The organism is Anoxybacillus andreesenii, from assembly GCF_030813005.1.
Lineage (GTDB): Bacteria > Bacillota > Bacilli > Bacillales > Cytobacillaceae > Robertmurraya > Robertmurraya andreesenii.
Window position 1 is genome coordinate 1 of sequence record NZ_JAUSTU010000019.1, and the last position, 57,671, is coordinate 57,671.

General features: G+C 43.2%; 52 protein-coding genes, 1 tRNA gene, 1 other RNA gene and 1 pseudogene. 46 read left to right on the top strand and 9 right to left on the bottom strand.

Features of this window, described 5'->3' with window-relative positions:
* Window positions 1-574: 574 nt before the first annotated feature.
* The 5 genes from J2S07_RS16535 to J2S07_RS16555 form a co-directional block, all read right to left on the bottom strand.
* Entirely contained in the window at window positions 575-1,774 is a 1,200-nt protein-coding gene (locus tag J2S07_RS16535) for an iron-containing alcohol dehydrogenase (RefSeq protein WP_307151514.1), read from the bottom strand.
* Between the two features lie 212 nt (window positions 1,775-1,986).
* Entirely contained in the window at window positions 1,987-2,370 is a 384-nt protein-coding gene (locus J2S07_RS16540) for a hypothetical protein (RefSeq protein WP_307151515.1), read from the bottom strand.
* A gap of 18 nt (window positions 2,371-2,388) precedes the next feature.
* Complete coding sequence (locus J2S07_RS16545) at window positions 2,389-3,123, bottom strand: amino acid ABC transporter ATP-binding protein (protein WP_307151516.1); 735 nt, start codon at window positions 3,121-3,123, stop codon at window positions 2,389-2,391.
* 17 nt (window positions 3,124-3,140) lie between these two features.
* Window positions 3,141-3,842, bottom strand: coding sequence for an amino acid ABC transporter permease (locus tag J2S07_RS16550; RefSeq protein WP_307151517.1), 702 nt, complete (start codon window positions 3,840-3,842; stop codon window positions 3,141-3,143).
* Window positions 3,829-4,644 (bottom strand): amino acid ABC transporter substrate-binding protein, encoded by an 816-nt coding sequence (locus J2S07_RS16555; protein ID WP_370872866.1) that lies wholly within the window; start codon window positions 4,642-4,644, stop codon window positions 3,829-3,831. Before J2S07_RS16555 ends, J2S07_RS16550 begins: the two co-directional genes overlap by 14 nt.
* Before the next feature lie 133 nt (window positions 4,645-4,777).
* Between J2S07_RS16555 and J2S07_RS16560 the strand changes: the two genes are divergently transcribed.
* Window positions 4,778-5,062 carry a hypothetical protein gene (locus tag J2S07_RS16560; protein WP_307151518.1) on the top strand — a complete coding sequence of 95 codons (285 nt, stop codon included), beginning with the start codon at window positions 4,778-4,780 and terminating at the stop codon, window positions 5,060-5,062.
* Window positions 5,063-5,088: 26 nt separating this feature from the next.
* On the opposite strand, the gene J2S07_RS16565 is transcribed toward J2S07_RS16560, so the two are convergent.
* Window positions 5,089-6,810, bottom strand: coding sequence for a DUF2207 domain-containing protein (locus J2S07_RS16565; RefSeq protein ID WP_307151519.1), 1,722 nt, complete (start codon window positions 6,808-6,810; stop codon window positions 5,089-5,091).
* A 292-nt stretch (window positions 6,811-7,102) separates the two neighbouring features.
* Between J2S07_RS16565 and uvrB the strand changes: the two genes are divergently transcribed.
* The 5 genes from uvrB (at window position 7,103) to J2S07_RS16590 (ending at window position 14,236) form a co-directional block, all read left to right on the top strand.
* Window positions 7,103-9,082 carry an excinuclease ABC subunit UvrB gene (gene uvrB / locus J2S07_RS16570; RefSeq protein WP_307151520.1) on the top strand — a complete coding sequence of 660 codons (1,980 nt, stop codon included), beginning with the start codon at window positions 7,103-7,105 and terminating at the stop codon, window positions 9,080-9,082.
* 7 nt (window positions 9,083-9,089) lie between these two features.
* Window positions 9,090-11,972 (top strand): excinuclease ABC subunit UvrA, encoded by a 2,883-nt coding sequence (gene uvrA, locus J2S07_RS16575; RefSeq protein WP_307151521.1) that lies wholly within the window; start codon window positions 9,090-9,092, stop codon window positions 11,970-11,972.
* Window positions 11,973-12,321: 349 nt separating this feature from the next.
* Window positions 12,322-12,645 (top strand): magnetosome magnetite crystal formation protein family, encoded by a 324-nt coding sequence (locus J2S07_RS16580; protein ID WP_307151522.1) that lies wholly within the window; start codon window positions 12,322-12,324, stop codon window positions 12,643-12,645.
* A gap of 24 nt (window positions 12,646-12,669) precedes the next feature.
* A complete protein-coding gene (locus J2S07_RS16585; RefSeq protein ID WP_307151523.1) occupies window positions 12,670-13,776 on the top strand; it encodes a DUF4097 family beta strand repeat-containing protein in 1,107 nt (368 codons plus the stop codon).
* A 100-nt stretch (window positions 13,777-13,876) separates the two neighbouring features.
* Entirely contained in the window at window positions 13,877-14,236 is a 360-nt protein-coding gene (locus J2S07_RS16590) for a phage holin family protein (protein ID WP_307151524.1), read from the top strand.
* Between the two features lie 26 nt (window positions 14,237-14,262).
* On the opposite strand, the gene J2S07_RS16595 is transcribed toward J2S07_RS16590, so the two are convergent.
* On the bottom strand, window positions 14,263-14,949 hold the full coding sequence (locus J2S07_RS16595) for an N-acetylmuramoyl-L-alanine amidase (protein WP_307151525.1): 687 nt from the start codon (window positions 14,947-14,949) through the stop codon (window positions 14,263-14,265).
* A gap of 409 nt (window positions 14,950-15,358) precedes the next feature.
* On the opposite strand from J2S07_RS16595, the gene hprK reads away from it, so the two are divergent.
* From hprK to J2S07_RS16695, 20 genes and pseudogenes are all read left to right on the top strand, one after another.
* The gene (hprK, locus tag J2S07_RS16600; protein ID WP_307151526.1) at window positions 15,359-16,294 is read left to right on the top strand and encodes an HPr(Ser) kinase/phosphatase; all 936 of its coding nucleotides are present in this window, start codon (window positions 15,359-15,361) and stop codon (window positions 16,292-16,294) included.
* A gap of 56 nt (window positions 16,295-16,350) precedes the next feature.
* On the top strand, window positions 16,351-17,169 hold the full coding sequence (gene lgt, locus J2S07_RS16605) for a prolipoprotein diacylglyceryl transferase (protein WP_307151527.1): 819 nt from the start codon (window positions 16,351-16,353) through the stop codon (window positions 17,167-17,169).
* A 22-nt stretch (window positions 17,170-17,191) separates the two neighbouring features.
* Window positions 17,192-18,133: a nucleoside recognition domain-containing protein gene (locus J2S07_RS16610; RefSeq protein WP_307151528.1), complete on the top strand. Its 942-nt coding sequence runs from the start codon at window positions 17,192-17,194 to the stop codon at window positions 18,131-18,133.
* Window positions 18,130-18,780, top strand: a complete 651-nt coding sequence (ppaX, locus tag J2S07_RS16615; protein ID WP_307151529.1) for a pyrophosphatase PpaX — start codon at window positions 18,130-18,132, stop codon at window positions 18,778-18,780. The genes J2S07_RS16610 and ppaX overlap by 4 nt, the downstream gene beginning before the upstream one ends.
* Window positions 18,777-19,313: an acyltransferase gene (locus tag J2S07_RS16620; protein ID WP_307151530.1), complete on the top strand. Its 537-nt coding sequence runs from the start codon at window positions 18,777-18,779 to the stop codon at window positions 19,311-19,313. Before ppaX ends, J2S07_RS16620 begins: the two co-directional genes overlap by 4 nt.
* A 413-nt stretch (window positions 19,314-19,726) precedes the next feature.
* Window positions 19,727-20,908, top strand: a complete 1,182-nt coding sequence (locus J2S07_RS16625; RefSeq protein ID WP_307151531.1) for an ATP phosphoribosyltransferase regulatory subunit — start codon at window positions 19,727-19,729, stop codon at window positions 20,906-20,908.
* Window positions 20,908-21,558, top strand: coding sequence for an ATP phosphoribosyltransferase (hisG, locus tag J2S07_RS16630; protein ID WP_307151532.1), 651 nt, complete (start codon window positions 20,908-20,910; stop codon window positions 21,556-21,558). Before J2S07_RS16625 ends, hisG begins: the two co-directional genes overlap by 1 nt.
* Before the next feature lie 12 nt (window positions 21,559-21,570).
* A complete protein-coding gene (gene hisD, locus J2S07_RS16635; RefSeq protein WP_307151533.1) occupies window positions 21,571-22,836 on the top strand; it encodes a histidinol dehydrogenase in 1,266 nt (421 codons plus the stop codon).
* 95 nt (window positions 22,837-22,931) lie between these two features.
* Window positions 22,932-23,519, top strand: coding sequence for an imidazoleglycerol-phosphate dehydratase HisB (gene hisB / locus J2S07_RS16640; RefSeq protein ID WP_307151534.1), 588 nt, complete (start codon window positions 22,932-22,934; stop codon window positions 23,517-23,519).
* Window positions 23,520-24,167, top strand: coding sequence for an imidazole glycerol phosphate synthase subunit HisH (gene hisH / locus J2S07_RS16645; protein WP_307151535.1), 648 nt, complete (start codon window positions 23,520-23,522; stop codon window positions 24,165-24,167).
* Window positions 24,139-24,870 carry a 1-(5-phosphoribosyl)-5-[(5-phosphoribosylamino)methylideneamino]imidazole-4-carboxamide isomerase gene (gene hisA, locus J2S07_RS16650; protein WP_307151536.1) on the top strand — a complete coding sequence of 244 codons (732 nt, stop codon included), beginning with the start codon at window positions 24,139-24,141 and terminating at the stop codon, window positions 24,868-24,870. Before hisH ends, hisA begins: the two co-directional genes overlap by 29 nt.
* Window position 24,871: 1 nt before the next feature.
* On the top strand, window positions 24,872-25,630 hold the full coding sequence (hisF, locus tag J2S07_RS16655) for an imidazole glycerol phosphate synthase subunit HisF (RefSeq protein WP_307151537.1): 759 nt from the start codon (window positions 24,872-24,874) through the stop codon (window positions 25,628-25,630).
* Complete coding sequence (gene hisIE / locus J2S07_RS16660; RefSeq protein ID WP_307151538.1) at window positions 25,627-26,271, top strand: bifunctional phosphoribosyl-AMP cyclohydrolase/phosphoribosyl-ATP diphosphatase HisIE; 645 nt, start codon at window positions 25,627-25,629, stop codon at window positions 26,269-26,271. The genes hisF and hisIE overlap by 4 nt, the downstream gene beginning before the upstream one ends.
* Window positions 26,272-26,439: 168 nt before the next feature.
* Window positions 26,440-27,438, top strand: a pseudogene (locus J2S07_RS16665) (tetratricopeptide repeat protein); the annotation flags it as partial.
* Between the two features lie 176 nt (window positions 27,439-27,614).
* Window positions 27,615-28,565: a thioredoxin-disulfide reductase gene (gene trxB, locus J2S07_RS16670; protein ID WP_307151539.1), complete on the top strand. Its 951-nt coding sequence runs from the start codon at window positions 27,615-27,617 to the stop codon at window positions 28,563-28,565.
* A 384-nt stretch (window positions 28,566-28,949) separates the two neighbouring features.
* Window positions 28,950-29,408: an NUDIX hydrolase gene (locus J2S07_RS16675; protein ID WP_307151540.1), complete on the top strand. Its 459-nt coding sequence runs from the start codon at window positions 28,950-28,952 to the stop codon at window positions 29,406-29,408.
* A gap of 58 nt (window positions 29,409-29,466) precedes the next feature.
* Complete coding sequence (rapZ, locus tag J2S07_RS16680) at window positions 29,467-30,360, top strand: RNase adapter RapZ (protein WP_307151541.1); 894 nt, start codon at window positions 29,467-29,469, stop codon at window positions 30,358-30,360.
* Window positions 30,357-31,340, top strand: a complete 984-nt coding sequence (gene mgfK, locus J2S07_RS16685) for a gluconeogenesis morphogenetic factor MgfK (protein ID WP_307151542.1) — start codon at window positions 30,357-30,359, stop codon at window positions 31,338-31,340. Before rapZ ends, mgfK begins: the two co-directional genes overlap by 4 nt.
* 19 nt (window positions 31,341-31,359) lie before the next feature.
* Entirely contained in the window at window positions 31,360-32,304 is a 945-nt protein-coding gene (gene whiA / locus J2S07_RS16690) for a DNA-binding protein WhiA (protein WP_307151543.1), read from the top strand.
* A gap of 32 nt (window positions 32,305-32,336) precedes the next feature.
* Entirely contained in the window at window positions 32,337-32,591 is a 255-nt protein-coding gene (locus J2S07_RS16695) for an HPr family phosphocarrier protein (RefSeq protein ID WP_307151544.1), read from the top strand.
* A gap of 57 nt (window positions 32,592-32,648) precedes the next feature.
* Here the strand turns inward: J2S07_RS16695 and clpP are convergent, their stop codons facing one another.
* A complete protein-coding gene (gene clpP, locus J2S07_RS16700; protein ID WP_307151545.1) occupies window positions 32,649-33,251 on the bottom strand; it encodes an ATP-dependent Clp endopeptidase proteolytic subunit ClpP in 603 nt (200 codons plus the stop codon).
* A 284-nt stretch (window positions 33,252-33,535) separates the two neighbouring features.
* Here clpP and J2S07_RS16705 point away from each other — a divergent pair.
* The 9 genes from J2S07_RS16705 (at window position 33,536) to eno (ending at window position 42,740) form a co-directional block, all read left to right on the top strand.
* Window positions 33,536-33,607, top strand: a tRNA-Arg gene (locus tag J2S07_RS16705).
* Window positions 33,608-33,729: 122 nt separating this feature from the next.
* On the top strand, window positions 33,730-35,055 hold the full coding sequence (rpoN, locus tag J2S07_RS16710) for an RNA polymerase factor sigma-54 (RefSeq protein WP_307151546.1): 1,326 nt from the start codon (window positions 33,730-33,732) through the stop codon (window positions 35,053-35,055).
* 33 nt (window positions 35,056-35,088) lie between these two features.
* Entirely contained in the window at window positions 35,089-35,349 is a 261-nt protein-coding gene (locus J2S07_RS16715) for a glutaredoxin family protein (RefSeq protein WP_307151547.1), read from the top strand.
* 117 nt (window positions 35,350-35,466) lie between these two features.
* Entirely contained in the window at window positions 35,467-36,483 is a 1,017-nt protein-coding gene (locus J2S07_RS16720) for a sugar-binding transcriptional regulator (RefSeq protein WP_307151548.1), read from the top strand.
* Window positions 36,484-36,559: 76 nt separating this feature from the next.
* On the top strand, window positions 36,560-37,567 hold the full coding sequence (gene gap / locus J2S07_RS16725; RefSeq protein ID WP_307151549.1) for a type I glyceraldehyde-3-phosphate dehydrogenase: 1,008 nt from the start codon (window positions 36,560-36,562) through the stop codon (window positions 37,565-37,567).
* A 177-nt stretch (window positions 37,568-37,744) separates the two neighbouring features.
* Window positions 37,745-38,929 (top strand): phosphoglycerate kinase, encoded by a 1,185-nt coding sequence (locus J2S07_RS16730; RefSeq protein WP_307151550.1) that lies wholly within the window; start codon window positions 37,745-37,747, stop codon window positions 38,927-38,929.
* A 42-nt stretch (window positions 38,930-38,971) separates the two neighbouring features.
* A complete protein-coding gene (tpiA, locus tag J2S07_RS16735) occupies window positions 38,972-39,733 on the top strand; it encodes a triose-phosphate isomerase (protein ID WP_307151551.1) in 762 nt (253 codons plus the stop codon).
* Window positions 39,726-41,267, top strand: coding sequence for a 2,3-bisphosphoglycerate-independent phosphoglycerate mutase (gene gpmI, locus J2S07_RS16740; protein ID WP_307151552.1), 1,542 nt, complete (start codon window positions 39,726-39,728; stop codon window positions 41,265-41,267). Before tpiA ends, gpmI begins: the two co-directional genes overlap by 8 nt.
* 177 nt (window positions 41,268-41,444) lie before the next feature.
* Entirely contained in the window at window positions 41,445-42,740 is a 1,296-nt protein-coding gene (gene eno, locus J2S07_RS16745) for a phosphopyruvate hydratase (RefSeq protein ID WP_307151553.1), read from the top strand.
* Between the two features lie 446 nt (window positions 42,741-43,186).
* Here eno and J2S07_RS16750 read toward each other — a convergent pair whose 3' ends face one another.
* Entirely contained in the window at window positions 43,187-45,205 is a 2,019-nt protein-coding gene (locus J2S07_RS16750) for a molybdopterin-containing oxidoreductase family protein (protein WP_307151554.1), read from the bottom strand.
* A 154-nt stretch (window positions 45,206-45,359) separates the two neighbouring features.
* On the opposite strand from J2S07_RS16750, the gene J2S07_RS16755 reads away from it, so the two are divergent.
* The 11 genes from J2S07_RS16755 to ssrA all read left to right on the top strand — a co-directional run bounded on the left by J2S07_RS16755 (window position 45,360) and on the right by ssrA (window position 57,428).
* Entirely contained in the window at window positions 45,360-45,917 is a 558-nt protein-coding gene (locus tag J2S07_RS16755; protein ID WP_307151555.1) for a 4Fe-4S dicluster domain-containing protein, read from the top strand.
* On the top strand, window positions 45,918-47,468 hold the full coding sequence (locus J2S07_RS16760) for a PucR family transcriptional regulator (RefSeq protein WP_307151556.1): 1,551 nt from the start codon (window positions 45,918-45,920) through the stop codon (window positions 47,466-47,468).
* Between the two features lie 309 nt (window positions 47,469-47,777).
* On the top strand, window positions 47,778-48,470 hold the full coding sequence (locus tag J2S07_RS16765) for a TorD/DmsD family molecular chaperone (RefSeq protein ID WP_307151557.1): 693 nt from the start codon (window positions 47,778-47,780) through the stop codon (window positions 48,468-48,470).
* Between the two features lie 18 nt (window positions 48,471-48,488).
* A complete protein-coding gene (locus J2S07_RS16770; protein ID WP_307151558.1) occupies window positions 48,489-51,095 on the top strand; it encodes a molybdopterin-dependent oxidoreductase in 2,607 nt (868 codons plus the stop codon).
* Window positions 51,096-51,108: 13 nt separating this feature from the next.
* Window positions 51,109-51,660: a DMSO/selenate family reductase complex B subunit gene (locus J2S07_RS16775; RefSeq protein ID WP_307151559.1), complete on the top strand. Its 552-nt coding sequence runs from the start codon at window positions 51,109-51,111 to the stop codon at window positions 51,658-51,660.
* 91 nt (window positions 51,661-51,751) lie between these two features.
* Entirely contained in the window at window positions 51,752-52,615 is an 864-nt protein-coding gene (locus tag J2S07_RS16780; protein ID WP_307151560.1) for a dimethyl sulfoxide reductase anchor subunit family protein, read from the top strand.
* Window positions 52,616-52,721: 106 nt separating this feature from the next.
* Window positions 52,722-52,955 (top strand): preprotein translocase subunit SecG, encoded by a 234-nt coding sequence (secG, locus tag J2S07_RS16785; RefSeq protein ID WP_307151561.1) that lies wholly within the window; start codon window positions 52,722-52,724, stop codon window positions 52,953-52,955.
* A 183-nt stretch (window positions 52,956-53,138) separates the two neighbouring features.
* A complete protein-coding gene (locus J2S07_RS16790) occupies window positions 53,139-53,885 on the top strand; it encodes an alpha/beta hydrolase (protein ID WP_307151562.1) in 747 nt (248 codons plus the stop codon).
* 33 nt (window positions 53,886-53,918) lie between these two features.
* Window positions 53,919-56,243: a ribonuclease R gene (rnr, locus tag J2S07_RS16795; RefSeq protein ID WP_307151563.1), complete on the top strand. Its 2,325-nt coding sequence runs from the start codon at window positions 53,919-53,921 to the stop codon at window positions 56,241-56,243.
* Window positions 56,244-56,456: 213 nt separating this feature from the next.
* Window positions 56,457-56,924, top strand: a complete 468-nt coding sequence (gene smpB, locus J2S07_RS16800; protein ID WP_307151564.1) for an SsrA-binding protein SmpB — start codon at window positions 56,457-56,459, stop codon at window positions 56,922-56,924.
* Between the two features lie 167 nt (window positions 56,925-57,091).
* Window positions 57,092-57,428, top strand: a transfer-messenger RNA (tmRNA) gene (ssrA, locus tag J2S07_RS16805).
* Window positions 57,429-57,671: the final 243 nt, after the last annotated feature.

Genomic DNA, 57,671 nt, shown 5'->3' on the forward strand with positions numbered 1-57,671 from the left:
ATAAAGCTATCAACTCCTAGGGTATCTAATAGTTTTTACCCAGTATAGACTGCTTTATGAAATTTTAAACTAAACACTAAATAGCGAGGAAGCATATTTTTTATATGCCTCACTGGAACTATATTTATATGAATATGACATTGAGTTGCTGTTGCTACTAGCATTTATTACTTCATACGGACTACTACTATCTGACCTGAATAATACTTTAAATGGCGGTGTCCCAGTCCAAGAGAAGGTCCAATTTGCGTAAACTTGAGAACCATATATTGTCTGAGTGGAAGGTGAGATACTTGCCGCGGCTTCGCCTCTTTCAACAAATCCAAATACAAAGATCGACAACATCACAGTAAAGCCGACAAACAACTTTTTAAACATTCTTTTACATAACCACCATTTTTTTGGTGATTGCAATCCCAACTCCATATTATAGTAGTTTCCTATATTTGTAAACCTTTATTTAAAAATTCAAAAAAGCCAAAAAATAAAAGCAGCTCCCTTGTGTAATAGAGAGAGCTGCATTTTATGATCTTCTGTTATTAAGGAGTTTATCCACACGGAACTATTAAACAATCTACTCCTTTACCATATGATAAAGCTTGACTAAGTCTTCCTTATATAAAATCCTCGGAACAGGATAAAGCGGGTTTGCTTCCCTTAAGGCACGTTCGACCATTAGCGGAATATCACGGTCTACAATTCCGCTCACCTTTGTGGGAATGTTCATTTTTTTGTTTAACTGTTTGATGGCCTCAATAAACTTAGTTGCTTTTTGTTCAGTTGTATCAGCAGGCTCAGTTAATCCGACCAAATCAGCTAGTTCAGCTAATGGCTTATGGGCGGACTCGCCATAATACTCGAGAACATAAGGGAGGATAATCGCATTTGCTAGACCATGTGGAACCGAGTAAAAGCCGCCAAGGGTATGGGCAATTGCATGAACATAGCCAACATATGCACGAGTAAAAGCCATTCCCGCCAAGTAAGCAGCCTGCTGCATATTTGTTCGAGCTGTAAGGTTCGTTCCGTTACAGTAGGACTCATACAAATTTTCAAATATGAGTTTGACCGCATCAATACTCCACTGAGTAGTCTCCTTTGTATTGCTTCTACCAATGTAGGCTTCAACCGCATGGGTCAAGGCATCCATCCCAGTTGTAGAGGTAATATGTGGCGGTAGCCCTACCGTGAGCAGTGGATCCAAAACAGCGTAGTGGGGAATGAGTGAGGTATCCATAATGGCGTATTTTTCGTGTGTCTCGCTATTGGATACAACTGCAGCAAGCGTTGCTTCACTACCAGTCCCAGCTGTTGTTGGAATGGCGAACAATGGCGGAATCTTCTTCAAAACCTTAAAAACGCCTTTCATCTTAGGAATGGATTTGTTGGGCCTCGCTACTCGAGCACCAACGGCTTTGGCGCAATCCATCGGTGAACCTCCGCCAAATGCCACAATGCCTTGACATTGGTTTGCTTTATACATCGAGTAGGCCTCCTCGATATTATCAATCGTTGGATTTGGAACGGTTTTATCATATACGAAATAATGAATCCCTTCAGCTGTTAATCCCTGTAGAAACTCATCCATCAGTCCAATGGAAGTAATTCCTTGGTCTGTAACAATTAAAACGCCTTCAATCCTTTTATCCTTGATCAGCTTGGGTAGTTTGCTCAAGCTATTTTCTCCCTTAAGCAGCTCAGGTTCACGCCATGGCAGAAGGCCGGAACCCACTTTCATTATTCCTTGATAGGTTCGACAATACAACTCGTACATAACAATACCTCACTTTTTGAAAGATCAAAAAATATGTATATCCTTTATATATCGTAATTCACTGTTTAGCATCAAGATAATATTCAGAAAATACTAAAAATATGAGAATACCTATATATTAACCTTATTAAATGATTAAAAGGATTATGAAAAAAACCAACCAGGCAATTTTGGTTGGCTTTATAAGCTTTGTTCTTAAAAAACTTTCCCAATTAAGTAGTGTAAATAATTTGGAAAGATTTCCAATTGTGTGAATAAGTTATGAAAACTATTATATTAACTAACATTTTCAACAAGGGAATCCTTGATATGGAAAATCTATTAATGTATGTTAAATTTGTGACGGCGATTTTATGAAAGTAAACAAAAACAAACAAAACTAAACTAATTTTTGGAGAAACGATGGAGATGAGTTTGACTTTTCCTAAAAATAGAGAGGGGAAACCTTCTCTATTTTTTTGTCTTCTTTCTTGCAAGTTGGCCGAAAAAGAAGAGGAGTTGACGCCATAGGTCATCAATGACGACAAGCCAAGCGAAAAAAGAAGCGGAGTTGTCGCCATAGCAACGAAAAGCAGACCCTCTTCCGAAACGAACAAGGTCGCCCCCTCTCTCCCCTATTGAATCATCCGCAAAAATTCCTTCGTCCGCTCCTCCTTTGGAGCGCCAAATACCTCCTCTGGTCCGCCTCTTTCAACAACAAATCCATTCTCCATGAATATCACCTCGTTGGCGACCTCGCGAGCAAAGCGCATTTCATGGGTGACAACGACCATCGTCATGCCTTCAGCTGCTAAGTCCTTCATCACCTTGAGGACCTCGCCCACTAGCTCGGGGTCCAGGGCAGATGTCGGTTCGTCAAATAGCATCACATTCGGCTCCATCGCTAAAGCTCTGGCAATTCCGACCCGCTGTTGCTGACCACCGGAAAGCTGAAACGGATAGAAATCCTTCTTATCCCCGAGTCCCACCTTTCCCAGCAAGGCTTCTGCTTTTTTTCGCACCTCATCCTTGTTTTCTTTTTTGACTGTAATAGGTCCTTCCATGACATTCTCCAAAGCGGTCATATGGGGAAAAAGGTTATAGCCTTGAAAAACCATCCCTGTTTCTCTACGAAAAGCGGCTATTTCCTTCTTTCCAATCCGCCTCGAAAAATCCAAGGTCTGATCACCGATAGAAATGACACCTTTGGTCGGCTCCTCCAGAACATTCAAGCATCTTAGTAAAGTCGTCTTCCCAGAACCTGATGGACCAATGACGACCACGACATTTCCTTTATCCACTTGAAGATTGATTCCTTTTAGAACGTCTAACTGATCAAAGCTTTTATGAAGATTATGAATGGAAATCATTCTAGAAACTCCTCTATTTATTTTGCCGTATATCGATCAAGTCGCGCTTCAATTCTTCCTTGTCCCATCGAAAGAATAAAGCAAATCATCCAGTATAATAAGGCCGCTTCACTATACAAAAGCAAAAATTCATAGTTTGTTGAGGCAATTTCCTGGGCCCGTCTAAACATTTCAGTTACGAGAATAAGAGCTGCTAAGGAGGTATCTTTTACCAAGCTAATGAATGTGTTGGACAAGGGTGGGACCGATACGCGTGCCGCCTGGGGTAAAATAATTCTTCGCATCGCCTGGCCGTAAGACATTCCGATCGAATAGGCCGCTTCCCACTGCCCCTTAGGGATCGATAAAATAGCCGCGCGGATAATTTCTGACGCATAGGCCCCGACATTTAAGGAGAAGCCAATGATAGCAGATGGGTATGGGTCGATAGTGATGCCAATCGTCGGCAAGCCATAAAAAATGATAAAAAGCTGAACCAATAAAGGGGTGCCACGTATGGCAGAAACATAAATTCTTGCAATGATTTGAAAAAGCTTGATGTTAGATAATCTGGCTAGTGCTGTTACAACGGCAAGGAAAATTCCCAATAAAAACGTAATCAAGGTTAATGGAATGGTATAAAAAACAGCCCCCTCCAAAAGTGGCAGGAGGGAACTTTTTGCAATTTCGATCAGTTGATCCCATCTTTCGGGGGTAGGCATGACATTATTTAAGTACATCTTCACCAAACCATTTCTCAGAGATTTTGAGGTAAGTCCCGTCGTCAATCATATCCTTAAGTGCCTGATTGACTTCCTTTACCAAGGTGTCACTACCCTTGCGAAACACAAGGCCACTATGAGAAGCATCCTCATGGGTAGCAACCATCTTAATCGGGGCATTTGGCTTTTGCTTCAAATAATCGAGAACAGTTAAATTGTCGTTTATTGTCACATCCACACGGCCGGAGGTTAACAGTTCAATCGCCTGATTAAAGCCTTCGACACTAACGAGATCAGCTCCGTACTCCTTTGCCATCTCACCGTAATTACTTGTCAAAGATTGCGCTGCTTTCAATCCTTCGATCTCCTCGAAGCTAGTAATGTCTTTGTTATTCTTCGGGACAACTAGAACAGCGGAAGATGTAATATAAGGGTCTGAGAAATCATATTTTTTCTGCCGATCCTCCCGTATGCCCACCTCGTTTGCAATCATGTCAAACCGTTTCGCATCAAGCCCAGCAAATAGGGCATCCCACTGTGTTTCCAAAAATTCAGCGTCCACCCCTAACCGTTTTGCTACTTCTCGGGCAATTTCTACATCAAACCCTGTTAAGTCACCTTTATCATCATGGAAGGTGAAGGGAGGGTAGGTGCCTTCCGTACCAATCAATAGCTTCCCTTTGGACTTAATTTCTGCTAATACATCCTTCGACTCAGCACCGTCTCCAGTCTCTTTTGTTTCATTATTTTTAGTACCGCAACTCGCAAGCAAAAGAACCATACAAAGTATGATGCCGATAAATAGTCGTCTCTTCTTCAATGCGTATCCTCCTTTAACCAGGTCTTATCCAAAAATTGTTGTCACTATCATTATTTGTCTCTATTTGTTTTTTATAACCTTTTTTCTCGTGATACAATAAGGAAATCTAGTATGAAGGTTTGGTGTGGTCAGGATGTCAGTTCAAGAAATTCCAACGATTATTTATGGAATCATCCTAGTTTTTGGAGGCTTGATAATCGGTTTAATTAAGATAAGAAAAGAGGAGTATAAGGCCGCATACGGGGGATTTGGACATTTCATCGGGGCATTGGCAAGCTTTGGATTGGCATATGTCGTAGCATTGGAGGATAGCAGCAAGGGGATAGCTATTATGATCTACTATCCCATCTTTTCACTCATAGGAATTTTAATTGGGAGAAAGTTAGGTCAAAGGAAAGACGTGAAAAAGAGAGCCTGAAAAAATTCTTGGCTCTCCTCTTTAGCTTAGAATGCTCCTGAACCGCCGCCCCCGCCGCCAACTCCGCCTCCAGTCGATGAAGATGATGAGCTGCTTGTGGTTGACTGGCTTGTTTTGTAGGCTGAGTGAAAATGGGTCGATGCATACGGACCGATAAGAAGCATCGTCTGCATGTTCAGAGCATCTCCATGATTGTGTACATGTTCCAAAGGATGCTTGAAGGACTGAACAAATTCTTTGTTCTTCTCGATGATCCCCTCATCCTTCATGCCAATGCCATAAATAAACCCTCGCATCTGTTCGTCATTGGTGAGATCTTCCCATTCCTTCAGGGACAGCTTCGGTAGCCCCTTCTCCAAAAATCGCCATTCCTTAACGATCATCCATCCATCCCATGATTTCGTTATATAGGATGCGGCAAGAACGAAATAAGTAACAGCTAGAATAAGTGCTGCGGTAAACCATCCAAACAAATCATAAATAGGGAATAGGAACAGAAATGGAAACAATAGTAAGCCGGCAATCAAAAGGAACAGGCGGGTTCCTGCATTTTGATCATACAGCTTCTTCCCCTTTATTTCTTGACGTATGGCTTGCTGCCATTTTAAGGTTTGAGTCTGGAATTTTTCATGATTCTTTTTCTTCATCATATAGGTTCTGAGATTATCAAATGTAAATTCGTCCCCCGTACCGATTTCATTGAAGAGGAAATCCACTAATACTTGTTCATGCTTCAACAACCCACCACTACGTTTGACAAGCTGAAAACGGTTGTCCTCCATTTTGACAACATAGCCTCTCCTAACTAAATCAAGAAGTGCTGCTGACATCGCCTCACCGGGTTGATAGGAGGTCCCTTTGATAAATAGAATGGTAGCGGGGAGGCTAAGCTTCTCATCAGGGATGAAGAAAGCCTGTTGGATGGCTTGCTCAACGCCTAATTTTTTCATTCGTTCTCTTATGATCATCTGGATAATGGTAATCAGTAATAGGGCAGAAAATATCGGTATGATGAACAGTGCGATTTTAGAGAGCTTCTCTCTCATTTTCATGTCCGCAACTGCTTGTTCATAGAGCTTTTTCTTCGCTCCCAATATCTCTTCCTTCATCATTTTATCTGCTGTTATAGTTGCCCCTGGAAAAAGGGCAGCATTGTAGGCGACGCGAATATCGCCATTTTCACCAGAGGGAACCTCGCCGAGCTGGAACAGGACCGAGCCATCTGCTAACATCTCTTCCTTGTCAAAGGCCGTATCATATCCAAAAGCAATGACATCTTTTGTCTCTTTTGGCGGATGGATGATAATATTCATTTTGTCATAACTGGATTCATTTCGGTCATCAAAGAAAGGCCAATAAAATTCAGCTACATCTGCATATACGTCGACTCCGTTTTTAATGGTATAGGCAATCTCAACCGTAATGGTTTCTTCCTTGCCCTTGCGGTGGATTTTGTATAGATCTTCCTCTTTCTCAACCCGCAGCGACTTTCCGTTCTCAGTCGCCTTTAGCTTCATGATTTTCGTTCCATTCTTCGGAACAATTTCTCTAGTGATTCCATTAAATTTTCCGTCAAATGCATAGGTGTGTTTTTCCGTTACCGCTACATCCCCATTCTCCTGTAAGTAGGCATCGATTTGGACACCGGTAATGGAATAATCAACTGCATAACTGACGCTTGGAAAAAAGAATGGGACCACAATAGCACCTATGAAAAGCACTAGGAAAGCTTTCAACCTCCATCTCATCACGAACACCTCCATCTTTTTATTAATACGTAGGATACGAATATAAAGTTTCATTGATATTTCAGCCTTATATGTGTACGTGAATAGGGGCAATTATTAAAATTGCCCTTCCTTAGTTTCGGTACGAAAACTCTCGTGAACGTACACGTATAAGGCGATATTAAAAGCAACAATTAAATATAACAAAGCTTTACATAAAAAAACGAATATTCGTTCGCATATTATTGGTTAGTTTTTGGATGTTTGTGGTAGAATGGGAATATGAATTTTACGGGGAGAAGGTGGAGTATAAGTGAAGGATCAATTTGAGTTAGTCTCCAAATATTCACCACAAGGGGATCAGCCAGAAGCGATTCGTCAGCTTGTTGAAGGAATCCGTGAAGGAAAGAAGCATCAAACCTTGCTAGGCGCAACAGGAACGGGAAAAACCTTCACGATTTCTAATGTAATTAAGGAAATCAACAAGCCGACATTGGTCATTGCCCATAACAAAACCCTTGCTGGGCAACTATACAGTGAATTCAAAGAGTTCTTTCCGAATAATGCTGTTGAATATTTTGTCAGCTATTACGATTATTATCAGCCAGAGGCCTATGTGCCATCGACAGATACCTTCATCGAAAAGGATGCCAGCATTAATGATGAAATTGACAAGCTTCGTCACTCTGCTACTTCGTCCTTATTTGAACGGAAGGATGTTATCATCATCGCCAGCGTATCCTGCATCTACGGTCTCGGTTCTCCAGAGGAATACCGGGAGCTCGTCCTCTCCTTAAGAACGGGGATGGAAATTGAACGGAATCAGCTCTTGCATCGATTGGTTGATATCCAATATGAACGGAATGACATCAACTTTCAGCGCGGAACCTTCCGTGTGCGCGGGGATGTCGTTGAGATTTTTCCAGCCTCAAAGGATGAGCATTGTTTGAGAGTTGAATTTTTCGGGGATGAAATTGACCGCATTCGCGAAGTCGATGCGCTAACAGGGGAAATTATCGGTGAGCGTGAGCATGTCGCCATTTTTCCAGCTTCTCACTTCGTTACTCGGGAAGAAAAGATGCGTGTCGCCATTGAGAATATTGAACAGGAGCTGGAGGAGAGGCTGAAGGAGTTAAGGGAGAATGACAAGCTCCTTGAAGCCCAGCGGCTTGAGCAAAGAACCCGATACGATTTGGAAATGATGAGAGAAATGGGCTTTTGCTCAGGGATTGAAAACTATTCTAGGCATTTGACATTAAGGCCACCAGGTTCTACACCATACACACTTTTGGACTATTTTCCGAAGGATTTTCTCATGGTCATTGATGAATCCCATGTGACCCTGCCACAGGTGCGAGGTATGTATAACGGGGACCAAGCCAGAAAGCAGGTCCTTGTTGATCATGGCTTCCGTCTCCCGTCGGCCATGGATAACCGTCCGCTGAAATTTGATGAATTTGAGGATCATATTAACCAGATCATTTATGTTTCAGCGACTCCAGGTCCCTATGAAATCGAGCATACTCCGAAGATGGTGGAGCAAATTATCCGTCCAACCGGACTCTTGGATCCAATTATTGATGTTCGGCCGATTGAGGGACAAATTGATGATTTAATCGGAGAAATTCAGGAGCGAGTAAAGCGCAATGAGCGCGTGCTTGTCACGACCTTAACGAAAAAAATGTCAGAGGATTTAACCGATTACTTAAAAGAGATTGGCATCAAGGTGCAGTATTTGCATTCCGAGGTTAAAACGCTCGAACGAATTGAAATTATTCGAGAGCTACGACTTGGAAAATATGATGTTCTTGTTGGAATCAACCTTTTACGAGAAGGCTTGGATATTCCTGAGGTTTCCTTAGTGACGATTCTGGATGCCGATAAGGAAGGCTTCCTCCGTTCTGAACGTTCGCTGATCCAGACGATCGGTCGGGCGGCTCGTAACGCCAATGGCCATGTCATCATGTATGCGAATCGGATCACGAATTCGATGGAGCTTGCCATTAATGAAACGAAGCGTCGTCGTGAAATTCAAGAGGAATATAACCGAAAGCATGGCATCACACCGATGACGATCCAAAAGGATATTCGTGATGCCATCCGTGCAACGATTGCGGCGGAGGAAACAGAAGAGTACACAGCAACCCAGAAGCTTGGAAAGCTAAACAAGAAGGAAAGAGAAAAAGTGATTTCCGATATGGAAAAGGAAATGAAGGAAGCAGCAAAAGCCCTCAACTTCGAAAGAGCGGCTGAATTGCGTGATCTCATTTTAGAGTTGAAGGCGGAAGGATGACGAAGCAATGGCAATGGAGAAATTAATTGTAAAAGGGGCTCGGGCACACAATTTAAAAAATCTGGATGTCACTATTCCAAGAGATAAGCTTGTTGTGCTGACAGGACTTTCTGGTTCAGGGAAGTCCTCTTTGGCCTTTGATACCATTTATGCAGAGGGACAACGTCGCTATGTCGAATCCTTATCTGCCTATGCAAGACAATTTTTAGGACAAATGGACAAGCCGGATGTCGATTCGATTGAAGGATTGTCTCCGGCGATTTCAATTGATCAGAAAACAACGAGCCGAAATCCTCGATCTACCGTTGGTACGGTAACGGAAATCTATGATTATTTGCGTCTCTTGTTTGCCCGAATTGGACGGCCAACCTGTCCAAATCATGGTATCGAGATTACCTCACAAACGATTGAGCAAATGGTCGATCGAATTCTGGAATATCCGGAAAGAACAAAGCTTCAAGTGCTTGCCCCCATTGTTTCTGGGAAAAAGGGAGCCCATGTTAAAACCCTTGAGGACATTAAGAAACAGGGCTTTGTTCGCGTTCGTATTGATGGAGAGATGTTCGACCTTGGCGATGAGGTCGAGCTTGATAAGAACAAAAAGCACTCCATTGAAGTAGTCGTCGATCGGATTGTCATTAAAGAGGGGATTAGTGCGCGCTTGTCTGATTCACTGGAAACAGCCTTAAAGCTAGGAGAAGGCCGAGTCATCATTGATGTAATTGGACAAGAGGAGCTATTATTTAGTGAACTTCACGCTTGTCCGATTTGTGGTTTTTCGATCGGGGCATTGGAGCCAAGAATGTTCTCCTTTAATAGTCCGTTCGGAGCTTGTCCTGATTGCGATGGACTTGGCTCGAAGCTTGAGGTGGATGTGGATTTGGTAATCCCAAATCGTGAATTGTCTTTAAAAGAAGGGGCAATCGCTGCTTGGGAACCGACCAGCTCCCAATATTATCCACAGCTGCTTGAGGCCGTATGCAACCACTACGGCATCGACATGAATATTCCGTTCGGAGAGCTTCCGAAGGAGCAGGCGGATAAAATCCTATATGGCTCTGGGGAAGAAAAACTCTTTTTCCATTATGAAAATGATTTCGGACAGGTACGTGAAAACTGGATTCAATTTGAAGGGGTCATTCCGAATGTGGAACGGCGCTATAAAGACACAAGCTCTGATTATATTCGAGAGCAAATGGAAAAGTACATGGCCGAACAGCCTTGTCCAACCTGTAAGGGAGAACGCCTGAAAAAAGAGAGCTTAGCAGTCCTGATTGATGGGGAGAATATCGGGTTTATCACCTCCCTATCGATTCGGGAAGCATTTGACAAAATCGATGGCATCACACTAACGGATAAAGAAAAGCAAATTGCCAATGTTATTTTCCGCGAAATTCGGGAGCGGTTAGGATTTCTTGTTAATGTTGGCTTAGATTATTTAACCCTCAATCGTGCAGCCGGTACACTATCCGGCGGGGAAGCCCAAAGGATTAGGCTTGCGACTCAAATCGGGTCACGCCTAACGGGAGTTCTTTATATTTTGGATGAGCCTTCAATCGGCTTGCACCAACGGGATAATGATCGCTTGATTGATACGCTCAAGAGTATGCGTGATATCGGGAATACGCTGCTAGTCGTTGAGCATGATGAGGACACGATGCTCGCAGCCGATTACTTAATCGACGTCGGACCAGGAGCAGGTGTCCACGGTGGGGAAATTGTTTCTGCCGGGACCCCAGAAGAAGTGATGAATGATCCGAAATCGCTCACAGGACAATACCTGTCAGGGAAAAAGTTTATTCCACTTCCAAACGAACGCCGTAAGTCCGACGGGCGCTTTATCGAAATTAAGGGCGCCAAGGAAAACAACTTAAAAAATATTAATGTCAAATTTCCGCTCGGTATGTTTATTGCGGTAACTGGAGTATCAGGCTCTGGAAAGAGTACGCTTGTCAACGAAATTTTACACAAGGCCCTAGCTCAGCAGCTGAATCGTGCCAAAACAAGACCTGGACAGCATAAGGAAATCAAGGGGCTTGAGCATCTCGATAAGGTCATTGATATTGACCAATCGCCAATTGGTCGGACCCCGCGCTCCAATCCTGCCACCTATACAGGGGTGTTTGATGATATTCGCGATGTTTTTTCAGCAACTAATGAGGCAAAGGTTCGTGGCTACAAAAAGGGTCGCTTCAGCTTCAATGTGAAGGGCGGCCGTTGCGAGGCATGTCGCGGGGATGGAATCATCAAAATCGAAATGCACTTCCTCCCAGATGTGTATGTCCCATGTGAGGTCTGCCATGGAAAGCGCTATAATCGGGAGACGCTAGAGGTCAAATATAAAGGCAAGAGCATTTCAGAAATATTGGATATGACGGTGGAGGATGCTCTCCAATTTTTCGAAAACATTCCAAAAATCCATCGCAAGATGCAGACATTATATGATGTAGGGCTAGGCTACATTACCTTAGGGCAACCGGCAACCACCCTATCTGGTGGAGAGGCTCAGCGCGTCAAGCTTGCTTCCGAGCTTCATCGTCGTTCGACGGGTCGCTCGCTCTACATCCTTGATGAGCCGACAACAGGTCTGCATGTGGATGATATTTCAAGATTGCTAGTGGTGCTCCAGCGTCTTGTTGAAAATGGCGATACCGTCCTCGTTATTGAGCATAATTTAGATGTGATTAAGACGGCCGATTATTTGGTCGATTTAGGACCAGAGGGAGGCGACAAAGGAGGAACGATTATCGGAACCGGAACTCCTGAAAAGATCGCCGAAATCCCAGAATCGCACACAGGCCGATATTTAAAGCCCATTCTTGAACGAGATCGCCAAAGAATGAAGGAACTCATTCAAGAAAAAGAAGCAACAGTTAAGGCACTTTTCTAAGACATGTGCTGTTGAAAATGAAAGTCAGAATTTGAATTATTTGAAATTTAGTGATTGAAACGGAGAAAAGTGCTGGTCATTTTATGCGTGAAACTAAGCCCAGTGTGAAACGGAATGACCGGCATTAGGGTCATTCCAAAACCACATCCCGTACCAACCAAACTTAATTAAAAGGAAACCCGCCAAAACGGCGGGTTTCTTCTGCATTTATGGGGAAAAGAGGAGCGCTATAGAGCTAATATTTGCGAAAAAATAATATATTTGCGGCAATTTGAATATATTTGCGAAACATCAAAATTTGAAACCTTCGTCTCTGAAAAACGTAAAAATAGAAAAGGAGTTGAGGAAAATGGATACAAATAAAGTTCTATCGGCATTGAGCTATTTCAGCATCTTTTTCGCAGGAATTATTTTTCCACTCATCGTATGGCTAGTGGCCAGTGACAAGGTGGTCAAGGGGCATGCAAAGAAGGCCTTTTTTTCACATATCATTACTTTGATCCCTGTGCCGATTATTATTTTTTCCGTTATATTTGATATCGTTGGGGGATATTCGGACGTACCTGTCATGTTCTTTATTAGTATCATTGTGACGGTCATCCTAAGTTTAATCGTGCTTATTTGGAATATTGTCAAAGGAATTCAAGTATTGACTAAAGAAAGTATATATTAGGATTTTATAGAGGAGGATGTAGCCATGCAAGAAGAAAGAAAACGAATTTTGAATTTGGTCAAAGAGGGTAAGCTAACGGTGAATGAAGCACTCGTTCTGTTAGAAGGGTTGGATGATTCGGAAGAAAGCATGAAGAAAAAGAAAGAGGCGTTATTCGGAGAGCTTTCCACGACCGTTCATTTTGAAGAGGCGAAAAAGGAAGACTCTTATTCGCAGCAGAAATTCCAATCCACAAAGGAAAAACTTTTCGAATTTGTTGACACAGCACTGAAGAAAATTAAGGATTTTGATTTGGATTTAAACTTCGGAGCATCCATTGATATTTCTCATATTTTTCAGCAGAGTGACGTGTATTTAAAAGAGATGGATGTCGATCTGGCCAATGGCTCAGTAAAAATCGTTCCTTGGGATCAGCAGGATGTGCGCGTCGAGTGTGAGGCAAAGGTCTATCGAGTCGATACCCAGGATGAGGCGCGAAATCACTTTTTGAAAAATGTTACCTTTGCTATTGAGGGGCAGAAGCTGCGTTTTCATTCCCAGCAAAAGTGGATGAAAATCCATGCAATCCTTTATATTCCGCAAGCCCAGTATGATAACATTAAGGTGCGGATGTTTAATGGGCCAATTGAAAGTGAAAACTTACATGTAGAAAAGTATAATGTGAAGACAGCCAATGGAAAGATTAATATTTTTGGCATTACGAGTAAATATTTGGATGCCGAAACGGCCAATGGGCAAATTGAAGTGCGTGACGGAAAAGTGGAAGACTTTGAGGCGGAAACAATTAACGGGGCCATCAAGCTTGATGGGAGCTTCGAAAGGCTCGAGCTTCAGTCATTCAATGGAAACATTATCTGCTCTTTAACTGATCCTCGATGCGATCGGATTGAGGCAAAAGGGACGACAGGTGCAATCAAGCTCTATTTGCCAAGGGAAATGGCTATCTCAGGTGAGGCCAAGTCCAATGTTGGAAGCTTTGATATCGATTATTCGGGCATTCAAGTAGTGGATGAAAAAAATGAAGTTATTCAAAAGCTTGTCCGTTTCCAACCGACGATCCCAAGTGAGAGAACTGCAAGAATTTATCTGGACTCAAAAACGGGATCAATTGCGATAAAAAGAAATCAATAGAATCAGCTTCATCATTATAATAAAATTGTAGCTAAAAGCGATATAACAGGCTTACGAAAATAATGAAGCAGAAATAATGCCTTATTAAAGGATGTTGGACATGAGATGGATTATTGGAATACTAATTAATGCGGTATTGTTTATCGCGTTGGCTGGATATTTTGAGGACTCTTTTTATATAGAGGGGATAGGGGCAGCGATTGGGGCGAGCTTTGTACTGGCTATCTTGAATGTATTAGTGAAGCCAATTTTAATCATTTTGACGCTTCCTATTACGGTGTTTACCCTAGGCCTGTTCTTATTCGTTATCAACGGAGTGACCCTTTTGCTTACCGATGCGATTATTGGGGAGTCCTTTGAAATCAGTGGATTAGGGATGGCGATCTTGATTTCAGCGATTATGTCAGTCGTCAATCTAGTTATTCAAAATGTTGTCTTTGATACGAAAAAAGAAAAATAGAGGATCTGGCGAACAGATCCTCTTTCTTATCCCTCTTGGACGGATGCTTCATACCCGATTCCTCTTAATCTTGTCATCAATTCCTCCGCCTGCTTTTTTTCAAAAAATGGTCCAATCCGGACATGAAAAAGGCTCTCCTGCTTCTGCAGTTGGTCAGGTGATTTCAGCTTGAGTTGAAAATGCTCACGAATCCCTTTTACAATCGCTTCTGCACAGGTTTTGCGATAGAGATCAGAGCGAAGCAGCTGAAGCTCTGACTGGTTTGTCATGAACCCACATTCCACCAAAATAGCTGTCATTTTCGTTGCTCTCAAGACGTGAAAATTGGCTGACTTCACGCCACGATCACGGAGCCCTGTTGCGACAATTAAGTTTTTTTGGACGCGCTCTGCCAGCTTGGTTGCTTCCGGTGGCTTTGTTTTATATACGTAGGTTTCAATCCCTTGAGCCTCATTCCACCCTGAACCATATGCATTGGCGTGAATGGACACAAAGCAGTCGACAGCCAGCTGGTTCGCCTTATCCGTCCTCTCCTGCAATGAGACATCCTTTTTGTCCGAATGAGAAAAATAGACGGTTACCCCTTCATACTCCTCCAGCAAAGCCTTCATATAGTTAGCGACTACTCGATTAAACTCGTATTCACGCATCCCGTCCGGACTTCTCTTCCCTACAGTATTGTAGCTATGTCCGGCATCAAGCATGATTTTCATGGTGACACACTCCTTTCCTTAAGTTTTTTTTAATGACCACCACCCATGAAAAAAAGTTTGATACGATCTCATCCTTATAATATGTAAATCGTCCCAAAACGGATAGGTATACTTTTTTGAAGGCTCTTTTCTTGTTCCGTGATGCCATACCTAGTACGACAGGCAATGGTTGGCATTAGAACCATTGCCTAATAACAATCCGTACTAAAAGAGCCTTTTTGAACATACAAATTTGGTTCTTAATAAAAAAATGCTAAAATAGAGTGAAACTCTCCTAAGAGGAGATTGTACGACAAAAAATTCTTATTTGCTTCTACTAGAGCAAGACATCCCGAACGGAACCCTCTACACGATCCTAAGGGCAAGACTTGCTACAACTAAAACCATACCATCAAGGGAGGAGTTCATTTTGGCGAAGGTACGAACGAAGGATGTTATGGAAAAGTTCAAGCTGGACTTAATTAGTGGTGAAGAAGGCATCAATCGCCCAATCACAATGACTGATATTTCCAGACCAGGGCTTGAACTGGCTGGGTTTTTCGACTATTATCCTGCAGAACGAGTCCAATTACTCGGAAAAACTGAATTAACTTTCATTCAAAAATTGGATGTAGACACGAAGGCGGAGAGGCTTGAGCGTTTGTGTACCGATATTACTCCTGCAATCATCGTGACGAGGGATATGGAGGTTCCCCCAGAGCTTATTGAGGCATCGGAGCGAGAAGCCGTTCCAGTCTTGCGATCCAAATTCAAAACGACCCGTTTTTCGAGCCGTTTGACAAACTTTTTGGAGGCGAAGCTTGCGCCAACGACAGCGGTTCATGGCGTCTTAATTGATATTTATGGAGTTGGTGTGCTCATCACAGGAAAAAGTGGAGTCGGAAAAAGTGAAACCGCACTCGAGCTTGTAAAAAGAGGCCATCGTCTCGTAGCCGATGACTGCGTAGAGATTCGCCAGGAGGATGATGACACCCTTGTGGGGAATTCTCCTGAGTTAATTGAGCATCTTCTTGAAATTCGCGGACTAGGAATCATCAACGTGATGACCCTATTTGGAGCAGGAGCAGTTCGAAGCTTCAAGAAGATTTCGCTCGTCATTCACTTAGAGCTATGGGATCAGTCGAAGCAATACGATCGCTTGGGCCTTGATGAAGAAACGATGAGAATTATTGATACATCCGTGACAAAGCTTACCGTTCCTGTTCGTCCAGGACGAAATCTTGCGGTCATTATTGAAGTAGCGGCTATGAATTTCCGCCTGAAGAGAATGGGCGTTAATGCCGCAGAGCAATTCGCAAGCCGGTTGTCTGATGTGATTGAAGATGGGGACCACGAGGATCGCTGAAGCATTTCCCCCTTTTTACAAAAACAGCCATAATCTAAGAAAAAGGAGATGGATTCATGGAAAAAAATATACAGCCTCTTGATCCAATTGCGTTCTCGCTAGGTCCGATTTCGGTACACTGGTACGGAGTCATCATCGGTGTAGGGCTTGCGTTAGCACTAGTGATTGCGATGAGGGAAGGGGAAAAGAGAGGCCTAAACAAGGATGTTTTTGCTGATTTAATGCTTTGGGCCATCCCGATCTCGATTTTAAGTGCACGCCTTTATTATGTCATTTTTGAATGGGGCTATTATTCGCAAAATCCGGGTGATATCATCAAAATTTGGAACGGGGGGATTGCCATTCACGGTGCCTTAATCGGTGCAGTGGTGACCGCCTATGTTTTCTCGAAAAAAAGAGGAATTTCGTTTTGGCAGCTTGCGGATATCGCAGCTCCAAGTATTATCCTTGGACAGGCAATAGGTAGATGGGGAAACTTCATGAATCAGGAGGCACATGGTGGCGAGGTAAGCCGTGCGTTTTTAGAAAACTTGCACCTGCCAAATTTCATTATTGATCAAATGTATATAAACGGCACCTACTATCATCCTACCTTTTTATATGAATCGATTTGGAACCTGCTAGGTTTTATCCTATTAATCTCATTGCGACGAGTCAATCTTCGCCGTGGAGAAATGTTCCTATCTTATGTGATTTGGTATTCCGTGGGGCGCTTCTTTATTGAAGGCATGCGAACGGACAGCCTGATGCTAACATCGAATTTGCGAATCGCACAAACCATTTCGATTGTGCTTATCGTCGGGGCTGTTGCCATTTTGATCTACAGAAGAATGAAGGGTCTTTCCAAGCAAAGATATTTAGATAGAAGCGTGTAAGTTTAACATAGGGGAGAAGAACATGTGGGGTCAAACATTGAAACAAGGATTAAAGGCTGGGCTGAAAACGACCTGGACATTGGGAAAAATTATTTTTCCCGTTACATTAATCGTTGCGTTTCTCCAGCATACACCGATTTTGCCATGGGTCATTAAGTTGGTCACCCCACTGATGAGTCTGTTTGGTTTATCTGGGGATGCAGCCATTCCGCTTGTGATTGGGAACTTCCTTAATCTGTATGCCGCCATTGGAGCGATTTTGACACTGGATTTAACGGTTAAAGAGGTTTTTATTATTGCGGTAATGCTGTCCTTTTCACATAATATGCTCGTTGAATCAAGTGTGGCGACAAGGGTTGGTGTGAAGCTTTGGATCGCCGTTGTGGTAAGGGTAGGCTTGGCGTTAATCTCAGGAGTCGTTATTAATCTTGTGTGGCAAGGTGGTGGACAGCAAGCCAAATATGGGATGATTCAAGGTTCACAGGAGGAAGTGACAGGCCTGCTAGATATTAGCGTGAATGCCCTGCAAACAGCTGCCATGGGTATCCTTCAGCTTGCCATGATTGTCATTCCGCTAATGGTGGTTATCCAAATCTTGAAGGATTTGAAATGGCTCGACATCTTTTCAAAGTGGATGGCTCCGGTTACAAGGGCTCTAGGGATGAAGAAAAATACCTCCACTACCTTAGCTGCTGGGCTCTTGTTCGGCCTTGCTTATGGAGCCGGTGTGATGATTCAAGCGGTCAAAGAGGACGGGGTGAGCAAAAAGGATGCCACGCTGGCGTTTATTTTTCTCGCTGGCTGTCACGCGGTGGTTGAGGATACATTGATCTTTGTGCCACTTGGGATCCCGGTGCTGCCACTGCTCTTTATTCGGCTTGTGCTGGCGATTGTTGTGACAATCATTGTTGCGACCTCTTGGAATCGCGTGGAAATTGCAAAAAGAAAGGAAACCACAATATGACGAAGATAACCACAATCCTATTTGATTTAGATGGAACATTAATTAATACGAACGATTTAATCATTCAGTCTTTCTTGCATACGTTAGGGAAATTTTATCCCGATCAGTATAAAGAAGAGGATGTTCTACCATTTATGGGACCGACCTTAATGGAAACGTTTGAAAGCATTGACAAGGAAAAATCAGAGGACATGATTCGAGAATACCGTACGTTTAATATTGCTCATCATGACGAATTGGTGAAGGAATTTGATGGGGTGTATGAGACGATTGCCGCTTTGAAGGAGAATGGCTTTAAGCTTGGAATCGTCACGACGAAAATGTTAAATGTGGTAAAAATGGGACTTGAGGTAACGAGGCTTACTCCCTTTTTTGAAGTGATTGTTGCTTTAGATCATGTGACAAAGGCAAAGCCTGATCCCGAACCTATTAGGAAGGCACTTGAACAGCTTCAATCTACACCGGAAGAGGCGATCATGGTTGGTGACAACTACCATGATATTTTAGGTGGAAAGAATGCTGGTACGAAAACTGCAGGTGTGGCTTGGTCTGCTAAGGGAAGAGCATATCTAGAAGAGTATCATCCTGATTATATCCTCGATCATATGAGTGATTTACTTGAAATCGTAGGAGCCAGGCAGCGATGAGGCGGACAACCCGCTACCCTGTTGAAGGGGCCAATTCCTTATGGCATGTGTATAAGACGGTACCCTTTTGGAAGGTTGTCAGGAATTTTATCATCATTCAATTAGCTCGGTACACCCCGTTTCTTGGTATGAAGAATTGGCTCTACCGAACTTTTTTGCGGATGAAGGTTGGGGAGCAAACGTCCTTCGCATTAATGGTGATGCTCGATGTGATGTTTCCTGAAAAAATTAGTGTCGGTCGCAATACGGTGATTGGCTATAATACGACCATTCTCGCCCATGAGTATTTGATTAAGGAGTATCGCCTTGGTGAGGTACAAATCGGCAGTGAAGTGATGATCGGAGCGAACTCTACGATCCTGCCAGGCGTGACGATTGGAGACGGTGCTTTTGTTTCAGCAGGAACTCTTGTCCATAAGGACGTTCCTGCGGGCGCATTTGTCGGCGGTAATCCGATGCGTGTCATTTACACGAAGGAACAGCTGGCAGAAAGATGGGCGGATGACCCGATTTATGGAAAAAATAATATGTAAGACTGTAGACTGGCTCTCTTAAAATGGGGCTAGTCTACAGTCTTTTTTTTGTACGGCCGGAGGTTATGAGCGAAAATCGGGGATTGATAATCCAATTTTCAATCCAAATTCTGCAATCATATTATTAGTTGACGAAACAAGAACGGGAGAGTAAACTACATATAACTTCAATTTGCTAATGTATTAGCGAACTAAAGCATCATAAAAGTTCTGAATATACAAAATCAATATTTTTTGATAAAGGCTTTGTTAATGTACAGTGTTGATTTTAGCCTTATACGTGTACGTGAACGGGTTTTATTCGGTACGAATAACTTAGCGAACGTGCACGTATAAGGCGTACGTAGATCACAACAAAATATAACAGTGCCTTGATAAAAGCCTCGCTGATAAGAGTTAAAGGTGGGAGAACGATGAGTCGGTTGTTTATGTTTGAGAAGCCCTTGGGGATGAGAGATACGCTACCTGAGCTATACGAAACAAAGAATCAGGTCCGAAGTGCCATAGGGGATGAAATGAGGCGATGGGGTTATCAATTTATGGAAACTCCTGCTCTAGAATACTATGAAACCGTAGGAACGGCTTCAGCTATATTGGATCAACAGCTTTTTAAATTGCTCGACAGCCAGGGACATACGCTCGTCCTTCGTCCAGATATGACGGCTCCGATTGCCCGGGTCGCCGCTTCAAAGCTGTTAAAGGAAGACCAGCCCTTAAGGCTCGCTTATTCGGCAAGTGTTTTTCGAGCGCAGCAACGTGAGGGCGGCAGACCAGCCGAATTTGAGCAAATTGGAATTGAATCGATTGGGGATGACACCATCAGTGCGGATGGCGAAATTATTGCCCTCTTGGTTTCTTCCTTAAGAGAAGCAGGGCTCGACCGTTTTCAAATATCGGTTGGGCATATCGGATTCGTTCAAGAACTGTTTCAGCAAATATTGGGGACAGAGGAACGAGCCCATTCATTGACGAGATTTTTATATGAAAAAAATTATGTTGGCTACCGTGAGCACGTCAAGAGCTTAAATTTATCCTCTATTGATCGCCAGCGGCTACTTGATTTTTTAAAGCTTCGGGGTGGTGTTGAGGTAATCGATTGGGCCCTTGCTTTAATCGAGAATGAAAAGGGGAAAGCAGCGATCCAGGAGCTAAAGCAGCTTTGGGAGATTGTCGTTGACTACGGTGAAGTGGAGAAGCTGAGATTCGATTTGACGCTCGTCAGTCATATGAGCTACTACACGGGGATTCTTTTTGAAGTGTATGCCGACCAAGTTGGGTTTCCGATTGGAAGCGGAGGAAGGTATAATCTTCTCCTTGAGAAATTCGGGAAATCCTCAGGTGCAACAGGCTTTGCGCTTCGTCTAGACCGGCTCCTAGAAGCATTGGGTGAGCTGAAAAAGGAGGAGCTGGCACATTGCATATTGTTCAGTGAGGAGCGACGGCAGGAGGCCTTTCAGCTTGCGAAGGACAAAAGGAGAGCCGGAGTGAAAACGATCGTGCAGGATATCAATGGCGTGAAAAATATCGATCGATTCACAGGACAATTTGGTGAGGTCACCTTTTTAGTAGGCAGTGCAGGAAGGGGGTCGTACTGATGGAGGATTTGATCACGATTGCGATGCCGAAGGGGCGGATTTTTGAAGAGGCGGCAGAGCTTTTGCGTGAAGCGGGCTTTCGCCTCCCGCCTGAATTTGAAGATTCCAGGAAGCTGATTATTGATGTCGAGGAGGAGCGGTTTCGCTTTATTTTGGCTAAGCCGATGGATGTTCCTACCTATGTAGAGCACGGGGTCGCCGATTTGGGTATTTCCGGCAAGGACGTTCTCTTAGAGGAAGAGCGAGATGTGTACGAATTGCTAGATTTGAAGATTAGTGATTGCTATCTTGCGGTGGCTGGCCTTCCGCGTACAAAAATGAACGATGTCGCCCCAAAGGTGGCAACGAAATATCCCAATTTAGCGGCTCGCTTTTTTAGAGAGCAGGGGGAACAGGTCGAAATTATTAAGCTGAATGGTTCGATTGAGCTAGCGCCCTTAATTGGCCTATCCGACCGCATCGTCGATATTGTTTCCACAGGAAGAACATTGCTAGAAAACGGATTGATTGAATATGAACGAATTGTCGATATCACATCGCGTCTTATCGTCAATCCAGTCAGTTATCGGATGAAGGATGCACGAATTCATGAGCTTGTAGAAAAGTTGACGGATGTAATCGAAAATAAGTTGGCTTTAGACCGATTGTGAGGATGAGAAAAGATGAAGATACAGAGAATTTCTGATGCTCTCTCGATTAAAAGAACGGTGGATGGTGGCACGAATGAGCAGCTTTTAGCGGTGAAAGCGATTGTTGAAAATGTCAAGCTGGATGGAGATGCGGCAGTCAAGAGATATACAGAGCGGTTTGATGGAGTGGTTCTGGATTCTTTGCTCGTGACGCTTGATGAAATTGATGAAGCCTATGCGGATATGGAGGATGAGATGCTGGCGATCATCCAGGAGGCCGCTAGCAATATTCGATCCTATCATGAACAGCAGCTTCGTCCTTCCTGGATGACAACCGCGGAAAACGGGACGATTCTTGGGCAGAAGGTAACGCCTCTTGACTCTGTTGGGGTGTATGTTCCTGGGGGAACAGCAGCCTACCCGTCATCCGTGCTGATGAATGTCATTCCAGCACAAGTAGCAGGGGTGGAACGAATTGTCATGGTTTCCCCGCCTGGTAAAAATGGGAAAGTTCCTGCGGCCGTCCTTGTGGCGGCTGACATGGCAGGGGTGAAGGAGATCTATAAGGTTGGCGGAGCTCAGGCCATTGCCGCCCTTGCCTATGGAACGGAAACGATTAAGCCGGTTGATAAAATAACGGGGCCGGGGAATATTTATGTCGCTCTAGCTAAACGTGAGGTTTACGGGGATGTAGACATTGATATGATTGCAGGGCCAAGTGAGATTGCGATATTAGCAGATTCCACGGCAAGAGCGAATGAGGTGGCGGCTGATCTACTCTCTCAAGCGGAGCATGATGAAAGAGCCTGCAGTGTGCTTGTGACAACATGTGAGGAACTGGCGCAAAAGGTGTTAGTTGAAGTGGAACGACAGCTGGTTGAGCTGCCACGCAGGGATATTGCCGCCAAAGCAATCGAAAATTTCGGTGCCATTTATATTGCCGCCGATTTGAATGAGGCCGTAGAGACCATCAATCAAATCGCACCAGAGCATTTGGAAATTATCACGGAAAACCCAATGGAGCTGTTAGGAAGAATTCGACATGCAGGGGCTATTTTTATCGGGCGCTACAGCTCAGAGCCAGTCGGCGACTATTTTGCCGGTACCAACCATGTGCTACCAACAAATGGCACGGCTCGCTTCTCAAGTCCACTCAGCGTAGAGGATTTTCAGAAAAAATCGAGTGTCATTGTTTATAGTGAAACAGCTTTGAAGGAAAACGGCCAAAAAATCGCCGCCTTCGCACGTCTAGAAGGCCTCGAAGCCCACGCCCGCGCCATCGAAGCCCGCTTTAAATAAGATCGGTACCTGGTACCGCCCGTGGACAAATGGGTGAAAATGTCCGTGTGGAGTGGACAGTAAATATATTTCCTTATTGTGGGAGGATGAAGAAGATGAATAGGACCTCAAGGATTGCAAGGAAAACGAATGAAACGAATATTGAGTTAGCGCTGAATATTGATGGAGAGGGGAAGGCGACGCTTGAAACAGGTGTCCCCTTTATGACCCATATGCTCGATCTATTTGCCAAGCATGGACAGTTTGACTTAAACATTACTGCAAATGGGGACACGGAGATAGATGCTCATCATACGACAGAGGATATCGGCATCTGTCTGGGACAGGTGTTAAAGGAAGCGTTAGGGGACAAAAAAGGCATCAAGCGCTATGGAAATGCCTTCGTCCCAATGGATGAAGCACTGGCGCAGGTGGTCGTGGATTTAAGCAATCGTCCCCATCTTGAAATTCGGGCCGAGTTTCCGAGTCAGAAGGTTGGCGATTTCGACACCGAGCTTGTTCATGAATTTCTCTGGAAGCTTGCTTTAGAAGCCAGGATGAATTTGCACATCATCGTCCATTATGGAAAAAATACGCATCACATCATTGAGGCGATTTTTAAAGCGTTAGGTCGTGCACTTGATGAAGCAACAACGATTGATCCACGAATCAAAGGAATCCCTTCGACGAAGGGGATGTTATAGATGATTGGCATTATTGATTACGGGATGGGAAATTTATTCAGTGTCAGTAAAGCACTTGAAAGATTGGGAGCGGAGTATTTTATCTCTGAAAAAATAGATGAGCTTTTCCAAGCAGACGCCCTTATTTTACCAGGGGTTGGCTCCTTCAAGGATGCGATGGTACGTCTCAATCAGACGGGCCTGGCAGGGATGATAAGAGAGTTTGTGCAAACAGAGAAACCATTACTCGGCATTTGCCTCGGGATGCAGCTCTTATTTGAGAAAAGTGAGGAAAATGGGCAAACAAAAGGGTTGGGGCTTCTACCTGGGAAAGTGATCCGTTTTCCTAGAGATGGGCTTAAAGTACCGCATATGGGATGGAACAGACTCCGATTTGCCAATCGAGATGAAATCCTATCAAAAATCAAGGAAGAACATGTTTACTTCGTCCATTCCTATTATGTGAAGACGGAATCAAGCGATGCTGTGATTGCAAGTAGCCGATATGGGGTTGACGTACCCGCCATTGTTGGACAAAACCAGATATACGGAATGCAATTTCATCCGGAAAAAAGTGGAGAGCTTGGCATGCAGCTTCTCTTCAATTTTATAAAGCTCACAAACGAAAGGAGGCGATCACGTGACATTTACCATTTATCCTGCCATTGATATGCGGGGTGGGCAGTGCGTTAGGCTTCTTCAAGGAAATTATGATAAAGAGACCGTATACGGGGATTCCCCTTTTCACATGGCGCAAAAATTTACTGATGAAGGGGCGGTATGGATCCATATGGTTGATTTAGACGGGGCTAAGGACGGGAAACGTGTGAATGATTCCTTTGTTCTGGAGGCAGCGCAGAAATTGGACGTGAAGGTCCAAATCGGTGGAGGAATCCGAACGGAAGCGGATATTTATCATTACTTAGAAAATGGTGTGGACCGCGTCATTATCGGTAGCATCGCCATTACGAATCCAGGCTTTGCAAGCGAAATGATCAAAAAATATGGAAAGCAAATCGCCATTGGCATCGATGCGAAAAACGGCTTTGTGGCCACACATGGCTGGCTGAACACGTCCGAAATCAAAGCCATCGAACTCGGAAAACGCTTCGCTGTTGCGGGTGCAGAAACGTTTATTTTTACCGATATCGCAACGGATGGAATGCTGTCAGGGCCGAATCTTGATGCGATTGCGGAAATGGCGTTAGTAACCGGGAAAGAAGTGATCGCTTCTGGAGGAGTAAGCGAGCTCGCTGATTTGGCCGCATTAAAGAAGCTCGAATCCAGTGGCGTTCGCGGGGCAATTGTAGGAAAGGCCATCTACGAGAAAAGATTTACGGTTCGGGAAGCTTTGTTAGAGGTGGGGAAGTAGAATGTTAACAAAACGTATTATCCCTTGTCTAGATGTAAAGGATGGTCGGGTTGTCAAAGGAGTTCAGTTTGTTGAGCTGCGTGATGCGGGAGACCCGGTCGAACTTGCTCGTTTTTATGATCAGCAAGGAGCAGATGAGCTTGTATTTCTTGATATCTCCGCTTCTGTGGAGGGGAGAAAAACCATGGTGGAGGTCGTCAAGGCGGTGGCCTCAGAGCTTGCCATTCCCTTTACCGTTGGTGGGGGAATTAACTCCCTGGAGGATATGAAACGGATTCTGCGCGCAGGGGCTGATAAGGTTTCGTTGAATACCGCAGCGGTTAACAAGCCTGAGTTAATTGCGGAAGGGTCTAGTTTTTTTGGTGCCCAGTGTATGGTGGTCGCCATCGACGCTAAGTATGATGAGGAGCTTGGATCATGGAGGGTCTATACCCACGGGGGAAAAACAGCCACGCAATATGAAGTGATTGATTGGGCGAAGGAAGCGGTCCGACTAGGAGCCGGAGAGATTTTATTAACAAGCATGGATCGGGATGGGGAGAAGAATGGCTTTGACCTAGCTCTAACAAAAGCAGTCAGTGAAGCGGTGTCCGTTCCAGTGATCGCATCAGGTGGAGCTGGAAATGCTGAGCATTTTGTCGAGGCGTTTTTAGAAGGAAAGGCAGATGCAGCTCTTGCTGCCTCTATTTTTCACTATAAAGAAACATCCGTTGCTGAAGTGAAGGCCTATTTGAAGAACAAAGGTGTGAATGTCCGATGAATATCGATGATTTGAAATTTGATGAGAAGGGTTTGATACCTACGATTGTGCAGGATGCGGGCACTTTTGAGGTACTGACCCTTGCCTATATGAACAAGGAGTCGCTAGAAAAATCTCTTGAAACAGGAGAAACCTGGTTTTTTAGCCGGTCTCGTCAGGAGCTTTGGCATAAAGGCGAAACAAGCGGGAACACGCAAAGAATTACAGACATCAAGTTCGACTGTGACAAGGATGCCCTTGTTGTTCTCGTGGTTCCTTCTGGGCCCGCCTGCCATCTTGGGACCAAGAGCTGTTTCGATGAACGGTTATATGATGATGCTCGTGAAACTTCAACTTTAGCTGAGTATCAAATTTTGCATTCGCTTCAACGGGTGATTAAAGAGCGTGAGAAAGAGCGGCCACAAGGGGCCTACACGACCTACTTATTCGAAAAAGGTGTCGATAAAATCTTGAAAAAGGTCGGCGAAGAGGCCTCTGAAGTCATCATTGCGGCAAAAAATCGTGATACCGAGGAACTCAAATGGGAGGCAGCGGATCTTTTGTATCATCTGCTCGTGCTGCTTGAGGAGCAAAAGCTACCATTCTCTGATGTACTTAAAGTATTAAACAAGCGTCACCAATCCCATGACACAAAAAAATAGTACCTGAACCATTCAGGTGCTTTTTATTTGCAGTAAGTGTCCACCCTGGATGGACAAATTTGCAGAAATGTCCACCGGCGGTACCTGGTACCGGCTAATAGGTACCTATTAATCAAGGGGGATTTGTGGTATACTTCTTGGGTATATCTTGAGATGATGGAGGATTTCATGAGTAAAGACTCTAAAGCAACAAAGAATCGAACAGGGATGTTATTATCATTTACCCCGACTGGTGAGTATTATTTTACAAAGGGTTTAAAGGCTTACCAGCGTCGGGATTATCATAAAGCAATGAAGTATTTGAAGCGTGCGATGCAGCTCGAGCCAGGCGAACCGATGATTGCCTGTCAGCTGGCTATCGTTTTGTCTGAAAATGGACAGTATAAGGAAGCGAATCACCTGCTTCACACCATTCTCGAGGAATGGGATGAGGATATGGTGGAATGCCATTATTTCCTCGCTAACAATTATGCACATCTTGGATTGTTTAAGGATGCGTATCATCATGCGGAGCTCTATATGCAGCTTGAAACGGATGGAGAGTTTATCGAGGATGCGGAGGATCTTCTTGATTTGTTAACCCTTGAGGCGGAGGATTTAGAAGTTGATCTGTATGAGGACGATGATCTAATTTCGCGCCAGGAGGAAGCAAGAGAGCTTCTAGAATCTGGTGATTTTCCAGATGCAGTCGAGCTTCTTGAGGGGGTCATTAAGGATTTTCCAGAGTATTGGTCGGCCTACAATAATTTAGCATTAGCTTACTATTATTTAGGTGAGTATGCGAAAGCGGACGAACTCCTGGATGAGGTTCTCGAAAAAAATCCAGGCAATCTTCATGCCCTTTGCAATAAGGTGATTTTCGCCTTTTACGAAAAGGACTGGAAGACAGTCAAGACTCTAAAGGAAGTCCTTTTAAAGATTATGCCTTTATCTGTCGAGCATCAATTTAAGCTCGGCACAACCTTTGCTCTATTGGGAGAATATGAGATGGCCTATTCCTGGCTTAAAAAGCTTTACAAACAAGGCTTTGAAGGAGATGGAGCATTTTATTATTGGCTCGCCTCCTCTGCTTACCATACCGGCAGACAGCAAACGGCAGAAAAAAGCTGGCAAAGGGTCATTCAATTAAATCCGGAAAAAGAAGGGCAGGAGCCTTGGAAGGAAAAATAGGTTTGTCTCTTCTGCGACTGTAGCCAACAAACCCAATCCTAAAAATGGCTAGAAATGTACCCAAATATTATTATTGTGAGCAAATACTTGGACTATATGACTATTGTTTTATAGGATATGAGTAGTTGGGGAATAGTATTCATTAGTATTTGATGAGGAAGGAGTGGGGTAACATGTCTGAAGAAAAAATTTATGATGTCATCATCGTTGGAGCTGGTCCTGCGGGGATGACAGCTGCGGTATATACATCCCGTGCCAATCTTTCTACACTGATGATTGAACGGGGAATTCCTGGTGGCCAAATGGCCAACACAGAGGAAGTAGAGAACTATCCAGGATATGATCATATTCTAGGACCTGACCTATCAACGAAAATGTTTGAGCATGCGAAAAAGTTCGGTGCCGAATACGCATATGGCGACATTAAAGAGGTCATCGATGGAGAAGAATACAAAACCGTTATCGCTGGTTCGAAGGAATACAAGGCTCGTGCGGTGATTATCGCGGCGGGAGCTGAATATAAAAAGATCGGTGTCCCAGGTGAAAAAGAACTAGGTGGACGCGGTGTTTCCTACTGTGCAGTCTGTGACGGGGCGTTCTTTAAAGGTAAAGAGCTCGTTGTTGTCGGCGGAGGAGACAGTGCTGTTGAAGAAGGAGTTTATTTAACACGCTTTGCTTCTAAGGTGACCATTGTACATCGTCGTGATGAGCTTCGGGCCCAGAAAATCCTTCAACAACGTGCCTTCGATAATGAAAAAATTGATTTCATCTGGAATCATACGGTGAAGGAAATTAACGACAAGGACGGAAAGGTTGGAAGTGTGACTCTAGTGTCGACAGTGAACGGAGAAGAGCAGGAGTTCAAAACAGACGGTGTCTTCATTTATATCGGAATGCTTCCACTTTCAAAACCATTTGAAAACCTTGGAATTACGAACGAAAATGGCTATATTGAAACAAATGAACGAATGGAAACAAAGGTGCCGGGCATTTTTGCAGCTGGAGACATTCGCGAGAAAATGCTTCGCCAAATTGTAACGGCTACCGGAGACGGAAGCATTGCAGCCCAAAGTGCGCAGCATTACGTGGAAGAATTACAGGAAACTTTAAAAGCAAAAGCTTAAGAAGAGTCGTACTCTAAGGTACGGCTTTCCTTTTTGGTGTCAAATAATTTACCATTAGCGGAAAAGCTTAACAAAAAGTCATTGCGTTTTAACTCTTCTGTAACAGAAGTGAAATAAAAATCCGTTATGATAAGAGTAGAAATTGACCCCCTTTTAAAATATATAGACTTGGACGGCACAGGGAGACCTGTGCTCTTTTTTTGTAAAGCAACATAAAGGTTATTTCAAAACGGCGATCGTATGAAACTATCCTTGATAAAAGAGCCTTCGTTAAAAATAACCAGGTAACCCTATTCATTGTGACCCCCTCCCAAAAATAGTATAATTAATTGGATATAGTCGTTTTTAAATAATGTCTAGTTTGTTGACATTGAGGTGAATTGTGTGCAACGGGTAACGAATTGCTTATTAATGAAGGATAACAAGGTTTTGCTATTGCAAAAACCAAAGCGAGGCTGGTGGGTAGCACCTGGCGGAAAAATGGAGCCAGGGGAATCGGTTCGGGATTCGTGTATTCGTGAATACCGAGAGGAAACAGGGATTTATTTAAGAAATCCCAATCTGAAGGGTGTATTCACCTTTATTATGAAGGACGGAGACAAAGTGTTGTCCGAATGGATGATGTTTACCTTTTTTGCTACCGAGGCAGATGGCATCAACCTTGATGAATCAGACGAAGGAAAAATTGCTTGGCATTCGATTGAAGAGATAAAGAATCTCCCCATGGCAGAAGGAGATTATCATATTCTAGATTACATGGTTCAAGGAAAAGGGATTATTTACGGAACCTTTACCTATACGGAAGACTTTAAGCTTCTTCAGTACCGTTTAGACCCGAGCTAATGTGGGCTCAACTTATATAAAAAGGGGCTCCTGAAATGAGAGCAAGGAGGAATCAATAATGAGCACTGGAGCTGTAGACGATATACAAATGGTCATCATAACAGGTATGTCAGGTGCGGGGAAGACAGTGGCCATCCAAAGCTTTGAAGACTTAGGGTTTTTCTGTGTGGATAACTTACCTCCTACCCTCTTGCCAAAGTTTCTCGAACTGATGAAGGATTCAGGGAATAAAATGAATAAAGTTGCCCTAGTGATGGATTTAAGAGGGCGGGAGTTTTTTGATCATCTCTTCAAAGCGCTCGATGACTTAGCGGAAACTTCATGGGTGACCCCGCAAATCCTATTCTTAGATGCAGATGATTCAACATTGGTTAGAAGATACAAGGAAACGCGTCGTTCCCATCCTCTAGCTAAGTCTGGCTTGCCGCTTGAAGGCATTCAGTTAGAACGGGAACTTTTGGAAGAACTAAAGGGAAGAGCACAAATTATTTATAATACCTCAAAGCTAAAGCCAAAAGAACTGCGAGAGAGAATCATCACGGAGTTTTCAGTGAACAAGAAATCTACTTTTACGGTGAATGTCATGTCCTTTGGCTTTAAACACGGTCTGCCGATTGATGCTGATTTAGTGTTTGATGTTCGCTTTCTTCCGAATCCCTATTATATCGAACATATGAGACCCCAGACAGGATTGGATGAGGATGTCTATAATTATGTATTAAAATGGAACGAGACGAACAAGTTCCTGGAAAAAGTAATTGAACTGTTAAGCTTTATGCTTCCTCATTATAAACGAGAGGGCAAATCACAGCTCGTTATTGCGATCGGATGTACGGGTGGCCAGCACAGGTCTGTCGCGCTAACAGAGTACATTGGGAACTATTTTGCAAAGGATTATCACACCAATATCACCCATCGCGATATTGAAAGGAGAAAGGAAAAATCATCATGACCAAAAGCGGACAGCCAAAAATAGTTATAATCGGAGGTGGTACAGGTCTGCCAGTTTTGTTGAGGGGATTAAAAAAATACCCTCTTGATATCACAGCTGTCGTGACTGTCGCCGATGATGGAGGAAGCTCTGGACGTTTAAGGGATGAAATGGACATTCCTCCTCCAGGAGATATTCGCAACGTGTTAGCAGCCCTATCTGATGTCGAACCCTTAATTGAAGAAATGTTTCAGCATCGTTTTAAGACAGCAAGTGAGCTTTCCGGACATTCCTTAGGCAACCTGATCCTTGCAGCAATGACCTCGATTACTGGGAACTTTATGCATGCCATTCAGGAAATGAGCAAGGTTCTGAATGTAAATGGAAAAGTATTACCAGCAGCCAGTGAAAGCGTTGTGCTCCATGCGGAGATGGAGGATGGCACTATCGTGTCCGGGGAGTCAAAAATCCCTTATTCAGGAAAAAAGATTAAGAGAGTATTTTTAACTCCTGAAATTGCGAATCCTTTACCTGAAACGATTCATGCCATCCGGCAAGCAGATTTGATTATTATTGGACCAGGGAGCCTATACACGAGCATATTACCAAATCTGCTTGTGCCGAAATTGGGCCAGGAGATTTGTCGTGCACAGGCAAAAAAGGTGTATGTATGCAATCTCATGACCCAGGCGGGAGAGACGCTAGACTTCACTGCGAGCGACCATGTGAAGGCTCTATACGCCCATTTAAAATGTGCCTTTATCGATACCATTTTGGTGAACAGCGAGAATATTCCAGAGGATATTCTAAGCCGTTATAGTGAGGAATTGGCGAGGCCTGTTCACTTTGACCTAAACCAATTGTATGAACTTGGTTTAGAGGTGGTACAAGGAGAAATTATGCATTTGGAAAATGGGGTCATTCGCCATGATACAAAAGAGGTAGCCCATATCCTCTACACTTTGTTAAGGAATGAAACCAATAAGAGATATAATGCGTAATATGAGGGAGGTGTAGGAAATGTCATTCGCTTCAGAAACAAAGAAGGAATTAACAAACCTAGAGGTCAAAGATTGCTGCGGCAAAGCTGAATTATCTGCTCTGATACGAATGAATGGATCCTTATCCTTTTCCAATCGTAAGCTTGTTGTTGACATACAAACGGAAAACGCTGCCATTGCGAGAAGAATTTATACCTTGATTAAGAAATATTACGACGTTCAGGTCGAATTACTCGTTCGAAAGAAAATGCGGCTCAAAAAGAACAATGTATATATTGTCAGATTATCTCAAAGAGCAAAGGAAATTCTTGAGGATCTCAAAATTCTCCAAGAGGGCTTTGTCTTTGCTCACGATATCTCCAAGGATTTAGTCGAAAAAAAATGCTGTAAACGTGCCTATCTTCGTGGCTCCTTTCTGGCTGGGGGCTCCGTTAATAACCCTGAAACGTCTTCCTATCACTTAGAAGTAGCTTCTCTTTACAAGGAGCATAATGATGCTCTTTGTGAACTGATGAATACGTTCGGGCTAAACAGCAAGACGTTGGAAAGAAAGAAAGGGTATATTACCTATCTGAAAGAGGCAGAAAAGATTACCGAATACTTAAATATTATTGGGGCTCATAATGCTCTTTTACGATTTGAGGATATTCGGATCGTTCGCGATATGAGAAATTCGGTGAATCGTCTTGTGAACTGTGAGACAGCAAATTTAAATAAGACGATTGGCGCAGCGATTAGACAGGTTGAAAATATTCGCTACATAAAGGATTCGGTAGGGTTGGATATTTTACCTGAAAAATTAAGGGAAATTGCAGAGCTGCGTGTGGCCTATCAGGATGTCACATTAAAGGAATTGGGCGAAATGGTTTCAGGCGGGCAAATTAGCAAATCGGGGATTAACCATCGTCTTCGCAAAATAGATGAAATTGCCGAAAAGCTAAGGGCAGGAGAACCCGTGAAATAGTTAAATTGTAGAGAATCTTGGGAGGAAGAAGAATGGTTGAAAAACAAGTAGAAGTGAAGCTAAGAACAGGATTACAGGCGCGGCCAGCGGCTTTATTTGTCCAGGAAGCGACCCGCTTTTCCTCGGATGTGTATATCGTAAAGGATGGGAAGAAGGTCAATGCCAAAAGCATCATGGGCCTGATGAGTCTTGCCATCAATTCAGGTGCTGAAATCAAGCTGATTGCTGAGGGCAGTGATGAACAGGAAGCGCTGGAGGCCCTGTCGGCATATGTAGAGAAAGAATAGAGCCGTATATCAAGCAAAAAACTCGCTAAAAACAGTTTAGCGAGTTTTTTAAATGGTTTATTTTTCTTTTTTCTCTGCTGGATTGCGGGTAATGATATGGTCAACTAAGCCATATTCCTTTGCTCTTTCAGCAGTCATAAAGTTATCGCGGTCCGTATCCTTAGCAATGACCTCAAGTGGTTGGCCAGTACGTTCAGATAAGATGCCATTCAATTTTTCACGCAGGAAGAGAATGCGCTTTGCAGCAATTTCAATTTCAGTTGCTTGACCTTGAGCACCACCTAGCGGCTGGTGAATCATGACCTCAGCGTTTGGAAGAGCATAACGCTTCCCTTTTTCACCGGCAGCAAGAAGGAATGCTCCCATGGAAGCGGCCATTCCGATACAAATGGTCGATACATCTGGCTTAATGTACTGCATCGTGTCATAAATCGCCATTCCAGCTGTAATACTGCCACCAGGGCTGTTAATATAAAGCGTGATATCCTTTTCTGGGTTCTCCGCCTCTAGGAATAATAGCTGGGCAACAATGGAGTTGGCCACGTTATCGTCAATAGCACTTCCGAGCATAATCACTCGATCCTTAAGAAGTCGAGAGTAAATGTCATAAGCACGCTCACCGCGATTCGTCTGTTCAATAACTGTAGGGATCAAATTCATTTTTATTCCTCCTTATCAAATAAGTAAGTACTGCTGTTTTGAAACAAATTCCTTCGGTTATGTAAGTTATGATACACTGATAGTCAAAAAAGGTCAAACAATTCGATTTCAACATCGAGAACTTTTTACATTGCTTTTAAGCCCTTCTTCATCATATCCATTATCCACTGATTTTAACACTATAATCATCCTTCAACCTTTATTTTTCCTCCTTGCAAACTTTTGGAACATGACTTATAATGGATAAGCGTGTTACGTGCTCGTAACATAGCGATCATAATTTTGCCCTCGTGGTGCAACGGATAGCACGCAAGATTCCGGTTCTTGAAATTCGGGTTCGAGTCCTGACGAGGGCGTTAGAAAGTCTTCTATCTTTTCGGTAGAAGGCTTTTTCGATCTCCTTAATAATTAAAGCCAGAATATTTTCATTCACCAAACCGTCCCCATATTGTAGAATATCAATAAGGGGTGAGAAAAGATGAATCTAAATGCTGGGTTATGGCAGCAGCAAACCTTAAAATTAACGATGACACAGGAGCTTTCACAGGCCATTGCACTTTTGCAGTATTCGACCCAAGAGCTTATTTCTTTTTTGGAAGAAAAAGCAATAGAGAATCCCCTATTGAAAATTGAAACAAGCAATGTTCAAGCAGCCGATTCACGAAAAAATCGTTCCAAGGGAAAAAATATCGGGAAGGATAATCATAACTGGATTGAACAAATTGGATCCGAACATATAAATCTAGAAGACTATTTATACTCGCAAATCAATACAAAGAATCTTTCTAAAGAAGAAAGAGCAATGATTGATGAGATTATTTTTCGTATTGATGAAAACGGTTACCTTTGCTCAAGTGTGGAAGAGCTTCAACTGACCTTAAACACCTCGAAGGAGAATGTGGAGAAGGGATTATCGCTAATTCAAGAACTTGAGCCTGCTGGCATCGGGGCACGCAATCTTCAGGAATGCTTGATTTTGCAGCTAAAGAGGATGGAGAGTCCGGATGAATTAGCTGAAAGGATTCTTACCGAGCATTTCACCCTTTTTGCTGAAAAAAAGTGGAAAGAGCTCGGGAAGCTTCTCGAGGTTACACCAGCAGAGATCCAGCACGTATTTGATTTCATTCAAACCTTAAATCCAAGGCCGGCCGCAGCATTTCATAAAGACCAGCCTGTTTATATTACACCTGATGTGATGATAGAATGGAATGGGGAGGCCTTTGGCATTCGTATTTTTGACGAGGTGCTCCCAAAAATTAGCTTTAATGAGGAATATTATCAGCAGTTTTCCGCTTACACAGACAGCCAGGTTAGCCGCTTTCTACTGGAAAAACAACAGGATTACTTCTGGCTTACAAAAGCACTCCAGCAGAGGAAGGAAACCTTAAAAAATGTTACACTAAAAATTGTTGAGAAGCAGCATGACTTTTTTATAAAGGGACCAGCCTTTCTTAAACCGATGACGATGAGAGAAATTTCGGAGGAAATAGGAATACATGAATCTACAGTAAGTAGGGCAGTTAGGGAGAAGTACGCTCAAACCCCTTTTGGCCTATATGAATTGAAATCTTTCTTTTCCAGTACGATTCAAACGACAACAAGTGAAAATGCCTCCTCCAAACAGGTAAAGGAACTGATTTCACAGTTGATTTCAGAGGAAGATAAGCAAAAGCCGCTTTCGGATCAGGAAATTGTGAATATACTTGAAAAAAATCAAGGGATTGTGGTTTCAAGAAGAACGATTGCTAAGTATCGGGATCAGCTAGGGATTCAATCCTCCTCTAAACGCAAGCGTTATGAGTAGCAATCGCAAAACTGAAAAATGAGGAGAATAAACGTGAACATCACCGTTAAGCTATATACAAAAAATCGCTGCCATCTATGTGACAAGGCGAAAGATATTTTAATGAAGCTAAAAAATAAACGGGAATTCAATTATTCAGAGATCGATATTGAAGAAAGCGATCAATTAATTGAGAAATACGGGTTAATGATTCCTGTTGTTGAAATCAATGGAGAAGAAATCCAATATGGACAAATTGATGAACTTTTTATTGACGAAGCGCTTTCCAAGATCGAGGCAAGTCTTTTAAGTTGAATTCGTTCATCACTCCTGCTACAATAAAATTGTGCAAGGGTGATTTTTTTTGGCTTTAGTGGGACATAATATGTCCACAAGGGACATAATTAGACCACTACAAAAAAGGAGCAGATCATGAAAGACTCTTTGATTGACATTCAAAAGAAATTATTACCTGAGCTACTTCCAATTATGCAAAGGCGCTTTGATATTCTTCAATACATAGGGTTAATGGAGCCAGTTGGAAGAAGAAGCTTATCATCTAGCTTAGGGATTACGGAAAGAATCCTGCGGGGTGAGGTATCTTTGCTAAAAGAGCAAAAACTCATTCAGGTTGCTAGTGTTGGGATGAGCTTAACTGCCGATGGTCGTAATGTATTGGAGGGTCTGAGAGAAATAATTCGAGAGATCTCAGGCTTGAACTCATTGGAGACCGAAGTCCGAAAAAAGCTCGGTTTAGAAAAAGTCATTATTGTTTCAGGAAATAGTGATGAATCACCGTGGGTGAAGAGTGAATTAGGAAGAGCCTGTGCAGGTTGTATGAAAGATGTACTTGAAGGAGAAAATATTATTGCTGTTACTGGCGGTACAACGATGGCTGCTGTGGCAGAAATGCTGACCCCAGAATTAAGCAAGAATATTCTCTTTGTACCTGCAAGAGGTGGTATCGGTGAAGATGTCCAAAATCAAGCGAATACGATTTGCGCCAAAATGGCAGAAAAAACTCATTCCAAGCATCGCGTTCTCTATGTACCTGATCAGGTAAGTAGTGAGATGTATCAAACAATTAGTAAGGAACCCGCCATTCATGAGGTGCTGACCATGATCAAATCTGCGAACATTGTTCTACATGGAATTGGGGATGCACTTAAGATGGCTGAACGCCGCAAGACAAGTTCCGAGGATGTAGCAAAGCTGCGTGAAAAGCATGCGGTCAGTGAAGCATTCGGCTACTATTTTAATGAAGATGGGTTAATCGTCCATAAAGTGCAAACAATAGGGTTGCAGCTGGATGATTTAGCGAATGTGGAGCATGTCATCGCTGTAGCTGGAGGTGCATCAAAGGCAATGGCTATCCGTTCTTATATGAAACAAGCCAAGACGAATACGGTCTTAATCACCGATGAAGGAGCGGCAAAGCAATTATTGTAGATATGTAAATTTCAACTCAGAAGTTTACTAAAAGGCTGTAAACAAGCCAATCCATATATACAAGGAGGAAATAAAGATGGCAGTAAAAGTTGGAATTAATGGTTTTGGAAGAATTGGACGTATTGTATTTCGTGCAGCATTAAAAAACCCAAATATCGAGGTTGTAGCAGTTAACGATTTAACTGATGCGAACATGCTTGCACATCTTTTAAAATATGATTCCGTACATGGAATTCTTGATGAAGATGTAACAGTTGAAGGCGATTCAATCGTTGTTGGCGGTAAAAAGGTAAAGGTTATCGCTGAACGTGATCCAGCACAGCTTGGCTGGGGAGACCTTGGTGTTGAGGTAGTGGTGGAATCAACAGGTCGCTTCACAAAGCGTGCCGATGCAGCGAAGCACTTAGAAGCAGGTGCCAAAAAAGTGGTCATCTCTGCTCCAGCTTCTGATGAAGATATTACAATCGTAATGGGTGTTAACAATGACAAATACGATCCAGCGAACCACCATGTGATTTCAAATGCATCTTGTACGACAAACTGTCTTGCACCATTTGCAAAGGTTTTAAATGACAAGTTCGGCATTAAGCGTGGAATGATGACTACTGTTCACTCTTATACGAATGATCAGCAAATTCTTGATTTACCACATAAGGATTATCGTCGTGCACGTGCCGCTGCAGAAAGCATGATTCCAACAACAACTGGTGCAGCAAAAGCCGTTGCTCTTGTATTGCCTGAACTAAAAGGTAAATTAAACGGTGGTGCGATCCGCGTACCAACACCAAACGTATCACTCGTTGACCTTGTAGCAGAATTAAACAAAGAGGTTACCGTTGAAGAAATCAACTCTGCTTTGAAGGCAGCTTCTGAAGGTGAATTGAAAGGAATTCTTGGATACAGCGAGCTTCCACTCGTATCTCGCGACTATAACGGAAATCCAAATTCTTCAACAATTGATGCCCTATCCACAATGGTCATGGAAGGAAATCTAGTAAAAGTGATTTCTTGGTATGACAACGAAAGTGGCTACTCACATCGCGTGGTTGACCTAGTTGACTTCATCGCCCAAAAGGGTCTCTAAAATTTTAGTTGGATATTGGCTTCCATACGACTATAATGGTAAGGGGAAATTTGTATTCCATGCATAAATTTACCACTATATGCGTAATGCTAAAAGGTATTCATGATAATGAAAAAAGGGGAGTGGGGAAGATTCCCCCTCCTTTTTTCAGGTAGGCCTATTTTAGGAGGTAATGGTATGAACAAGAAGAGTGTGAAAGATGTTGAATTAAAGGGAAAAGTTGTGTTTTGCAGAGTGGATTTCAACGTTCCGATGAAGGATGGACAAATCACAGACGAAACAAGGATTCGTGCGGCAATTCCAACCATTCAATATTTAGTTGATCATGGAGCAAAGGTTCTTCTCGCTAGCCATTTAGGTCGCCCGAAAGGACAGGTTGTGGAGGAAATGCGTCTAACTCCTGTAGCGAAGAGACTTTCTGAGCTGCTTGGGAAGGATGTAAAAAAGGTTGATGAAGCCTATGGGGAAGCTGTGAAGGCAGAGGTTGCCAAGTTGAATGAGGGTGACGTGTTACTTCTTGAAAATGTCCGCTTCTATCCGGGAGAAGAGAAAAACGATCCAGAGCTAGCAAAGGCTTTTGCGGAGCTTGCTGATCTCTATGTTAATGATGCGTTTGGTGCGGCTCACCGTGCGCATGCTTCAACCGAAGGAATCGCTCACCATCTTCCAGCTGTTTCGGGTTTACTAATGGAAAAGGAACTCGATGTTCTTGGCAAAGCTCTTTCCAATCCAGAGCGTCCTTTTACAGCCATTATCGGTGGGGCGAAGGTCAAGGACAAAATCGGGGTCATCGACAACCTTTTAGAAAAAGTGGACAATCTTATTATTGGTGGAGGCCTTGCCTATACATTTGTGAAAGCACAGGGTCATGAAATTGGGCAATCGCTTCTAGAAGAAGATAAGATTGATTTAGCGAAGGAATTCATGAAAAAAGCGGAAGAAAAAGGCGTGAAATTCTATATGCCAGTCGATGCTGTCATTGCCGATGAATTTTCTGAGGACGCTAATACAAAGGTCGTTCCAATTGAAGAAATTCCAGCTGATTGGCAGGCTTTAGATATTGGGCCCAAGACAGCCGAGATTTACAGCCAGGTTATTCAAGATTCCAAGCTTGTGATTTGGAATGGACCAATGGGCGTATTTGAAATGAATAAATTTGCTGGCGGCACACGTGCCGTGGCAGAAGCGTTAGCGGAAGCAAATGATACATATTCCGTCATTGGTGGTGGAGATTCCGCTGCAGCAGTTGAAAAATTCCACCTTGCTGACCGCATGAGCCATATTTCTACGGGTGGTGGTGCTTCCCTAGAGTTTATGGAAGGAAAAGCACTTCCGGGCGTCGTCGCTCTTAACGACAAATAAGATTGGTACCAGGTACCTTTTAGACACGAAAGGATGATTTTTTTGCGTAAACCTATTATTGCAGGTAACTGGAAAATGCATAAAACACTTTCTGAAGCAAAGAGTTTTTTGGAAGAGGTAAAAAATGCTGTCCCTTCGAAGGAGCAAGTGGAATCTGTTGTCTGTTCACCAGCTTTGTTTCTGGAAAGCCTAGTGGAATTAGCGAAAACCTCTGATGTTGAGATCGGGGCACAAAACATGCATTTTGAGGAAAACGGAGCATTTACAGGGGAAGTAAGCCCAGTTGCTTTAGCCGATCTAGGCGTAAAATACGTGATCCTCGGACATTCTGAGCGTCGTGAAATGTTTAATGAAACCGATGAAGCGGTGAATAAAAAAACGCTTGCGGCTTTTAAACACAACCTCATTCCGATTGTTTGCTGTGGAGAAACACTAGAGCAACGTGAAAGCGGACAGACGAACGAGCTTGTTGAGAATCAAGTGAAAAAGGCATTAGCTGGCTTAACTGATGAGCAAGCGAAACTAACGGTTATCGCCTATGAACCAATTTGGGCAATCGGAACCGGAAAGTCTTCCACTGCTGAGGATGCCAATGAGGTTTGTGCTCATATTCGCAGCGTGGTTGCGAAGGAATTTTCTCAGGAAGTAGCAGATGCGATTCGCATTCAGTATGGAGGTAGTGTAAAGCCAGGCAATATTAAGGAATATATGGCACAGCCGGATATTGACGGGGCGCTTGTTGGTGGAGCTAGTCTTGAGGCAGCGTCATTCCTGCAATTATTGGAGGCGGGTAAAAATGAGTAAATCACCCGTTGCCCTCATTATTCTAGATGGATTCGGCTGCCGGGACGAAGTTAAGGGAAACGCAGTTGCGCAAGCGAAGAAGCCAAATTTTGACCGCTTCTGGAAGCAATTCCCACATTCCCATCTAACGGCTTCTGGAGAAGCAGTGGGTCTTCCTGAAGGACAAATGGGAAACTCAGAGGTTGGCCATTTAAATATTGGCGCTGGTCGCATTGTGTACCAAAGCTTAACCCGTGTTAACATGGCGATTCGTGAAGGCGAGTTCGTCGAAAATGAAACCTTCGTTCACGCAATAGAACATGTTAAACAGCATGGAACCAGTCTTCACCTTTTTGGTCTTTTATCAGACGGGGGCGTTCACAGTCACATCAACCACCTATTTGCATTGCTCAAGCTTGCAGCCGATAAAGGGGTTGAAAAGGTCTACATCCATGCCTTCCTAGATGGACGTGATGTGGGTCCACAAACAGCGCCTACCTATATTAAGGAAACGCTTGAAAAAATGAAGGAATACGGTGTAGGTGAGTTCGCAACCATTTCGGGTCGCTATTACTCGATGGATCGTGACAAACGATGGGACCGCGTTGAAAAATCATATCGTGCAATGGTTTACGGTGAAGGTCCAACCTATACGGATCCATTAGAATTAATCGAGGATTCCTATAAAAATGGCATCTACGATGAATTCGTTCTCCCTTCTGTCATTACGAAAGAGAATGGAGACCCTGTTGCGACAATCAAGGATCAGGATGCGGTTATATTCTATAATTTCCGACCTGACCGAGCAATTCAAATCTCGAATACTTTCACCAATAAGGATTTTCGTTCCTTTGACCGCGGACCAGGACATCCCGAGCATCTATTCTTTGTTTGTTTGACTCATTTTAGTGAAACGGTTGATGGATATGTTGCTTTTAAACCAACAAACTTGGATAATACACTTGGTGAGGTTCTATCCCAAAATGGCTTAAAACAGCTGCGCATCGCTGAAACAGAAAAGTATCCGCATGTCACCTTCTTTATGAGTGGTGGACGAGAGGCAGAGTTTCCAGGTGAGAAGCGCATCCTCATTAACTCGCCAAAGGTCGCTACCTATGATTTGAAGCCGGAAATGAGTGCGTATGAAGTCAAGGATGCCCTTATTAAAGAGATTCAAGCAGATAGTGTCGATGCAATCATCCTGAATTTTGCCAATCCCGATATGGTTGGCCATTCGGGTAAGCTCGAGCCAACGATCAAGGCGGTTGAAACGGTGGATGAATGCCTAGGTGAAATTGTCGATTTAATTTTACAAAAGGGTGGAGCAGCGATAATTACGGCTGACCACGGAAATGCCGACGAGGTCATCACCCTTGAAGGAAATCCGATGACGGCTCATACGACAAATCCTGTTCCCGTTATTGTTACAAAAGAAGGCGTCCAGCTTCGTAAGGATGGCATTCTTGGTGACCTTGCGCCAACGATGCTCGATCTATTGAACCTGGAAAAGCCAGCGGAAATGACGGGTAGCAGTTTAATTCAAAGGCAGGGTTAATGTTCAGTGTTGATATTAGCCATATGTGCATGGCGTAAACGGGTTTTGCTTGGAACGAGCAACGTAGTGAACCCATGAACATATGGCGGTATCAAGATTAACATTATTCAAAAGTAGGTTGCAAACATAAGCGGATTTTCCATTCGCTAGTTAAAAATATGATTAGGAGAGATGAACATGCCTTATATTACTGAAATCTATGCACGAGAAGTATTAGATAGCCGTGGAAATCCAACGGTTGAGGTTGAAGTCTATACAGAGTCCGGTGCTTTTGGCCGCGCCCTTGTTCCGTCCGGTGCATCTACTGGGGAATATGAAGCAGTAGAGCTTCGTGATGGGGACAAATCCCGTTACGGTGGGAAAGGTGTTCAAAAAGCAGTGGATAATGTCAACAACATCATCGCTGAAGAACTCATTGGTATCGATGTAACCGACCAAGTTGGCATCGACCGCTTTATGATTGAGCTAGATGGTACAGAAAACAAAGGCAAGCTTGGAGCAAATGCGATCCTTGGAGTATCCATGGCTTGTGCGCATGCGGCTGCTGACTTTGTGGGCTTACCATTATACCGCTATCTAGGTGGATTCAATGCGAAGCAATTGCCAACACCAATGATGAACATCATTAACGGTGGCTCTCATGCTGATAACAATGTGGATTTCCAAGAGTTTATGATTTTACCGGTTGGAGCACCAACCTTCAAGGAAGCGATCCGAATGGGAGCGGAAGTGTTCCATTCTTTGAAAAAGGTTCTTTCTTCTAAAGGTCTTAATACTGCAGTTGGAGATGAGGGTGGTTTTGCACCAAATCTTGGATCTAACCGTGAAGCACTTGAAGTTATCATCGAAGCGATTAAAGCAGCTGGCTACGAGCCAGGCAAAGATGTTTTTCTTGGAATGGACGTCGCTTCTTCCGAATTCTTTAACAAGAAAACTGGCAAATATGATCTAGCTGGAGAGGGCCGCACAGGCTTAAGCTCCGAGGACATGGTTGCTTTCTACGAACAGCTTGTCAATGAGTTCCCAATCATCTCCATCGAAGACGGTTTAGATGAAAATGACTGGGAAGGTCACAAGCTTCTAACGGACCGCCTTGGTGGCAAGGTTCAGTTAGTTGGTGACGATTTATTCGTAACCAACACGAAGAAGCTTGCTGAAGGAATTGAAAAAGGTGTCGGCAACTCTATCTTAATTAAGGTGAACCAAATCGGTACCCTTACTGAAACTTTTGAAGCAATCGAAATGGCGAAGCGTGCTGGATATACAGCCGTTGTATCCCACCGTTCTGGTGAAACAGAGGACGCAACCATCGCAGACATCGCCGTTGCAACAAACGCAGGTCAAATCAAGACCGGTTCCATGTCTCGTACCGACCGTATTGCGAAGTACAACCAACTTCTTCGCATCGAAGACGAGCTTGGTGAGCTAGCTGTGTACGATGGATTGAAGAGCTTTTATAATTTGAAGAAGTAAGTTAGTTTGAGGAGGGCGGCCCTGTGGGTTGCCCTTTTAGTATCTAAAATGAAGTAACTAGCAAGCGATACTAAAAAATAAGCGGAGATTTTCCGGCTAAAAGCGTAATAGGGTTTGATTAGAGGTAAAAAAGCGGAGATTTTCCGACTAAGCAATGAAAAATTCCCGATTTTGACGATTTTTGAGCAAATAGACGGAATCACTCCGTCTATTTAAGCTATTTTCAATGCTATTTTATAATTAAGAGAAATTTCTCCGCTTATACTGAACAAAATCCCTAAATTCTCGATTCGTGTTCAAAAAATAGTCATCCAGTTCGGAAACATGAAACATGCGCATTTTTATCTTTTATGGCCGCAGTTTGAGCAAAACCATGTTCCCATCCTTCCCCAAAACTCCTCCCAAAAAAGCCCCAAATAACGTTATTCAGGGCAAATTAGGATAGGCTATAATTTCTCAATTCTCACAAACGTATCATAAAAAGCCGTTCCCTTGTTACCCATATCTGTTGGCAGGGGAGGGGTCAACTTGTTGATGTTCACATCAGAGTCAGGATACCAGCCTTGATGGATGACGAGAATATCCCTTGGCACTCTATGGCTAAAGGCAATCTTGATCTCAATAGAGCCCTGTTGATTAGAGATCTTCACAACCTCCCCGTCATCAATCGATAGTTTCTCCGCGGCCTTTGGATGAATCTCAACAATGGCCTCCTCTGAATCGGATAGCTTCAAAAAATGAAACTGTGAATTGAAGGTATAGGGATGATGAGGGGTGATCAGCCAAAAAGGGAGCTCCTCCGTGGGAGAAGGTCCATCTACAAAAAGCGGCAAAGCCTGAAGGCCTTTCGCCTCCGCCTCTGTTGAGAAAAAATGAAACTGCTTTGTCGCAGTAGCAAATTTTCGCCTTTCCCACACAATTCGATCACTGCTTCCTGTGAATTGTTTATTCTTAAGCTCGGAAACATTTTTTATAAAATAACGATTTTCCACCGCTTCGGTGAACTGGGCATTCAAATATTCCTCTTCACTCTCATGAATCTGGAAGGAACAGCCACTCTCTCTTAATCTAGGCGCCAATTCCGTCATAATTCTCCACTCACTTAAACTTTCGTAATAGGGGCTTACCGCTTTTTCATTCAAAGAAATCTCCTTATGCCAGTAGCTTGTCACGATATCCGTTTCTTCAAAATGGGAAGTCGTAGGCAATACCAAATTGGACATCTTAGCGGTTGGCGTCATAAAAAGATCAACCGTTACCACAAATGGAATCCCCGCTAAAAATTCCGCCCAAAACTTTGCCCCAGCCTCTTGTACTAAAGGGTTTGCACCTGAAACCCATAGCATTTCGATAGGTGGTGAAAACCTGGATGGAAGTATTCGATTTTCGGGCTGATTCAGATGAATCACCCGGGTATCCTTGGAATCAGCCTCTAATTGATTTTGGAAAAAACGAGAGTCCTTTCTGCGAAAAAAGATTCCGCCCCCTTTTTTTCCGATATCTCCATGAATGGCAGCTAGGGCTTCAATCCCACGGACATTTTGCCCGCCGTTTGTATGCTTGAGCACTCCCATGCCGATGATGTGAGAAATGGCTTTCGTCTCTTTCATCCATTGAGCCAATAAGCTAATGGCTTTCTCTGTCATTCCACATGTGCGAAGAAGGTCATCCTTAGAAATCTTCCCAATGGCTTCAAGGTAATCTTCATACCCGTAGGAATGCTGCTCGAGGAATTCCTTATCATAGCAATCGGCCTTCAATAGTTCTTTGACCAAAAGAGTGGCTAAAGCACCGTCTGTACTTGGACGCAGCTGAATATACAAATTAGCAAGCTCAGCTGTTTGTGTGTAAACAGGATCAATGACAACAACCTTCCCACCTTTTGCCCTTGCCTCGATGATAAAAGGAATAAGATGAATATTGGTTGCTGCTGGATTGGTGCCCCAAAGGATGATTAGGGATGAATCTTTTATCATCGCAGGATTAGACATTTTAACGGTCCCCATGTCATATTCCATCGCTTCAAATCCAGTGGTAGCAGTGGATGAACCGAAAATTCTCGTCGTTCCTCCAAGACTTGTGAAAAAATGATCCGTCACATAATGATGAACCCCAACATTCCCAGAGCCTTTATAGTGAGCGAGTGGGAGTAGATGCCCATGTTTCTTTTGTATGTTCAACATTTCACATTCAATAAGCTCAAAAGCCTTCTTCCAAGTAATTTGCTTGAATCTGCCAGAGCCCTTCACTTCTTGATAATAAGGATATTTGAGGCGTTCCTGATGATTGTTTCTTTCGATATAAGAATAGCCCTTGGCACAGAGCTTTCCTTGCGAATAGGGGTGGGTCCGTTTACCGCTCAGAGTCATGATTTGATCATTCTCGACTCTAGAAATCATCGTGCAGTTGCTGAAGCAATTTCGTGGGCAAACATGCTGAAACTCATATTGACTGCGCGTATTCATTTCTTTCACTCCTTTGATGGAAGGGAATGTTTTCCACCAAAAAATTCACGAGATTGTCGTTCTGAAAAATAAATTCTACCTTCCTCTATTATAAACTATATCTAGATAACGAGATCTATTTTTGTGAAGCATAGAAAATAAAGGAAGAATCGACATGTCATCTCAGCTTATGTTTTCCATTAACCTTAGCAAATGCATAAATTGTAAAACCTGTGAAATGTCGTGTAATGATTACCATGGACTTTCAGGGATACACCGACGCAATGTTGTAACCTATGAAAATGATTCGCTAATCCCTGTTCATCTCTCGATATCTTGTAACCATTGCTTGAATCCGGTTTGTGTATCCATCTGTCCGGAGAATAATTTTCTGAAACGTAGTGATGGGGTAGTCATTCATAATCCAAGTAATTGTCGAGCATGCAGGCGTTGTGTGACCGCTTGCCCGTTCCACGCCCCAAAAATAAATCCGAAAACGAATCGAGTGGACAAATGTAACCTTTGTATCGAGAGGCTTGATGAAGGCTTGAAGCCAGTTTGTGTAGAAAATTGTGTGACCAATGCACTGGGGATCATCGAGGTTAATCGTAAGGAAAGAAAGTCCTATGATTTTGGGGAAGTAGATGTACCGATAGCAAGCTACACGAACCCATCCATATTCGTAATTGACAAACAAATTGGACTGACCTTCTTCAGAGAGGAGGAAGCCTAAATGAAGGATGCGCTTCAGGAGTTACTACCGCTTATTCCGTTGGATCGACTAAAGTTTCTTACCTCTTTACCAAAGCAATTGCTTTATTATGAAACGATTCAAGAGGAGCTACCGAAGGATTGGTTAGAAAAACCGACTCTAATAATAATCGTCGATGAAGAAGAATGGATCAAACTAAATGATAAGGAAGTCGCAAACCAACTCATTCAGGATCCGAATCTTATCGCCGTCATCATTGGGCTAGAAACGGAAGTGCCCTTGCAGGAAGACAATGTCCATCTGTATCGTTCATGTCAATTGCCAATTGTCCAAGTGGCCGATCCCTCTTCACTCCACATATTTGAGCAAAAAAGCAAGCCTGTTTATTCTCAAATAAGCAACGAGCTTGCTGGTATCATGAACGAGGGGTTCACCGCTATCGCTACAGAACTAGCAAAAGGATTGGAGACCCCTTTCCTCTATTTAGATGAGAACAACCATCTTTTTTGGCAGACAGGTACGGAAACAGAATTAAGAGAAGCAAATCGGTGGTTGAACACCCATTTTAGAGAGCTGGAAGGGATGAAGGAAAGCTACGAAGGGCAAATTCATGATGGGTTTGAGCTATATCCCATCCATATCGCCGGTGTCGTCAGCCAAGGTATACTTGCTTCCGCTAAATTAGTAGATTGGCAAAAAAGAATGGTAGATAAATTAATAGGCTTAATGGCTCTTTTATTGCAAACAGAAGGAATGTTTCGACAGCAGCAGCAACAGCTGCAAGAGCATTTTGTCTATGACCTTTTGTATCACAAGTTTGAATCCCAAAAAGTCATGATTAAACAGGCGAAGGCATGGGACTGGAATTTAGAGATCCCCCATCATTTGCTTCTTGTTCATGTGAAGGTAACTGACGAACTCATGGATAATATGGATTGGCTGGATGAAATGGTTCTTTTCATAGAAGAAAAAAAGTCTCATATGGAAGAAAGGCTTATCGTTTTGCCTTTTGAGGACCAAATTGTCGTCCTTCTTGAGGATGGTCAAAGCTGTACCATTAGTGAAAGAAACCGACATGTTCGTACCGTTGCGGAACAAATTGAAAAAGAGCTGTCGAACCAATGGCCGAATTGTCAATTCTTGATCGGGATTGGAAAATGGTATAAGAATACTACTTTTTTAAACAAAAGTTACCAGGAAGCAAATCAGGCCCTAAAATTTGGACAAGCATGGTTTGAAAATCGAAACATCTTTCATATCAATGATTTAGGTGCACTCCGCCTCCTGATTCACATTCACCAGGAGATTCTATTAGACTATAGTGAAGATTATTTGTCTGTCCTATTAGAAAGTGATCGCGAGTCAGGTACAGAGCTCATCCATACGCTTAAGGTGTATATTCAGCATCAGGGGGTCATTAATGACGTAGCCGATGCGCTATTTATTCATCCTAATACCCTTCGCAATCGGATAAAGAAAATCGAAGACATGACAGGAATTAATGTTCAGGACCCAGAGGAATTTATGAATCTGATGGTTGCGGTCAAGATTCTTTCCTTTCTCAATTTATAATGTTCGGATGAAACTAGTTCTCCTTTTTGAGGAGGCTAGTTTTTTTGTTGCAGGTTGGAATTATCATTACATTTGACTGGCTATTATTATTCAAGATTTGTTCATTTATAGCGGTTAGAGAGAAAATTTCACTGTGAAAACTGCACAATTGCTTCCCTTTAACTATGGAGGATCCTACACTCCCTTCTATCAGGATTCACAGATAAAATAGAGACATAGAGGTTCAATGTCCTATCCTTAGCAATAAAACAGTTTATAATTGTGAAATGATTCACATTGGAAACCTGAATAGAAAGAGGTGGAAACGAGATGAATCAAGTTATCAGCACTGATTTAACAGAGGCTGAAGAATTATTGGAATTACGGATTTTTGCCTACGATATTTTGCGAAGAACCTTTTTGGAGGAGCCGACGAAGGAATTAGTTGAGCAATTTGAAAATGGAATCATTCACTTTTTTCCTTTTAAAGAAGAGAATCCTCTCCTCAAGGAGGGGATAGAGCAGGTACATCATTATTTCAAGAGCTTTGAGATGGGTGAAAATTTTGAGGAGCTCCACTGGGATTACACGAGAATGTTTGTTGGACCTTACGAGCTGCCTGCTCCGATATGGGAATCCTCCTATACCAATAAGGATGGGCTACTCTTTCAGGAAGAAACATGGAGAGTAAGAAGACTGTATTTGAAAAATAATTTCGAACCTCTTCATTATGGCAAGGAAGCAGATGATCATTTAGGTCTAGAGCTTGATTTTATGTATCAGCTAAGCAAATTGGCCATCCAATTGATGAAGGAAGAAAATCATGTCCAGGTCAAAAAAATCTTAGCAGACCAGAGTTATTTTCTGAAGGCCCATCTTCTTAATTGGACCCCGCTTTTTGCAAAGGATGTCAATGAACATGCAAAGACCGATTTTTATAAAGGCATGGTGAAAATTCTCAGTGGATTTTTAACTATTGACCAAACCTGTTTAGAGGAATTGGAATGTCAAATTTGTGAGTAAAAAATGGAGGTGTTCTCTATGTCAAACTTTCTAAAAAAAGCGATGGATCATAAGATGAGTCGCAAAGCATTTCTCGGATGGAGCGCTGCCTTAACAACCGCAGCAGTTGTCCCAACTTACGGGCTAACAAAGGTTGACTCGAAGGTGGCGGCAGCCAAACTGAACCAGGAGGAAAAATGGGTAACCGCAGCCTGCTGGCATAACTGTGGAGGACGATGTGTAAATAAGGCGTTAGTCGTGGACGGAGTGGTCATTAGACAGAAGACGGATGATACGCACGAGGATAGCCCAGATTATCCACAGCAAAGAGGCTGTCACCGCGGACGTTCGCAAAGACACCAGGTTTTTGGTGCCGATCGATTGAAATATCCAATGAAACGTAAACATTGGGAGCCAGGCGGGGGAAAGAAAGAGCTACGTGGTAAAGATGAGTGGGTTCGTATTTCCTGGGATGAGGCGCTTGACCTCGTTGCAACTGAACTAAAACGAGTAAAAGAAAAACACGGAAATAAATCAATTATCGGAACGAGCAGACTTCTTAACTTCTACGGTGGTGCGATGGTGAGATGGGGTTCTTCATCATCAGGTGCATGGGGAGTTCCACAAGAGACAATGACCGGCTTTATGTCTTGGAAAGGGAATGACCGATTAGACTGGCGCAATGCGAAGCTCATTGTGATGTGGGGTTCAAACCCAACACGTTCCAACTTAGGAAATCCAAGCTACAACCTTTTGCAAGCGAAGAAGGCGGGCGCCAAATTTATCTTTGTTGACCCATCTGTAAGTCCATCAGTTAAGACATTAGCGGACAAGCATATCCCTTGTCGCCCAGGCACAGATACAGCCCTGCTTCTTGGAATGGCCTATTACATGATTGAAAATAACCTACAGGATCAAGATTTCCTTGATCGCTGCACAGTTGGATTTGATCAGGATCATATGCCAGAAGGTGCTGATCCAAAGGAAAACTTCAAGGATTATGTACTCGGAACCTATGATGGTGTTCCAAAAACACCGGAATGGGCATCAGAAATTTGCGGTACAGACCCTAAAGTGATCAAAGAATTCGCTCACGAAATTGCAACGACGAAGCCAATGATTTTCACTTCATCCTTTGCACCTGCTCGTACGTATAGAGGACAACAATTCTGTCAGGCCTTCCTCACAGTGGGCTGGATGACTGGAAATGTTGGTAAACCAGGTGCTGGAGTATTCACGATGAACTATGCATCCAAACAAAGCTACGGTGGTAAAACACTAGTAAGAGGTGGAGGCACAGGACTTCCAGATGCAGTTAACCCATTATTCCCTGATGCAACCTACGGGGCATATGACGGCTATCGCTGGGAAAACCCAACGAACCTTGAAGCCCATGGAATCGCTTATTGTGAAACATATGATGCTATTTTGAATGGTGAGTATACAGCAACAGCTGGGCGAGGAAAAGTTCCTTGCGATATTCGGATGCTGTGGTTAGTTCGTGATGGCAGTGGCTATAACTACTTGAACCAATCATCTGATATTAACAAAGGAATTAAAGCCTTCCGTAAAGTAGATTCAATTATTACAAACGATATCGTCCTTTCTACCATTTCGAAATATGCTGATATCGTCTTACCAGCAACGACCGAATGGGAGAAGGAAGGAAAAATCTACAGCGGTAACCCTGAAGCGATCGTAATCACACAAAAAGTAGTCGATCCACTCTTTGAAGCTAAAACAGAAGAATGGATGGATAGAGAGCTTGCGAAGCGCCTTGGTTTAAATCCTGCAGAAATTTACCCAATTACAGAGAAACAGCAGCTATTTAATAGTTTAGCAGGAGCAGAAATTATTACAGAAGACGGCGAAAATTACGTTCCACTCGTTACTATTACGGAGAAGGATATTAAAAAATGGGGCGTAGATGGCAAGCCGCAAAAAGGCAAAATCTCTCTTGACGAAATTGTAGAGCAAGGGGCATATCAAGTACCTCGTTCCCCTAACGATAAATTAGGCGAAATTGAATGTGAAGCTTTTGTTAAAGACCCTGAGGCAAACCCAATTCCAACAAAGAGTGGTAAGTTTGAAATTCACTGTCAAGCATTAGTCGAAAAAATTGCGGCCTATGGCTTAACAACAATTGCACCGATTGCTAAATACGAGCCACCAATGGATGGTTATGAAGCAACCTTCTCAGACTGGAAAAATAAGAAAAAAGGGAAATATCCATTCCAGCTTGTGACCATCCATTACGGAAGACGGTCACACTCAGTATTTGACAACGTACCACAGCTTAGAGAAGCATATCCACAAGAATTCTTTATGAATAAGAGAGATGGAGAGGCTCTTGGATTTAAAGATGGTGATACCGTTCTTATTGAAAGTAGTGTCGGAAAGGTTATTCGACCAGTAGCCCTTACTGAAACCTGTATGCCAGGAGTTGTATTCCTTGGTGAAGGTGCTTGGGTTGAACTTGATGAAAAAACAGGCATAGACAAAGCTGGGGCAACGAACTCTCTCTGTCCAGCACGCTTAAGCGGTCAAGGGGAAGAGCCTTGGAATACAACAATCGTCCGTGTTGAGAAATATAAAGGTGAACCATTAAAGCCAGACTGGCAATGGGAGCAAAGAATTATTTTCTAGGAGGTGACAGATTATGGCACAGAAAGGTTTCTATTATGATTCAACAGTATGTACAGGATGTAAGGCTTGCCAAATCGCATGTAAGGATAAGAATGATTTAAAGGTTGGAGAGCTCTTTAGAAAGGTATATGAGTTCGAGGGTGGAACCTTCCCAAATGTTTGGGGTTATTATCTCTCCCTCGGCTGCAACCACTGTAAAGAACCGAAGTGCGCAGAAAACTGTCCGACTGGTGCCATTTATAAAAGGGAATCTGACGGCTTAGTTGTACAGGATCGGGAAAAATGTATCGGCTGTAAAATGTGTATCTGGTCTTGTCCTTATGAGCGTCCTCAATATCTTGAGGAGCAAGGGAAATGCGGAAAATGTGACGGCTGTGCGGATCTTGTCGACCAAGGCTTGAACCCAGTTTGTGTGGATACTTGTCCATTGAGGGCCATTGAATTTGGTGACATTGAAGAGCTTCGCAAGAAATATGGTGCCAACTATAATCTTAAAGTATTGCCAGGTGCTAATATTACAAAGCCTTCTATTACTGTAAAAGCAAAGCCTGAAGCAATGAATTAATGAAAAAGGGCTATGTTATTCATGAGTTAGAAACTGCTCAATTTTAACATAGTCCTCAATAAAAAAGCTTATTAAAAAGGAGGTAATTTCTATGTTTGCAGAAGAATGGCCATTGCTAACATTTACTCTTCTCTCTCAGTTTGGTGTTGGGGCCTATATCTTTTTCGTCATTGTCCGTGCATTTAACAAAAAATTAGGGAATAACCTTGCCATTAATGTAACAAAACGTGGAATCATGATGGTAGGTCCTGTCATTGCTCTTGCATTAGTGTTTTCATTATTCCATTTAGGTACGCCTTTCGGTGCTTATCGTTCTATCTTGAATTTGGATTCATCCTGGCTCAGTAGAGAGATTATTTTCACATCTGCCTTCTTTGCCCTTTGGATCGTATCTTTCTACTTGGACCGAAAAGGGACCTGGAATCAAATCGTTGGCTGGGTAACATCTGTTGTTGGTCTAGGTGCTGTGTTTTGCATGGCAAGCATCTATGCATCTTCAATTAAACCAGCCTGGACCGATGCTAATACGTATTTAGCGTTCTATGGAACAACAATACTTTTCGGTGCTGTCACTTCGATGATATTTATCCTAATGAGCAAGGAAGAAAAGACGGAGGGTCTAACAAGCATCATCAAAGGAATTGGATTAGCAGGACTTGGAGCGATGATTGCTCAGCTTGTGTATCTTCCTATTTATGTTTCAGGTCTATCAGTCAGTGGACAAGCGGGTCTTAAATCTGCGGCTCTTTTAACGGAAACCTATGCATTTTCAACCGTGATTAGATGGGCGTTATCCTTTGTCGGATTGGCTATCATTGGCTGGGTCTTCTACCGAAATAATAAATCTCAGTCCCAAATGAAGTTCTATCTAGCAGCTTTAACTCTCGTGTTAGTCGGTGAATTTTTAGGTAGATACATCTTTTACGCAACAGGTGTGTCCATTATCGTCGGTTAGGAGCAAATAAAGCCTCCCCTTCTGGATTCAGAAATGTATTGTGAATCATTTTTAATTATGATAAAATTAGACATACTGTGAGTGTTCGTTTCAGGAGGTGGACTTTATGCATGCTCTATTTGTTACATTGCTTGTGATCGTATCGATCGGTTTAATCGTTGTTGTCCTTCTACAATCTGGTAAAAGCGCAGGTCTTTCAGGTGCCATCTCTGGTGGAGCTGAGCAGCTGTTTGGAAAGCAAAAAGCGCGTGGACTTGATTTGATTCTACATCGAATTACGATTGTGTTAGCAGTACTCTTTTTCGCATTAACCATTGCTGTGTCCTATTTAGGAGCATAAACATATAAGGAACCTGGCCTTTTTGAAGGGGCCAGGTTTTTTAACGTTATGGGAAGTCGTCTCATTGGAATGATCCAACCCGCATTGTTTAAACTAAAGTAAACGGCGTGGCCGGTATTAAGGACATTCCAGAACCACAATCCGTGCGAAAACAGCCTTATACAACAAAAGGGGTCATTACAGATGAAAATTATACAACCAAAGCCTTTTACATTTGAGCAAGGAAAAAGGGCTGTGCTTTTCCTTCATGGGTTTACGGGAAACAGTGCGGACTGCCGTATGCTTGCTCGGTTCCTCGAAAAAAGGGGATATACTTGTCATGCTCCGCAATATAAAGGTCATGGCGTGCCACCTGAAGAACTCATTTCTACAGGTCCTGAAGATTGGTGGCAGGATGTGATGGACGGCTACAACTTCTTGAAAAATAAAGGATACAAAGAAATCGCCGCCGTTGGACTTTCTTTAGGTGGCGTATTTTCGTTGAAGCTAGGCTATACTGTACCTATAAAAGCGATTGTGCCGATGTGTGCTCCTATGTATATCAAGAGCGAGGAAGTGATGTACGAGGGGATTCTTGAATTTGCGCGGGAATATAAGAAGCGTGAAGGGAAATCGCCAGCGGAAATCGAGCAGGAGATGGAAGAGTTTAAGCAGACGCCGATGAAAACATTAAAGGCGCTCCAAAATTTAATTGCTGATGTGAGGGAGCATGTGGAGATGATTTATGCTCCGACATTCGTTGTACAAGCTCGCCATGACAACATGATTAATACAGATAGTGCAAATATTATTTATAACGAAATCGAGTCTCCGCAAAAAGAAATCAAGTGGTATGAGGAATCTGGGCATGTCATTACGTTGGATAAACAACGGGATGAGCTTCATGAGGATATATACAGGTTTCTAGAATCGTTGGATTGGGAAGAATAGGAGATAGATAATCAAGTAAAGGAGGGGAACTCTTTGGAAGAAAGTATTAAACAGCATATGGACAGGTTGCTTCAATATATGGAGGCCGAAACCTATAAACCGCTTACCGTGCAGGAGCTGGAGGCTGCTTTTGGCACCCTGGACTCTGCTGATTTTAAGGATTTTGTCAAAGCGCTGGTTAAAATGGAGGAAAAAGGTCTAGTCGTGCGTACGCGCAGTAACCGTTATGGACTTCCTAGTAAAATGAACTTAGTTCGAGGGAAGTTATCGGGTCATGCCAAGGGCTTTGGCTTTGTCATCCCAGAAGAGCCGGGGATGGATGATATTTTTATTCCTCCGACTGAAACCAATAACGCCATGCATGGGGACATTGTACTCGCTCGTGTGAACGCTGAGAGTTCAGGGCAACGACGGGAAGGGACCATTGTCCGCATCCTAGAGCGAGGAATTCAACAAATTGTCGGAACATATACGGAAAGCAAGCATTTCGGATTTGTGATTCCGGACGATCAAAAGTTTTCCAGCGATGTTTTTATCCCGAAGGCTGCCTCCAAAGGTGCAGTGGAAGGACATAAGGTCGTCGTTCGGCTTACGACCTATCCAGAGGGGCGAAAAAGTGCTGAGGGTGAAGTAATTGAGATCCTTGGGCATAAAAATGATCCGGGTGTCGACATATTATCCATCATTCATAAACACAGTCTCCCAGGGCCATTTCCTGAAGAGGTCATTGAGCACGCCAATGAAACTCCAGATTCTATCGACGAGAGAGAAATTCAGAATCGACGCGATCTGAGAGATCAAGTGATTGTCACGATTGATGGCGCTGATGCAAAGGATTTAGATGATGCGGTAACCGTGAGTAAGCTTGAAAATGGAAACTATAAGCTTGGAGTACATATTGCCGATGTCAGCTATTATGTGACAGAGGGCTCTCCGATTGACCGGGAAGCGGCAGACCGTGGGACAAGTGTCTATTTAGTAGACCGCGTGATTCCGATGATCCCGCATCGATTATCCAATGGAATCTGCTCGCTGAATCCGAAGGTAGACCGTCTAACCTTATCCTGCGAGATGGAAATTTCGCCGGATGGCCATGCCGTGAGCCATGAAATTTTCCAAAGTGTCATTAAGACAACGGAGCGAATGACCTATAGTGACGTCAATAAGATTTTGACGGAAAAAGATGAGGAGCTCATCAAACGGTACGAGCCTTTAGTGCCGATGTTTGAGTTGATGGAAGAGCTGGCGCAAATTTTACGAGAAAAAAGAATGAAGCGCGGCGCAATTGACTTTGACTTCAAGGAAGCAAAGGTGCTAGTCGATGAGAATGGCAAACCAACTGATGTGGTTCTCCGTGAACGTTCGGTGGCAGAACGTCTCATCGAGGAATTCATGCTGGCTGCCAATGAAACCGTAGCCGAGCATTTTCACTGGCTCGATGTTCCGTTTATTTATCGGATTCACGAGGACCCGAAGGAGGATAAGCTCAGACAATTCTTTGAGTTTATCACAAATTTCGGCTATATCGTAAGGGGAACAGCAAACTCTGTTCATCCTCGTGCCCTGCAAGAAATTATTGAAGAGGTACAAGGAAAGCCAGAAGAAATGGTCGTTTCAACGGTGATGCTACGCTCCATGCAGAAGGCGAAATACGATCCAGAAAGTCTTGGCCACTACGGCTTATCGACGGAGTTTTACACTCATTTTACTTCGCCAATTCGCCGCTATCCAGACTTAATCGTCCATCGTCTCATTCGAACCTACTTAATCGAAGGCAAGCTGGATGAAATGACGAGAGAGAAGTGGAATGCCCAGCTTCCTGATATTGCCGAGCACTCCTCCAATATGGAGCGAAGAGCGGTTGAGGCGGAACGAGAAACGGATGAACTGAAGAAGGCAGAGTTTATGGAGGACAAAATCGGCGAAGAATACGATGGCATCATCAGCTCTGTCACGAATTTTGGAATGTTCGTCGAGCTTCCAAATACAATTGAAGGCTTGGTCCATGTTAGTTACATGACAGACGACTACTACCGCTTTGAAGAGCGTCATTATGCCATGATCGGGGAGCGGACGGGGAATGTCTTCCGCATTGGTGACGAGATCACGGTCCGTGTCGTCAATGTTAATAAAGACGAGCGCTCCATCGATTTTGAGATTGTCGGCATGAAAGGCAGCCGTAAGCGCGATTTGGATGGGCCACGTAAGGTTTTCAAGACGGGCAGCTCAGATAAGAAGCCCCGGAGAAATCAATCGAAGGATTCTCAGGGTAAGAGTGGCAAACCTTCCGACGGTCCACGGAAAAAGAAAAAGCACTATGAAAATGCGCCAAAAGCTAAGCGGAAAAAGAAACGATAAGCGAGGGAGCCAAGAATTTGGCTCCTTTTGGAGTTCAGTTTCGGTGAGATTGGCGCTTTTTCGGTTTTATCGGCGAAAAATGAGATATATCGGCAAAAAAGATTTTTATCAGCGAAAAAATAAATATATTGGCGAACAGGTCTTTCTTCTCCTATATTTGTGACATGATCGTTTTTTTGCTAAAATATAGAACAATAGGTAGGGGGGAAACATATGCCAAAAGGCTTTGGAAAGACGGTTGCCCAAAACAAAAAGGCGTATCATGACTATTTTATTGAAGATACATTTGAAGCAGGAATTGTGCTACAGGGAACAGAAATTAAATCGATTCGTGCGGGAAGAGTGAATTTGAAGGACTCCTATGCCCAAATCAAGAATGGTGAGATTTTCTTATTTGGCATGCATATTAGCCCGTATGAACAAGGAAATCGCTACAATCATGATCCACTTCGCACCCGAAAGCTTCTTCTTCATCGCAAGGAAATTAACAAGTTAATTGGCGAGACAAAGGAAGAAGGATACTCCATTGTGCCCGTTAAGCTTTATTTGAAAAATGGCTATGCGAAGGTTCTCATTGGACTCGCGAAGGGTAAGAAAAAGTACGACAAGCGTGAGGACTTGAAAAAGAAAGAAGCAAAGCGTGATATTGAGCGTGCTTTCCGTGAGAGACAGAAGATGTAGAAGTTTTTACAAAAGCTTACAATTGATTTCGATTGAAGTTGTGCTATAATAATAAATGTCACGAGGACGTGACGCAAACTGATAGCTCATCTATTCGAGCATTCCGTTTCATTCCTTACGTCATGTTTATGTGAAAATCATAGACAGACCTATTATCATGGGGACGCTACGGATTCGACAGGGGTAGTTCGAGCTTAGGTTGCGAGTCGCGGGGATCGGCCGCGTACCAACGTCAAAGCCTATAACTGGCAAACAACAAAACAACTTCGCTTTTGCTGCTTAATTAGCGCATAGCGGTTCGCCCCTCCATCGCCCATGTGGTAGGGTAGCGGACTCACTCTAAGTGGGCTACGCCGGATTCCACCGTCTGAGGAAGTAGGAAGAGAATAACCAGACTAGCTGACCGGGCGCCAGTCGATAGGCAGATGGCTCAGCGAAACACGAATATATCGACTACACTCGTAGACGCTTAAGTGGCGATATCTTTGGACGTGGGTTCGATTAAGTTTTAGTCGCCTTATGTGGTAACACATAAGTGAAAATTCGGCTTTATCGGTGAAACCTAAGTCGCTAAAAGGATATATATAGAAGCAAATTAGTCCTGAAAAAAGGCGATAAGGCAATGCCGAGCGGTATGTGGAGCAATCCAACAGCCGTGTATCGACTTATAGGCTGCCATCTTGGTAGTACTAGGATGCGAAATCCTATCTGGAGTCAGATAAATATATGTTTCGCATAATACGCCGA

Excerpts from the sequence above, each read along its gene's own strand:
- J2S07_RS16535 (WP_307151514.1), bottom strand. The coding sequence starts at position 1,774 with ATGTACGAGTTGTATTGTCGAACCTATCAAGGAATAATGAAAGTGGGT.
- J2S07_RS16545 (WP_307151516.1), bottom strand. The coding sequence starts at position 3,123 with ATGATTTCCATTCATAATCTTCATAAAAGCTTTGATCAGTTAGACGTT.
- J2S07_RS16550 (WP_307151517.1), bottom strand. The coding sequence starts at position 3,842 with ATGTACTTAAATAATGTCATGCCTACCCCCGAAAGATGGGATCAACTG.
- J2S07_RS16560 (WP_307151518.1), top strand. The coding sequence starts at position 4,778 with ATGTCAGTTCAAGAAATTCCAACGATTATTTATGGAATCATCCTAGTT.
- J2S07_RS16565 (WP_307151519.1), bottom strand. The coding sequence starts at position 6,810 with ATGAGATGGAGGTTGAAAGCTTTCCTAGTGCTTTTCATAGGTGCTATT.
- uvrA (WP_307151521.1), top strand. The coding sequence starts at position 9,090 with ATGGCAATGGAGAAATTAATTGTAAAAGGGGCTCGGGCACACAATTTA.
- J2S07_RS16580 (WP_307151522.1), top strand. The coding sequence starts at position 12,322 with ATGGATACAAATAAAGTTCTATCGGCATTGAGCTATTTCAGCATCTTT.
- J2S07_RS16585 (WP_307151523.1), top strand. The coding sequence starts at position 12,670 with ATGCAAGAAGAAAGAAAACGAATTTTGAATTTGGTCAAAGAGGGTAAG.
- J2S07_RS16590 (WP_307151524.1), top strand. The coding sequence starts at position 13,877 with ATGAGATGGATTATTGGAATACTAATTAATGCGGTATTGTTTATCGCG.
- J2S07_RS16595 (WP_307151525.1), bottom strand. The coding sequence starts at position 14,949 with ATGAAAATCATGCTTGATGCCGGACATAGCTACAATACTGTAGGGAAG.
- lgt (WP_307151527.1), top strand. The coding sequence starts at position 16,351 with ATGGAAAAAAATATACAGCCTCTTGATCCAATTGCGTTCTCGCTAGGT.
- J2S07_RS16610 (WP_307151528.1), top strand. The coding sequence starts at position 17,192 with ATGTGGGGTCAAACATTGAAACAAGGATTAAAGGCTGGGCTGAAAACG.
- ppaX (WP_307151529.1), top strand. The coding sequence starts at position 18,130 with ATGACGAAGATAACCACAATCCTATTTGATTTAGATGGAACATTAATT.
- J2S07_RS16620 (WP_307151530.1), top strand. The coding sequence starts at position 18,777 with ATGAGGCGGACAACCCGCTACCCTGTTGAAGGGGCCAATTCCTTATGG.
- J2S07_RS16625 (WP_307151531.1), top strand. The coding sequence starts at position 19,727 with ATGAGTCGGTTGTTTATGTTTGAGAAGCCCTTGGGGATGAGAGATACG.
- hisG (WP_307151532.1), top strand. The coding sequence starts at position 20,908 with ATGGAGGATTTGATCACGATTGCGATGCCGAAGGGGCGGATTTTTGAA.
- hisD (WP_307151533.1), top strand. The coding sequence starts at position 21,571 with ATGAAGATACAGAGAATTTCTGATGCTCTCTCGATTAAAAGAACGGTG.
- hisB (WP_307151534.1), top strand. The coding sequence starts at position 22,932 with ATGAATAGGACCTCAAGGATTGCAAGGAAAACGAATGAAACGAATATT.
- hisH (WP_307151535.1), top strand. The coding sequence starts at position 23,520 with ATGATTGGCATTATTGATTACGGGATGGGAAATTTATTCAGTGTCAGT.
- hisF (WP_307151537.1), top strand. The coding sequence starts at position 24,872 with ATGTTAACAAAACGTATTATCCCTTGTCTAGATGTAAAGGATGGTCGG.
- hisIE (WP_307151538.1), top strand. The coding sequence starts at position 25,627 with ATGAATATCGATGATTTGAAATTTGATGAGAAGGGTTTGATACCTACG.
- trxB (WP_307151539.1), top strand. The coding sequence starts at position 27,615 with ATGTCTGAAGAAAAAATTTATGATGTCATCATCGTTGGAGCTGGTCCT.
- rapZ (WP_307151541.1), top strand. The coding sequence starts at position 29,467 with ATGAGCACTGGAGCTGTAGACGATATACAAATGGTCATCATAACAGGT.
- mgfK (WP_307151542.1), top strand. The coding sequence starts at position 30,357 with ATGACCAAAAGCGGACAGCCAAAAATAGTTATAATCGGAGGTGGTACA.
- whiA (WP_307151543.1), top strand. The coding sequence starts at position 31,360 with ATGTCATTCGCTTCAGAAACAAAGAAGGAATTAACAAACCTAGAGGTC.
- J2S07_RS16695 (WP_307151544.1), top strand. The coding sequence starts at position 32,337 with ATGGTTGAAAAACAAGTAGAAGTGAAGCTAAGAACAGGATTACAGGCG.
- clpP (WP_307151545.1), bottom strand. The coding sequence starts at position 33,251 with ATGAATTTGATCCCTACAGTTATTGAACAGACGAATCGCGGTGAGCGT.
- rpoN (WP_307151546.1), top strand. The coding sequence starts at position 33,730 with ATGAATCTAAATGCTGGGTTATGGCAGCAGCAAACCTTAAAATTAACG.
- J2S07_RS16720 (WP_307151548.1), top strand. The coding sequence starts at position 35,467 with ATGAAAGACTCTTTGATTGACATTCAAAAGAAATTATTACCTGAGCTA.
- gap (WP_307151549.1), top strand. The coding sequence starts at position 36,560 with ATGGCAGTAAAAGTTGGAATTAATGGTTTTGGAAGAATTGGACGTATT.
- J2S07_RS16730 (WP_307151550.1), top strand. The coding sequence starts at position 37,745 with ATGAACAAGAAGAGTGTGAAAGATGTTGAATTAAAGGGAAAAGTTGTG.
- gpmI (WP_307151552.1), top strand. The coding sequence starts at position 39,726 with ATGAGTAAATCACCCGTTGCCCTCATTATTCTAGATGGATTCGGCTGC.
- eno (WP_307151553.1), top strand. The coding sequence starts at position 41,445 with ATGCCTTATATTACTGAAATCTATGCACGAGAAGTATTAGATAGCCGT.
- J2S07_RS16750 (WP_307151554.1), bottom strand. The coding sequence starts at position 45,205 with ATGAATACGCGCAGTCAATATGAGTTTCAGCATGTTTGCCCACGAAAT.
- J2S07_RS16755 (WP_307151555.1), top strand. The coding sequence starts at position 45,360 with ATGTCATCTCAGCTTATGTTTTCCATTAACCTTAGCAAATGCATAAAT.
- J2S07_RS16760 (WP_307151556.1), top strand. The coding sequence starts at position 45,918 with ATGAAGGATGCGCTTCAGGAGTTACTACCGCTTATTCCGTTGGATCGA.
- J2S07_RS16765 (WP_307151557.1), top strand. The coding sequence starts at position 47,778 with ATGAATCAAGTTATCAGCACTGATTTAACAGAGGCTGAAGAATTATTG.
- J2S07_RS16770 (WP_307151558.1), top strand. The coding sequence starts at position 48,489 with ATGTCAAACTTTCTAAAAAAAGCGATGGATCATAAGATGAGTCGCAAA.
- J2S07_RS16775 (WP_307151559.1), top strand. The coding sequence starts at position 51,109 with ATGGCACAGAAAGGTTTCTATTATGATTCAACAGTATGTACAGGATGT.
- J2S07_RS16780 (WP_307151560.1), top strand. The coding sequence starts at position 51,752 with ATGTTTGCAGAAGAATGGCCATTGCTAACATTTACTCTTCTCTCTCAG.
- secG (WP_307151561.1), top strand. The coding sequence starts at position 52,722 with ATGCATGCTCTATTTGTTACATTGCTTGTGATCGTATCGATCGGTTTA.
- J2S07_RS16790 (WP_307151562.1), top strand. The coding sequence starts at position 53,139 with ATGAAAATTATACAACCAAAGCCTTTTACATTTGAGCAAGGAAAAAGG.
- smpB (WP_307151564.1), top strand. The coding sequence starts at position 56,457 with ATGCCAAAAGGCTTTGGAAAGACGGTTGCCCAAAACAAAAAGGCGTAT.